The sequence below is a fragment of the Enterobacter sp. JBIWA005 genome (assembly GCF_019968805.1).
GTDB lineage: Bacteria > Pseudomonadota > Gammaproteobacteria > Enterobacterales > Enterobacteriaceae > Enterobacter > Enterobacter vonholyi.
Genome location: NZ_CP074159.1, coordinates 2301900 through 2359570, shown reverse-complemented (window position 1 = coordinate 2359570; position 57671 = coordinate 2301900). Strand labels below are relative to the sequence as shown.

Below are 57671 nucleotides of genomic sequence, written 5' to 3'. Positions count from 1 at the left end.
GCGCGGCTGGCCGTTTTCCGGCGCGCACTGCAGCAGGCCAATGGAATAGGGATGCACAGGCTGGTGGATCAGCGTTTGCGTGGCACCGCTCTCAATCACGCTGCCCGCATACATCACGTACATCCTGTCGCAGAGCTGCGACACCACGGCCATATCGTGGCTGATAAACAGCACCGAGGTGCCGCTGGCCCGCGCCTTGTGCTTCAGCAGGCGCAGCACCTGCAGCTGGACGGTGACGTCCAGCGCGGTGGTCGGTTCGTCGGCGATAATCAGCTCCGGCTCGCAGGAGAAGGCAAGGGCGATCATCACCCGCTGGCGCATGCCGCCGGACAGTTCAAACGGATAGCGCGCCATGACCTGCTTCGCGTCGGGTATTTGCATCTCTTCCAGCAGGGTAATCGCCTTCTGCTGCGCCTCGCGCCGTGAAAGCGGTTGATGCTGGCGAATTACCTCCACCATCTGTTTGCCAATCCGCCGCGTCGGGTTAAGGGCGGTCATGGGCTCCTGAAAAATCATCGCCACCTTTGCGCCGCGCCACTGGCGAAGCTGTTTCTCGGACGCCGTCAGGACGTTTTCGCCGAGTAATTTCACCTGGCCGTGATGAATGCGGTAGCTGCCTTCCGGCAGCAGACGCATGGCGAGCATGGCGGTCACCGATTTACCGGAACCGGATTCGCCCACCACGCCGACAATTTCACCCCTGCCGATCTCCAGCGAGACGTGGTTAAGCGCGTGGACCTCGCCGCGAAAAATCGGGAAGCTCAGGTGCAGGTCTTCAATCTTGAGTACCGGGTCGGTCATCACTGTTTCCCTCCTGACTTCGGATCCAGCAGATCGCGAATACCGTCTCCAAACAGGTTAAAGCCCACGGCGGTTATCAAAATCGCCGCACCGGGAAAGGCGCAGTACCACCACTGGTCCAGAACGTAGTTACGGCCGACGGCCACCATCGCGCCCCATTCGGCGGTCGGCTGCTGCGCCCCCAGGCCAATAAACCCCAGCGTGGCGGCCATCAGGATGGCGCTGCCGATGTCCAGCGACGCCTGCACGATCAGCGGCGGCAGGGCGTTGCGCAGGATATGCCAGCGGATCAAATGCCAGCGGGAGGCGCCAAAGGTGCGGGCGGCCTGCACGTAGGTAAACTGGCGCACCACCAGAGTTTGGCCGCGCGCCAGGCGGACGTAGAACGGAATGCGGACAATCGCAATTGCCAGCATGGCGTTAAACAGGCTCGGCCCCAGCGCGGCGGCCAGCGCCATGGTCAGCACCAGGGAAGGAATGGAGAGCATAATGTCCATTACCCGCATGATGACGGCGTCGCCGCGTCCGCCCAACACGCCGGACAGACAGCCCAGCAGCGAGCCGATGCCGCCCGCAATCATCACCACCGCCAGCCCGGCGGTAATGGACTGCTGGCTGCCCGCCAGCACGCGGCTGAACAGATCGCGGCCCACCTCGTCGGTACCAAACCAGTGCTGCGCGGACGGCGCCTGCAGGCGGGCGGTCAGATCCAGCGCGTTCGGGTCGTGCGGCACTATCCACGGCGCGGCCACCATAATGAAAAGCATCACCAGCATAATGACGCCGCCAACGATCGTGAGCGGGCTTTGACGCAGCATCCAGAACAGCTTTGCCCAGTTGATGCGTTGTCTGGCGGTTTTAACCGGGACGGGCGTTTCCTGCGTTAACATCATTCGGCACCTCCGCGCCCGATTCGCGGGTCAATCCACAGGTAAAGCAGATCGACCACCAGATTAACCAGCACGTAGGCCAGCGAAACAACGACGGCAAAGCCCATCACGGCAGGGAAATCGAGCGCCTGAATGGACGTCACCACCCAGGCGCCCATGCCCGGCCAGGCAAAGACGGTTTCGGTCAGCACGGCGCCGTACAGCAGATCCCCCAGCGCCAGCCCGAGCACGGTAATCGACGGGATCATCGCATTCGGCAGGGCGTAGCGCAGGACGATATACCAGCCGGGCAGGCCGCTGGCGCGGGCCGTGCGAATGTAGTCCTCGCTAAGCTGCTCCAGCATCGCCGAACGGACCTGGCGTGCGACGATGCCCAGGTGGACAAACGCCAGCGTCAGCGAGGGTAAAATCAGGTGCTGCAGCGCATTGAAAAAGACCTCGCCGTTGCCCTCAAGGAGCGCGTCCAGCAGATAAAAGCCGGTGACGTGCGTCGGTGGATCGAGCCAGTCGTCCAGCCTCCCGCCGCCCGGCAGGATTTGCAGGTGCCCGTAGAACAGCACGATGACGCCCAGCCCAAGCCAGAAGGCCGGGGTGGAGATGCCAGTCATCGCCATTAAACGCACCAGGTGATCCTGCCAGCGGTTGCGGTAGACCGCCGACAAAATCCCCAGCGGCACGCCGATGACCAGCGCCAGCAGCAGAGAACAAAAGGCCAGCTCCAGCGTGGCGGGGAAAAAGGCCTTCAGGTCTTCCGCAACCGGACGACCGGTACGGATGGACGTGCCTAAATCGCCGTGGGCCAGGGCGTCCACGTAGCGGCCAAACTGAACGTACAGGGGCTGGTCCAGCCCTAACTGCTGGCGGATGTTCTGCACGATGTCGTCGCTGGCGCGATCGCCGGCCAGCAGACGGGCCGGATCGCCGGGGATCAGGTGCGAAATAATAAAGGTGATAATACAGACACCGGCCACCACCAGGAGTAACCCCCAGCAGCGCTGGCGCACTATGCTCCAGAACGTCATACGCTTTCCCCCGGCGAAACGGTTACTTGCTCATGGTGGCGATGTTGAACACCTGCTCGAGCATCGGATTAAAGGTGAAGCCTTTGACCTCTTTGTTCATCGCCAGCTGGTAGTTCTTCTGGAACAGATAAACGTAGGCCGCTTCGTCGATAACCACCTTTTGCGCCTGCTGGTAATCTTTGGTGCGTTCCGCCTGGTCGGTGGTTTTCAGCGCGGCCTGCAGCAGGGAATCGACCTCTTTGTTCTCATAGAACGAGCGGTTGCCCGGCAGCCCTTTTTTATCCGATTCGAACCAGTAGTTCATGAACATATACGGGTCGGCAAAGTCCGGGCTCCAGTTGCCGATGGCGATGTCGTAATCGCCTTTGCCGACGCGGTCGCGCATGGTGGCGTTGGCCAGTTTCTCCAGCTTGACGTTAATGCCGATCTTGCCAAGGCTGGCCTGGGTTGAGAGGGCGATAGGCTCCCAGTTTGGATCGTTGTCCGAGTAGAGGAAGGTCAGGCTGGCGGGCTTGTCTTTGACCTTCTCCAGGGCTGCTTTAGCTTTGGCCTCGTCGAGGCTGTACTGCATAGCCGCGGCGTCAAAACCCCACATGCCTTCCGGGATCGGGCCGCGCATTTGCTTGCCGTTGCCGCTCAGAATGCCTTTCACCATCCCCTGATAGTCCGTCGCCCAGGAGACCGCGCGGCGTAAATCCACCTGATTGAGCGGCGCTTTGCTGTTGTTGAGGTAGAGGTAGGTCACGCGCAGGGACGGGTATTCGGCGACGGCGACTTTGCCTTCCTGCTTCAGGGCCGCCAGCTGATCGACCGGCAGGGAGTCGGCAATGTCCAGATCGCCGCGGGAAAGCTGCAGACGGCGCGACGCGCTCTCACCGATAATTTTTACCGAGACGCGCTTAAAGTGCGGCTTTTCACCCTGCCAGTGGGGGTTAGGGACCAGGATCAGCTGCTGGCCTTTCTGCCAGCTTTTCAGCATAAACGGCCCGGAACCGGCGGTGTTTTGCGCCAGAAAACCGCGCGCATCGTCTGCGGCATTGGCCTTCAGCACCGCCGGGTTAATGATGGACGCCCCGTCGTTTGCCAGGGTGTAGAGGAAAGGCGCGAACGGCTGGCTGAGGGTGAACTTCACCGTATGGTCATCAACGGCATCTATTTTCAGATCTTTCGGGAAGGCCTCAGACGGCCCCTGGCTGAGCTTCAGCAGGCGCTCAAAGGAGAGTTTGACCGCCTCGGCGGTAACCGGCGTGCCGTCGGAGAATTTGGCGTTATCCGCCAGGGTGAAGGTCCACTCTTTCTGGTCGTCGGAAGCTTTCCAGCCCGTCGACAGATCGCCTTCTACCTCGGTAGAGCCAGGCTTGTACTTGACCAGACGCTGGTAGGACGGATAGGTGACGGTCCAGTCGTTGTTATCAATGGTGATGGCCGGATCGAGCGTTTGCGGGTCGGCGGCTTTACCGATCGCCAGCATGTCTTTCGGGACGGCGGCCAGCGCCAGCGGTGCGCTCAGGGCCAGCGTGGCGGCAATGATGGTCGAGAGAAGCGATGTTTTCATGGCAGTGCTCCAGGTTCAAAGAGATGTGTGCGTCAGGGGAAAACAGGCAAAACGGTCGTCAAGCAGCGGGTAGCTGGCGGCGTTCGGCAGTTCGAAGTGCCACCATTCGCTGCTGATACCCACAAAACCGCCGCCAAACATGATGGCGTTCAGCAGCAGACGGTTACGCTGGGCGTGCGGCGGTACGGAGGGGTGATACGGATGCGATCGGTCATGCATTTCGTCAAAACCGGCGCCCATATCCAGCACGGCGTTATGTTCGTCCATCAGGGTGACGTCGATGGCCGTGCCGCGGCTGTGGTTGGAGCCAATCGCCACGTCGACCACGTATTCCGGGTTGGGGCAGGCCTCCCACAGCTGAGCCTGCGCCTGCTGCGGCCGATAGGCGTCGTAGACCACCAGCTTCAGCCCGGCCAGCGTGGCAATGCTGATGGCTTTTGCCAGCGCGGTAGCGGCATCGGTATGCAGCAGGCACAGCGCCTCCTGATAGATCGGACGGCCGGTGATGTTGTCGGCGGTGGCGTATTTCAGATCGATATGCAGCGTGGGGAACGTCTTCGCCACATCAATCAGTTCACTCTCTACGGGCATAGCTCCGCTCCTTTAGCGTTCGAATTGACCAAACTCTTGTTGTAATTGTCGGTTTACCGCCAGACGAGCCGGAAGCGCATCACCCAGCGCTTCCACCACGCCCGACAGCAGCAGGTTGAACAGGCAGCTTACGGGGGCAAGTGAATCCCAGAAATGACCGGTATCGGTTTTCACCTGCAGCAAATCCATCGGGTAATCCCGCGCCCACGGGCACCAGATGTCGGTGATTAAGGCCAGCGGAATGCCTTTCTCGCTCGCGACGCGGCAGTACTGGCGCGCCATTGCGGAGTAGGTACGCGTATCTGTCAGCACGACATAAGGGTGCGAGAACCCCGAGTTCAGGGATTCCACCCAGCTGCCGGATGCCCCTTCGGAGTAGCTCACCCGCGGGCGGAGGTATTCAAGGTGGCTGAAGAAGGCATTGGCGATCCCGCGCGTGGACTGGATCCCCAGCACAAAGACCGCGTCCGCGTGGGCCAGATGGTGTACCACCTGGCGGAAGGCGTCCGTTTGCGCCAGCTGGTACACCTGCGTGATGGCATCCACTTCCAGCGACAGGGCGTGCTGAAGGCGGCTGGAAAGAGGGCGCTGCTGCTGCCAGGAGTCGAGCCGCTCGTTCATGCCCCAGGGCTGATACGGATCGCGCAGGCTTTTTTTGGCATCTTCCAGGTTGCGGTACCCCAGCTTGCGCAGGAAGCGTCCGACGGTAATTCCGCTGGTCCCGCTCGCCTGACCCACACTTTCCGCCGTTTCAAACGGGATTTGCGCGGCGTGCGCCAGCAGCCAGCTTCCGACCCGCTTTTCGCTGGGCGTGAGCTGGCTGAACGTCGCTTCGATACGGCTCAGCATCTCAGGTTTCGTCGTCATACCGCCTCGCTGTTAACAGGCTGTCAATGGTCGAATTTGTGTTACCCGGTTAACAATGCATGACGCGTGCCATATTCACAGGCGGGCGAAAACCCGCTGCGCAGTAAACTTCATGCAATATTTAGTTAACCAATGATCAACATTTGTGCAGCGTAGTTCACTTTTGGTGCACTGGCTGAGCGGGCAGGTATGAATTTGGTGAATACGTCAGTCCGTTCACATTTTTGATAAGATAGATGTACTGTGAATATAAAAGGGATCCCGGCATGGCAAATCTGCCCTGGCGAGTCAGCGTGCGCCTGATCGCGCTTGCAAAGAAAACAGGAATGGTCGTGGGGATCGTACTGGTCGTCCTGCTGGCGGTGCGGGTCTATCTCTCGCAGCAGGGGCCGGAACTGCACCTGTGGCACACCTGGCGGGCCAATGAGATGTCCGCGCGCGAGATGGACAACACCGACTTTGCCGGGTATCAGGCCCGGGAAAAGGCGATTTTCACCGATCTGGATAACGCGGTGACGGCGAAAACAGCGGGCGAGGAACAAACCCCGTTAAACCGCTACTACCGCCAGAGCCTGGTGTGGCCCGGTCAGTTTGCCCCCGATGCCAACCGCTCCTTTGTGCTGATGCCGGCCGGAAAGCCACGCGGCGCGGTGGTGTTGCTGCACGGGCTGACGGATTCGCCTTACAGCGTCCGATGCCTTGCCGTGAACTATCAACAGCACGGCTTTGTGGCCGTGGTCCCGCGTCTACCCGGGCACGGCACCGCGCCCGGTGCGCTGACGGACGTTGACTGGGAAATGTGGCTGGCGGCGACGCGTCTTGCGGTGCGGGAAGCCACGCGCCTGGCGGGTGAGGCTGTGCCTTTGCATCTGGTGGGCTACTCCAACGGCGGGGCGCTGGCGATGAAATATACCCTCGATGCGCTTGACACTTCTGCGCTGCGTAAACCCCAGCAGGTGATCCTGCTCTCACCGATGATCGGCGTGACGTCCTTTGCGCGCTTTGCCGGTTTCGCCGGGTTACCGGCGCTGCTGCCGGCGTTTGCTAAAGCAGCCTGGCTGAATATTGCGCCGGAATATAACCCGTATAAATACAATTCTTTCCCGGTTAACGCCGCTCGCCAGTCTTGGCTGCTGACGAAGGCCCTGCAGGAGCAGATTGGCCGTGAGGCGCGGGAAAACAGGCTGGCGAATTTGCCGCCGGTGCTGGCGTTCCAGTCGGTCATGGATTCTACGGTCAGCACCCGCGCGGTGGTGACCGGCCTGTTTGACCAGCTTCCGGCAAACGGCAGCGAGCTGGTGGTGTTTGACATCAATCAGGCAGCCAGCTTCCGTCCGCTGTTTAAACCGTCGTCGTGGACGGCAACCTCGGCGCTGCTGCCGGTTGTGCAAAGGCGTTACAGTGTCACCATTATCACCAATGCCGGCGAGCACAGTTTCTCGACGGTGGCGAAAATCACTCCAGCAGGCAGCACGCAGGAGACGGTCGTGCCGCTTGCGCAGTCCTGGCCGCAGGATGTCTATTCACTGTCGCACGTTGCGGTGCCGTTCACGCCGGATGACGATCTCTATGGTCGTGAACCTGCAGTGAAAAACCGCTACGGCATCAGCCTCGGGACAATTGCGCTCTGGGGAGAAACGTCCGTGTTGAGCGTCGGAAAAGAAGCGCTGATGCGGGTCACCTCGAACCCGTTCTACGACTATATGCAGGAGAGGATCGACAGCCGGATTGGCGACGGGGGAAAGTAACGTTCCTTTGTGGTGTGAATAAGTTAGGTCGCATTGATTAAGTATGTTAAATAGAAGCTTCAAAGCACCTCTCTTTCTCATCGGAACCCATTTTTGTGCTGACGACTCTGATCTACCGAAGCCAGTTGAATTTATCCCCCCCGACCACTGAACTGCGGGAGCTGGTGGAGCGCGCCAGGGGCCGCAATGCAAAACTGAATATCACCGGCGTCCTCCTTGCTAAAGGGAACGACGTTCTGCAGATCCTCGAAGGGTCGGAAGAGAGTGTGGTCAAACTGTTCCACACCATCCGTGAGGACAAGCGGCACAGCGGGGTGGTTGAACTGCTGCGGGACTATGGTCCGCGCAGACGCTTCGAAAACGTCGGCATGCTGCTGTTCGATCTGCAAATGCAGTCGCCGAAAGAGGTGCTGCAGTCGGTGCTGCGCTACAGCAAGCTGGAGAGCTATCTGACCTCCGACGATCGGGTGTTCAAATTTATTCAGACCTTTATAACCGGTAAACGTCCGGCCCCGTCGGGGGCACGCTACACCCCGGACAAATGGACGCTCTCGACCGAAACGTTACCCTTTGGTGAGCATCTGGGCCTGATTGTCGGGCAAACCTGCCAGTTTGCGCTGCAGCCTATTGTCGAGCCCTCGGAAGGGAAGATCAGCTCCCTTGAGGCGCTTATCCGCGGCAACGACGGCGGCAGCCCGGAGCATTTCTTCAGCACCGTTAACCCGGACAACGTCTACGAAGTCGATCTCCAGACAAAAGCGTATGCCTTTGCGCTGGCGGAAAAGCTGGGCATTGGCAGCCATAAAATCGCGGTAAACCTGCTTCCCATGTCGCTGGTTAATGTCCCTGGCGCGGTGGAATTTCTGGTCAATCAGATTAAAAAGCATGGCCTTCAGCCGGAGCAGGTGGTCATTGAAGTCACTGAAAACGAGATGATCTCCGGGTTCAACCAGTTTAACAGCGCCATTAAGCAGCTTCGCGGCGAGGGGATTGGCCTGGCGATCGATGATTTTGGTTCGGGCTATGCCGGGCTTTCGCTGCTGACCCGCTTCCAGCCTGACAAAATTAAAATCGACCGCGAAATTGTCAGCAACATCCACCTGAGCGGCCCGAAGCAGGCGATCGTGCGCTCCATCATCAGCTGTTGCTCCGATCTGGAAATCACCCTGGTAGCTGAAGGCATTGAGAAAATAGAAGAGTGGTGCTGGCTTGAATCCGCCGGTATCCGTCGTTTCCAGGGCTTCCTGTTTGCCCGGCCGCAGCTTAATGGCGTGGGCGATATCTACTGGCCGCATCTGGTGCGGTAAGCCAATTTTCCCTCCCGTTATTTCCCCTTTGCCCGGCCTGTGCTTAAATAGCTAAAACGGTTTAACATAGTTTAGCTAAGAGGATCACATGAAGAAAATCTGGGTACTTGGCGATGCGGTAGTGGATTTGCTGCCCGATGGAGAAGGCAGATTGTTGCAGTGTCCCGGCGGCGCACCGGCAAACGTTGCGGTCGGAATTGCCCGGCTCGGCGGCCAGAGCGCCTTTATCGGCAGGGTTGGCGACGATCCTTTCGGGAGCTTTATGGCGAAAACGCTCGCTGACGAGCGGGTTGACGTGACGTGGATGCGCCTTGACCCGGCGCACCGCACCTCAACGGTAGTGGTCGATCTGGACGACCATGGCGAGCGCTCGTTTACGTTCATGGTGCGCCCGAGCGCCGATCTGTTTCTGGAACCCGCCGATCTGCCACCGTTTAGCGCCGGAGAGTGGCTGCACGTCTGCTCCATCGCGCTAAGCGCAGAGCCGAGCCGTACGGCGACATTTGAGGCGATGGCCGCCATCCGTGAAGCGGGCGGTTACGTCAGCTTCGACCCCAATATTCGCCCGGACCTCTGGCCGGATGAGAACGCACTGCATGGCTGCCTGGAGCAGGCCCTGCAAAGCGCCGACGTGGTGAAACTTTCGGTAGAAGAGCTGGCCTTTTTCACCGGCAGCGCGGAGGTCAACGTTGGTCTGGAGGTGCTGATGCAGCGCTGCCCGGCGCGTCTGGTGCTGGTCACTCAGGGTAAAGAGGGCGTCATCGCCTGGCATGACGGCGCCGTGGAGCACTATCCGGCAACGCCCGTTGAGTGTGTCGATACCACCGGCGCGGGCGATGCCTTCGTAGCGGGACTGCTCTACGGGCTGGCTGCCGGGCAGGACCTGACGCCGGTCATCGCCTTAGCCCAGCGCTGCGGCGCGCTGGCCACCACGGCCAAAGGGGCGATGACCGCCTTGCCGTGGCAGCACGAACTGTAATTCCTCCCTTCACTGGCCGCCATCCGGCGGCCTGAATTGTCGCCTCGATCACACTTACTAAAACGGTTTAGCAAAAAAGATTGCCGATCCAAAATTCACAGGTTTAGTATCAGCAACCTAAACCGGTTTAGCAATTTAGCACGTTTAATGACTTCTTTTAGGGATGCGACAAAATGTATAAAAAACGCAGACTTGCCGTGATGATAGGCATGCTGGCCGGAAGTACCTCTGTTTTTGCCCAAACGGATATGACAAGTATCGAAGCGCGTCTTGCCGCGATGGAGCAGCGCCTCCAGGCGGCGGAAACGCGTGCGCAGGTGGCTGAAAAACGCGCCGACGATGCAGAACAAAAAACGCAACAGCTGGTTGCCGCGCAGCAGCAGACGCAAACGACAACTCAGGCGGTAGCGCAGCGCACTACCGCGCTGGAGAAGAAGGCGGATCAGACCGGCGGGTTTGAGTTCCACGGCTACGCCCGCTCGGGCCTGCTGATGAACGATGCGGCCTCCAGCAGCAAAAGCGGCCCTTATCTGACCCCGGCCGGAGAAACCGGCGGCGCGGTAGGGCGTCTGGGGAACGAAGCCGACACCTACGTCGAGCTGAACCTGGAGCACAAGCAAACCCTGGACAACGGGGCGACCACGCGCTTCAAGGCGATGCTGGCCGACGGTCAGAGAACCTATAACGACTGGTCAGCCGATACCAGCGACCTCAATATTCGCCAGGCCTTCGCAGAGCTGGGCAATCTGCCTGATTTTACCGGCGCGCTGAAGGGCAGCACCTTCTGGGCGGGTAAACGCTTCGACCGGGACAACTTTGACATTCACTGGCTGGACTCCGACGTGGTGTTCCTGGCCGGTACCGGCGGCGGCGTCTACGACGTGAAATGGAACGATTCGCTGCGCAGCAACTTCTCCATTTACGGCCGCAACTTCGGCAGCGTGGAGCAGACCGACAACAACGTTCAAAACTATATTCTCAGCATGAACCACTTCGCCGGCCCGTTCCAGCTGATGGTGAGCGGCCTGCGGGCGAAGGATAACGACGACCGTAAAGACACTAACGGCGATCTGATTAAAACGGATGCCGCCAATCACGGCGTTCATGCCCTGGTCGGCTTGCATAATGACAGCTTCTACGGCCTGCGCGAAGGGACTGCCAAAACGGCGCTGCTGTATGGTCACGGGCTGGGGGCGGAAGTCAAAAGCATCGGCTCCGACGGCGCGTTGCTGTCTGAGGCGGATACCTGGCGCTTCGCAAGTTACGGTGTCACGCCGATCGGCGGTGGCTGGAGCGTTGCGCCCGCCGTTCTGGCACAGAGCAGTAAAGATCGCTACGTCAAGGGCGATAGCTATGAGTGGGTAACGCTCAATACCCGCCTGATCAAAGAGGTCACCCAGAATTTCGCGCTGGCGTTTGAGGGAAGCTATCAGTACATGGATTTAAATCCGGAAGGCTATAAGGATCGCAACGCCGTCAACGGCAGTTTCTACAAGCTGACCTTTGCGCCAACCTTAAAAGCGAGCAAAATCGGCGATTTCTTCAGCCGTCCTGAGCTGCGCCTGTTTGCCACCTGGATGGACTGGAGCAGCAAACTGGATCATTACGCCAGCGATGATGCCTTTGGCAGCAGCGGCTTCAACGCCGGCGGGGAATGGAACTTTGGGGTCCAGATGGAAACCTGGTTTTAACCCATCACGCTCCCGCCTGGCGGGAGCGTTTCGTACATCATAAAAAGAAGTCAGGCAGAGGTATCTATGGATTTTAATCAAATCGCCCGCGAGCTTATCCCGCTGCTCGGTGGCAAGGAAAATATCGCCAGCGCGGCGCACTGCGCAACGCGTCTTCGTCTGGTGCTGGTCGATGACGCGCTGGCGGATCAGCAGGCCATCGGCAAGGTCGACGGCGTAAAAGGCTGCTTCCGTAACGCCGGGCAGATGCAGGTGATTTTTGGTACGGGGGTGGTCAACAAGGTTTACGCCGCGTTTATTCAGGCGGCCGGGATAAGTGAGTCCAGCAAGTCGGAAGCCGCGGATCTGGCGGCGCGCAAGCTGAACCCGTTCCAGCGCATTGCCCGTCTGCTCTCCAACATCTTTGTGCCAATCATCCCCGCGATTGTGGCGTCCGGTCTGCTGATGGGCCTTCTCGGCATGGTGAAAACCTACGGCTGGGTCAATGCGGATAACGCCCTCTACATCATGCTGGACATGTGCAGCTCGGCGGCGTTCATCATTCTGCCTATTCTGATTGGCTTTACCGCCGCGCGCGAATTTGGCGGTAACCCGTACCTCGGCGCGACGCTGGGCGGGATTCTGACCCACCCGGCGCTGACCAACGCCTGGGGCGTGGCGTCGGGCTTCCACACCATGAACTTCTTCGGCCTTGAGATCGCGATGATTGGCTATCAGGGCACGGTATTCCCGGTGCTGCTGGCCGTCTGGTTCATGAGCATCGTCGAGAAAAACCTGCGCCGCGCGATCCCGGATGCGTTAGACCTGATCCTGACGCCGTTCCTCACCGTGGTTATTTCCGGCTTTATCGCGTTGCTGATTATCGGCCCGGCGGGGCGCGCTCTGGGGGACGGTATCTCCTTTATTCTGAGCACGCTGATCGCCCATGCGGGCTGGCTCGCCGGGCTGCTGTTCGGCGGACTTTACTCGGTAATTGTGATCACCGGTATTCACCACAGCTTCCACGCGATTGAAGCCGGGCTGCTGGGGAATCCGTCGATTGGCGTTAACTTCCTGCTGCCGATCTGGGCCATGGCGAACGTGGCGCAGGGTGGCGCCTGTCTGGCGGTGTGGTTCAAAACCAAAGATGCCAAAATCAAAGCCATTACCCTGCCGTCGGCGTTCTCTGCAATGCTGGGCATCACCGAAGCGGCCATTTTTGGTATCAACATGCGCTTCGTTAAGCCGTTTATCGCCGCGCTGATTGGCGGTGCGGTGGGCGGGGCCTGGGTGGTCTCCGTGCACGTGTACATGACCGCTGTCGGGCTGACCGCGATTCCGGGGATGGCCATCGTGCAGGCCAGCTCGCTGCTGAACTATATTATCGGCATGGTGATTGCCTTCGGCGTGGCGTTTACCGTCTCACTGCTGCTGAAATATAAAACGGATTCTGAATAATGACGTTACCTTCCCGCTGGCCTGCGATCCTGCAGGCCGTTATGACAGGTCAGCCGCGGGCGCTGGCGGACAGCCATTATCCGCAATGGCACGCCGCGCCGGTGACGGGGCTGATGAACGACCCGAACGGGTTTATCTGGTTCGCTGGCCGCTATCACCTGTTCTATCAGTGGAACCCGCTGGACTGCGAGCACCGCTTTAAGTGCTGGGGGCACTGGAGTTCGGCGGACCTGGTGCACTGGCAGCATGAGCCGCTGGCGCTGATGCCCGACGAGGCGTATGACCGCAACGGTTGCTACTCCGGTAGCGCCGTCGATAACCAGGGCGTACTGACCCTGTGCTACACCGGCAACGTCAAGTTCGATGACGGCAGCCGCACCGCCTGGCAGTGCCTGGCCGTGGAGCAGCCGGACGGGACCTTTACGAAGCTGGGGCCGGTGCTGGCGCTGCCGGAAGGCTACACCGGCCACGTGCGCGACCCGAAGGTGTGGCAGCACGAGGGGATGTGGTACATGGTGCTCGGCGCGCAGGATGTGCAGAAGCGCGGCAAGGTGCTGCTGTTTAAATCAGCCGATTTGCACGCCTGGACATCCTGCGGGGAGATCGCCGGTCACGGGGTTAACGGTCTGACGGACGCGGGTTATATGTGGGAGTGTCCGGACCTGTTCGCCCTCGACGGGACGCACGTCCTGATCTGCTGCCCGCAGGGGCTGGCGCGCGAGCCGCATCGCTACCTCAATACCTATCCGGCTACCTGGATGAGCGGGGCGTTTGATTACGCCAGCGCCGCATTCTATCACGGCGAGCTGCACGAGCTTGACGCGGGCTTTGAATTCTACGCCCCGCAAACCACGCTGGCGGAAGATGGACGCCGCATCCTGATTGGCTGGATGGGCGTACCGGACGGGGAAGAGATGCTTCAGCCCACGCGGGCGCACGGCTGGATGCACCAGATGACCTGCCCGCGAGAATTGCGCTTCCGCGACGGCAGGCTCTGGCAGACCCCGGCGCGCGAGCTGGCGGCGCTGCGTGAAGATGAGCAGCACTGGCAGGGGCGCGCCAGCGACGCGCCCGAACTGGACGCGACGCGCCTGGAGTTTGAGCTGGGCGCCGCGCACGTGAGCGTCGATTTTGGCGGCGCGCTGCGCCTCACGCTCGATGAGCAGGGCGTGCGCCTGGAGCGCGCGAGCCTGAAAACCGGTGAAACATTGGCCCGCTACTGGCAGGGCGACGTCCGTCATTTGCGCGTCCTGTGCGACCGCTCCAGCGTTGAAATTTTCATTAACCACGGCGAAGGGGTGATGAGCAGCCGCTATTTTCCTGACCATCCGGCTCGGGTGCGATTCGAAGGTGCGTCCGATATCACATTACGCTACTGGTCGCTGCGCGCCTGCATGATAGAATGAGGGTTTTGGCAGCCGGATCTAAGTCGTTGTGAGAAAAACAAAACGCGTCACCATTAAAGACATCGCGGAGCTGGCGGGGGTGTCAAAAGCCACCGCCAGCCTGGTCCTGAACGGCCGCAGCAAAGAGCTTCGCGTGGCGGAAGAGACGCGCGAGCGCGTGCTGGCAATTGCAAAAGAGCACCACTATCAGCCCAGCATTCACGCCCGGTCGCTGCGCGATAACCGCAGCCACACCATTGGTCTGGTGGTCCCGGAGATCACCAACTACGGTTTTGCCGTCTTTTCTCACGAGCTGGAAACGCTGTGCCGCGAGGCAGGCGTGCAGCTGCTGATCTCCTGCAGCGATGAAAACCCGGGGCAGGAGACGGTGGTGGTGAACAACATGGTGGCGCGTCAGGTGGACGGGCTGATTGTGGCCTCCAGCATGCTCAACGACGCGGACTACCATAAGCTGAGCGAGCAGCTGCCGGTGGTTCTGTTTGACCGCCACATCAACGACAGCGCGCTGCCGCTGGTGATCACCGATTCCATCACCCCGACGACCGAACTGGTGGCGGACATTGCGCGCCAGCATCCGGATGAATTCTACTTCCTCGGCGGCCAGCCGCGCCTTTCTCCGACGCGCGACCGCCTGGAAGGGTTTAAGCAAGGGCTGCGTGAGGCCGGCGTGGAACTGCGCCCCGAGTGGATCATTCACGGCAACTATCACCCGAGCTCCGGGTACGAGATGTTTGCTGAACTCTGCGCCCGCCTGGGGCGTCCGCCGAAAGCGCTGTTCGCCGCCGCCTGCGGGCTGCTGGAAGGGGTGCTGCGCTATATGGGCCAGCATAACCTGCTGCAAAGCGATATCAGGTTAGCCAGTTTTGACGATCACTATCTCTACGATTCGCTGACGATCCCGGTGGATACCATCCGCCAGGATAACCGACAGCTGGCGTGGCACTGCTTTGATTTGATTAGCAAACTGATCGAGGGGGAGAACCCGGAACCGTTGCAACGCAAGCTGTCTGCCACCCTGCAGCGGCGCTATAAGTGAGCAATATAGCCCGGACCGATACATCAATAACTTTAATTAATTTAAGTTTTGGAAGCGCCGATAACCATAAGGAATAATTCTCCTTGAGGTATTGGTTTATGTCGTTGAAAAAGTCGTCCCTGATTGTCCTGTTCTCACTGCTTTTCTTCTTTGTTGTCAGCACCGTCACTAGCGTTGGCCTCATCATTAAAAGTAATAATTCGCTGGATAACGTCAACAAAGAGATCCAGGTTGTGCTGTCCATTATTGACCCCATCAACCACAGCCGTACGCTACGCGTGAGGGTTATGGAGTATGTGAAGATGGTGGAAGCGGGTAATACTGCCGACGAGGCTGCCAAGCTTGCCGCCGTGAAAGAGGCGCTGACCAAAGCGGACCAAGCCTTTGCGGCCTTTATGGCGTCGCCGCGTCTGCCGGATGAAGCGCCGCTGGTGACAGCCTATCAGGACGGCTGGCAAAACTACCGCAACCAGGGGCTGGCGCCGCTGATCGACGCCGCCGAGGCGCACGATGTGGCTGAATTCAACGCGCTGATCCCGGAAGTCTCCCGCCTTGACCGCCAGTACGAGATCGTTCTCGACCAGGTGCTTTCCGTCCACCAGAAATACGCCAAAAGCCTGAACGAAGATGCGAGCAGTAACTTCGTCTCTGGCCTGGCGATCGTTGCCGCTATCGCCAGCCTGTTTGTGGTGGTGATTATCGCCGTCAGCCTGCTGATGAAGCGCTTTGTCTTTGCGCCGATCAACCTGGCGCGCGAGCACTGCAGCCAGATTGCGGCTGGCAAGCTGGACATTCCGGTGCCGGTGAAGGGGAGTACAAGCAACGAAATCGACCATCTGATGGGCTCGATGGAGCAGATGCGTCAGGCGCTGCTGGCGACCATCGCCCAGGTGCGCGATGCGAGCCATACCGTAACGCACGCAGCGCAGGAGATTGCCTCCGGGAATATCGACCTGGCGTCACGCACCGAACAGCAGGCTTCCGCGTTGACCCAGACGGCAGCGAGCATGGAAGAGCTGAGCGCGACGGTGGCGAACAATACCGACAACGTTTATCAGGCCGGTAAACTGGTGCAGGACGCGGTGAAAAATGCCCACACCGGTGAAGCGGTGACTCGTGAAGTCATCGACACGATGAATACCATCGCGGCGAACTCGAAGCGCATTGAAGACATCACCAGCGTGATTAACAGCATCGCCTTCCAGACCAACATCCTGGCGCTGAACGCGGCGGTTGAAGCGGCGCGCGCCGGTACCCAGGGTCGCGGCTTTGCGGTCGTGGCCAGCGAAGTGCGCACTCTGGCGCAGAAAAGCGCGGTGGCGGCGAAAGATATTGAAAGCCTGATCGCGCAGTCGGTATCCAGCGTGAAAAACGGTGCGGAGCTGGTGAGCCGCTCGGGCGAGGTGATTGACTCGATCATTACGTCGGTGAATAAAGTGAATACGCTGATGGAGCAGATCTCCGTCGCATCTGAAGAGCAGAGCCGCGGGATCGGCCAGGTCGGGCAGGCGGTGACCGAAATGGACGGCGTGACCCAGCAGAACGCCGCGCTGGTGCAGCAGTCCGCCGCCGCAGCAGCCTCGCTGGAAGAGCAGGCGCAGCAGCTTTCACGGAGTATTTCGAGTTTTAGGTTGCCGGTGCAGGCTTGATAAATCCGGTACAGGCTTGATAGATGGTGTAAGGCCCCTCAGGGGGCCTTTTTTTGTGGTGGATGTAACAGGGAAGATGTGTCAGATAAGGCTTACTTTTTACTACTAGCATTCATATGAATAATTTTTGTATGACTTGCTCCATTTAAATTACTATGAGCCACGCGAAAGTGTGGCCTTTTTCTTAACGCCCGTAATTTCTTTCTGCCGAGGCTAATGCTTTATTTAAATTCTCTATAAATGTACTTCTTACTGCTGTCAGTGGATTAACTCGCCATTCTTTTGGCAAAGCGCGCCTGTTTGCTTCTTCTTGTAAGGGAGAATACAGCTTTACCATATAATCAAAGAAAAGTGTTGCTCTCTCAATTCTTAATTTTATACGATTCACAACATCACTTGAGCTGTTAGCTATGGCCCTTTCAAGCCTTTTTAATTCTTCCCAGCTTGCATCATCTGCAATAAATGTGTCAACCATTAGAGATTCTACGAACATGAAATTAGAGATGAGGTCTCTGGTAATATATCCGCCTAGTCGTGTTGGATAGAAACTGGAACTGAATGCAGCTTCATCGTGTGAAGCCGTGTTTACAAATCGCAGCCTACACAGATCCTTTAAAACTGCGATTGATATGTCGTCACCAATACCTACGCTTCTTAAATGTTTTTTCATCTCAGAACCATCAATGTATTGGAATGAAGCTTCACTGCTATATTGAACAAGCGCTGAGAGTATGAATAATCTTAATAATTGTAAGTTGGTTTTACCTTTTCTGGCATCAAAAGGATTACCTACAAGGGAATAGTCTTCAGAATATAATGCTTGATTCCCTAGGAGTATAGCTCTAAGAGCTTCGTGCCGTGGTAGCACATAATTTCCTGTGCTTTTGTAGGTTTGCCATGCTTTACCGACGTTAGTGTAACCATGTTCAAGAAATTCTCGTGTCATCCTTAAAGCATTACGAATATCACCTGCAGCAAGCACTTCGAGTAAACTTCCAACTTCTGTACCTAAAACAGAACTTTGAACAAGAGAAATTATATCTGCATTATTACTTACATGGACTCTCATGCCGTTTTCCGCTTCAAAATCTCCGCTTTGACCTTGAGCCATATTTTTAGCCAAGAAGAATCTTTTAGATAAAACAGCCTCAACCTGTGGTGGTTCGATTAAAATAGGATCAAAATCATAAGCATTGAATGCAGCAGAGTTTCGATGTTCAACATATGTTGAATTTCTTAAAGAAATAACTAAATTTATTTTCAGTCTTTTTGAAAACGCGACGCAATCAGTGAATATTTGCGATTGAGTTTTTTGATCTAATTGGTCGACATTATCAACAACTAAAAATACAGGTGCGTGCTGTGTTGCGTAGGAAAATAAATTATCAATGTAAGGTTTTGTTTTGTTGTAATCCTCTTGTAATTTATCAGTAATTACTTTGTCTATTGCCTCTTTATCATTGGCTATTAAGAAGGCTGGTCCTTTTTTAATTGCATCGATTTCTTTTTTATAAGCATGCTCTACACATAATTTAAAATCAGAAAAATATGGGTCTTCAATAATGTATTCTTTCATCGTTTTGTAGATGAAATCTATAGAAGTTTCATCGTTTGTATGAGCAAGAAAATCAACTCTTATCCAATGAGGATATGGGCTCCCGTTTTTCTTTTCAAATACAGCTGCAGCAGAAATGTTTCTTGTATAGTGTAAAAAAGTTGTCTTTCCTGCGCCAACAGTTCCAAGAATGACAATTGCTAAAGGGTTAGAGTTCTTATGAGCTTTAGATAAAGCATCTCTGAAAACATTTGCATCTCTTTTTTGCATCGGCCTTACCGGCTGTGTATTAAAAAGATGCTGGCTTTTAGATATGTTCATGTTAATTCTTCTGTCGAATTTCATACGATCAGGTGAATTGACATAACATTTTTCGAAGAGAGAAGGTTCAATATCGGTAATAGAGTCAGAAAAAGCTGTTGTTATAGCTTGTTCAATTAAAGGATAGATAGGGTTTCGCCCATCATAAGTGTTATTTTTTCTAATGACATTTTTTAATCTTCTTTCTTCAATTTGATCTTCAATGTTGCCTAAAAGATACAATTCTAAACTTGAGTTTATAACTGCTTTTCGAGATAGTAGATCATAGAACTCGGTGAAGTCGTCCCTTAGTGCACTTTGCAAACTATTGAAAACTCTGGCGTAGGAAGAGTTAAACGCAACTTGATCGGTTCTATTTGCTGGGAAAATTATCCATTGTACACCATTGGTTACTACTGCGAATTGTATACTTAGTTTTCTGCAGTAATCCCTTGCTTGAACTATAGCATCGCCGAACGGACCAATAAGAGCGTTATTTGATAACTTCAATCTTCTGTCATATTGCTGAGTAGCAAAAGGCACACCGATTTTTTTTGCTTCTATTATGAATGCTGTACTTGCCGTTCTTACTACATAATCTGAATATGTGGTAGTCCCATCCTCACTTACTCTTTCCTCAACAGTAACATCGTCTAATTCCCATTTTAGAACGTCAAAAAGAATTTTATCGATGACCTTGAGTCGTGTTTCAGCTTCATTTGCATCGGCTAGATCAAGTCTTCTTGATATCATTATGATATCTTCAATTGCATTGCTCATAACATTCCTTATCTGCTGCAGCATTGAACATACGATCGATACTAAATCACTGTGATTTGAAAAAAAAGTGGACTGACCGTCCTTCTTGCATAGTGGTATCCTAGCGCATTAACTCGCATGAATCCTTGCACTTGCGTTAATCCTTGCGACTAAGGTCATTAGTCATAGAACATGATATTTTGGAAGAAATCAAGGAACAGGTCCCATCGACAAGACCCCATCTTCTTGCACGGGTTTTGCAAGGTTCTACAATTTGTACGTCACGTAAATTTCGTAACATTCGGAAAATTTTACATTCACCCCAGCAATATTTCCCTCCCTCATCCGTCTACCTCATCACACACCATAATCAGTTACTGTAAACGAGGTAAACACCATGAGAGATTTTGAAATGCACGGTAGAGGTCACGGGCGCGGATTCGGTCGCCACCGTATGGGTAAAGGCTTAGTCATCGGCGCGGTGATTTTCATCGTGCTCGGCCTGCTGGTGATGTCCCTGTGGAACGCCTTGCTCCCGGCCATCCTCGGCGTGAAGGCCATCGGATTCTGGCAGGCGCTGGGCATTCTGGTGCTGAGCCGCATTCTGTTTGGCGGCTTAGGTTTCCGCCCCGGGATGTTTGGCGCGCACCGCCGGATGCACGAGCGCTGGATGAACATGACGCCCGAACAGCGCGAGGCGTTTATTCAGCAGCGTCGCGAAGGGTTTGGTCGCCACGGTCGCGGGCACTGCGGCTGGCACGGTCATCGTGACGATAAGCGCGATGAAGCCACGCCAAAAGCGCCGGATGCAGAGTGAGCGAGATGAAAGCCGGGGAGACGGGCGGATCCATGCTGATGTCGGCGCTCAATGCCTGCCGCGCCCGGCTGAAAGCCTTCATTCGCGGACGGACCTCCGTGCGCGATGATGCCGACGACATTTTGCAGGAAGTGACGTATCAGCTGATGAAAGTGGAGCAGCCGGTCGAAAACGTCGCCGCCTGGCTGTTCCGCGCGGCGCGTAACGAGATGACCGACCGGGCGCGTAAAAAGCGCGAGGTGTCGCTCTCCGGCTATTTTACGGGCGAAGACGACGACGGTTTTCCGGAAGACGAGCTGGCCGAAACCCTGTTCGGCGTACCGCACACGCCGGAAGAGGAGTACCTCAAGACGCTGCTGTGGGAAGAGCTGGGGCAGGCGCTGTCTGAACTTCCTCCGCCGCAGCGGGAGGTATTTGAAAAGACCGAGCTCCACGGCTACAGCATCAAAATGCTGGCAGAGGAGACCGGCGCCAGCGAACAGGCGCTGTTATCCCGCAAGCACAAGGCGGTGCTATTTCTGCGCACGCGGCTGCGGGACGTCTATGACGCGCTGACGGGCGAATAGCGGCGACAGACAAAACCTTACACTTCCGGCACTTGTAGATTCATCACTATCGTTTATGATCGGGGCGTCTTGTCACTCTGGAATGTTATGCGCAACCGTCAGCTCCTCGGAAAATGGCTTTTGATTATCACCTGTCTTGCGATGGCGCTTTGCCTCGTGCAGCGTGCGGTGATGCTCAACCATTTTTTACAGGGACTGGAACCGCAGATTTCACTGAGTGCAGATGCCCCAACGCAAACCAGCACCGAGCAGTCCGGGCCATCGCCCTGTCAGCTAGGCGCGCACTCGCTTCTCTGCGCCCAGCCGCTGTTTTTCGACGGCGCGCTGCCGGCCATTATTATCTTCTTCGCGCTACTGCAGCTGTTTACGCAAGGGCGGGCAATGGCTCCTGCGCAACAGTCCGTTCAGGCACCGCCTCCCCGAATACACCTGAAAAACTGCGTTTTCCGTGAATGAAAAACATCGTCACCACACGATAATTTTTCACTGTTCACGGAGTACAACATGGTTAACCTCTTCAGGGGATTCGTCTTCCTGTGGCTGTCCTGCATCGGCATTGCCCATGCGGCGGACACCGGCTGGCTGGTCTCCCCACAAAACGATCACGCCCGCATCCGCTTTCAGGCGGAGAGGGAACAAACGCACATTAAGGGTCTGCTCACCGTTGAGCTAAAGCCCGGCTGGAAAACCTACTGGCGATCGCCGGGCGAGGGCGGCGTGGCGCCGAAAATCAGCTGGACGGACGGCATAACGGACAGCTGGTCCTGGCCGGTTCCGTCGCGTTTCGATATCTCCGGCATGACGACGCAGGGCTATCACGATAAGGTCACTATCCCGATCGTTCTCGACGGGGTGAAGGGCGACGCGCTCGACGGGACGCTGACGCTCTCTACGTGCAGCAACGTCTGCCTGCTGACGGACTACCCGCTGCATCTCGATTTTACCCAGCCGGTGGATGAGGGCTTCCGCAGCGACTTCGAGCAAGCGATGCGCGCCGTTCCGGGCACGTCTGGCGTATCCACGGATCTCTCCGCCTGGCTCTCTGGCGACAAGCTGGTGATTACCGGCACCACGGATGGGAAATGGGACAATCCGGGGATCTACTTTGATCCGCTGGAGGGCGATATTCTGCCCGGCGAGCCGGTTATTAAACATGACGGCACTGCGCTTCGGGTGACGGTACCCGTGACCGACGAATGGGGAGACAAACCCGCCTCGCTGGCAGGCAAAAGGCTGTCGTTTGTGCTGACCAACGGCGATCGGGCGCAGCAAACCACCATGACCGTTGGGACAACGCCCGAAGAGACCTCCGCGCCGGGCGGGACGGGAAAAATGGTGCTCTTTGCGCTGCTGGGCGGGCTGATCCTGAACCTGATGCCCTGCGTGCTGCCGGTGATGGGCATGAAGCTTAACAGCATCCTTCAGGCGGGATCGGACAGGCGTACCATCCGGCTACGCTTCTTCGCCACCAGCGCCGGGATCCTCACCTCCTTTATGCTGCTGGCCGGGATGGTCACCGCGCTGAAGCTGGCCGGAGCGTCGCTGGGGTGGGGCATTCAGTTCCAGAACCCGTGGTTTATCGGCCTGATGGTTGCCGTGACCTTCCTGTTTGCGCTGAACCTGTTTGGGGCGTTTGAGATGCTGCTGCCTTCTGCCGCCGCAGGACGGCTGGCGACGGCAGGGGGATCGGGGATTGGCGGCAGCTTCTGCGAAGGGATGTTCGCCACGCTGCTGGCGACGCCGTGCTCCGCGCCGTTCCTCGGTACGGCGGTTGCTTTTGCCCTTGGCGCGCCGCTGCACGCCCTGTGGCTGATCTTCCTGATGCTCGGCGTGGGCATGAGTCTGCCGTGGCTGTTCGTTGCCCTGGTGCCGAAAACGGCCATGCTGCTGCCAAAACCCGGCCGCTGGATGAACACGCTCAAAACGATCCTGGGCCTGATGATGCTGGCCTCCAGCCTCTGGCTGGCGACGCTGTTGAGCGTGCATCTGGGCGAGGCGGTCAGCCAGATCGTGATGCTGGGGCTGACTGCCGTCGCGCTGGTGCTGTTTGCGCTAAAGGGGCAAAAATCTTCGCCGCTGTTCTGGCTGGTGGTCATCGCGCTGTCGGCGTTCGGCGGGTATCAGGTGCGCGGTCTGCTTAACGCGGGGCCTGACGCTCCGGCACAAAACGTTGCGCAGACTATCCCGTGGCAGCCGCTCAGTGAAAAGGCTATCGAGAACGCGCTGGCGCAGGGGAAACGGGTGTTTGTGGATATTTCCGCGGACTGGTGCGTGACCTGCAAAGTTAACGAGCATCGGGTGCTCAGCCAGCCGGACGTGATTGCCGCGCTGCGCCAGCCGGACGTGGTGGCCCTGCGCGGAGACTGGAGCCAGCCGTCCGCGTTTATCGCGGATTTTCTGGCGAAGCGAAACCGCTACGCCATTCCGTTTAACGCGGTGTATGGCCCCGGCCAGCCTGATGGCGAGATCTTCTCGCCGCTGCTGGACAAGCGCACCCTGGTCACCACCCTGAACAACGCAAAAGGCTAACTGTGTCATGAAAAAACTCTTTATTACGCTGCTGCTCCTGCTGGCCCCGCTTCAGGTATTCGCCGCGCAGCCGCTGACGCCGGACCAGGAGCAGCGTGCGCAAAAGACGATCGCTGATTTCCTGTTTAACGATCCGAACTCCCCGCGCATCGGTGCGAAAAACCCAAAGCTCACCCTGGTGGTGTTTACCGACTACAACTGCCCGTACTGTAAAAAATTCGATCCGTACCTGGAGAAGATTGTCGAAAAACACCCGGACGTGGCGGTGGTCTTTAAGTTTTTACCTTTCCGCTCGGAAAGTTCGCTGACCGCCGCACGAGACGCGTTAACCGTCTGGCGTGCGCATCCTGAGCAGTTTATGAAGCTGAACCACACCCTGATGGCGAAAAAGGGGTACCACGATGACGCCAGCATTCAGGAGGCGCAAAAGCGGGCGGGCGTGAGCGTGACGACGCCGGATGAGGAGAGTTTTCTGACGATCAGGCGCAGCCTCATTGTGGCGGAAAAAATGGGGATTCAGGGCACGCCCGCCACGCTTATCGGCGAGGGGCTGCTTCCCGGCTGGGTGCCGTTCGAACAGTTCGACGAAATGGTCAGTGAAGCACTGAAAAACCGCTAACCTGAAGGGGGCGAAATGCCCCCGATAAACCGGAGAGGGAAATGAAAAAATTACTGTTACTTTCGGCGCTGGCGACGTCAGGGCTGGTACAGGCGGCTGAAGCCATACCGGACGTGGTGAAGCAGTTCAGCGAGCAGCAGCAGATCAAAATCATCAGGAAGCTGGATGCGCCGGGCGGAGCGCCAGCCTGGCTCGGGCAGTATCAGGATATGGGCGTGACGCTCTTTCTCACGCCGGACGGCAAGCACGTGATCTCAGGCTATCTTTATGATGACAAAGGGAAGAACCTCAGCGAGGGCTACTTCCAGAAAGAGATCTACGCCCCGATGGGACGCGAGATGTGGAAAAACCTCAACGCGGCGCATCCCCTGAAGGAAGGGGCGGATAACGCCCCGCGTAAGGTCTTTGTGTTTGCCGATCCGTTCTGTCCGTACTGCAAGCAGTTCTGGTCCGAGGCGCAGCCGTGGGTGAAGGCCGGTAAGGTGCAGCTCAATACGCTGCTGGTGGCGTTCCTCAACCCCAACAGCGGACGCAACGCCGCCGCCATTCTGAATGCGAAAGATCCGGTTGCGGCCTGGCGCGAATACGAGCTTTCCGGCGGCAAAAAACTGCCCAAGCCTGAAGGGGACGCTTCTCGCGAAACGGTTGAGATCCTGGAGAAACATCAGGCGCTGATGGACAGCCTCGGCGCTAACGCCACGCCGGCCATTTATTATCTGAATGCGGAAAACGAGCTGCAGCAGGTGGTGGGTATGCCGGATGCCCAGCAGCTTGAGGCGATGTTCGGGCCGAAGCCGTAAAAGACGAGGCAGAAACGGGGCGTTTCTGCCTGGTGGTCACTCAACTACCCCAGCGTCCGCGGAGGTAGTTTACCGCCTGCTGCGTCTGCGGCTGGTTCAGGTAATCTTCCCGGAACAGGATGGTGCCGTTGACGTTGGGCAGCGAATCGTTGAGATCGAGCTGTTTTTTCAGCTCTGGCACGCCGCCCTGAACCGTCCAGTCCGGCTCTTTTTTCGACGGCTCGCCCACCTTATAGAACGCAATGCCGATATACAGGCGAGTGTGGGTCGGCTTGACGACGTCGGCCCACCATCTGGTCAGCACGTCGTAGCGCGCGGCATCCCGGGAGAAGGGCCAGTAAATCTGCGGCGCGATGTAGTCCAGCAGGCCCTGCTGCACCCACTGACGCGTATCGGCGTAGGATTCATCATAGGCCGCGGCGCCGCGGGTGTCGGAGCCTGCCGGGTCAAAGGAGCGGTTACGCCACACGCCCGCCGGGCTGACGCCAAACTCCACGTTGGGCTTTGTCTGCTTGATCGCGCGGGAGACCTGGACGATCAGCTGCTGCGTGTTGTGTCTACGCCAGTCGGCTTTTGAGGCAAACCCCTGGCCGTACTGCCGCCAGCTCTGCGCGTCATTGAGCGCGGATCCCGGCGATTCGGCATAGAAGTAATCATCAAACTGCACGCCGTCTACCGGGTAGTTCGCCACCACTTCGGTCACCACTTTGGTTATCCAGTCCCGCACGTCGGGAATGCCCGGGTCGAGCACAAAGCGGTCGCCCGAGATGCGGACCCATTCCGGGTGCTGGACATAAACGCTGGACGGGGTCTGATAGGCGGTCCGGTTTAGCGCGGCGATGGTGGACGGTTTGGTGTTGGTCGATACGCGATAGGGATTAAACCAGGCATGGACCTTCATGCCGCGCCTGTGCGCTTCATCAAGCATAAACTGCAGCGGATCGTATCCCGGATACTCACCGATGTTGCCCGTCAGCATATCTGACCAAGGTAAAATTTTAGATGACCAGAGCGCCGTGCTGTCCGGCTTCACCTGGAAAAATACCGTGTTGATGCCGAGCTGCTTAAGGTTGTCGAGCTTTGCGATCAGCGCCTGCTTTTGCATCGCGATGCGCTGGTCCGCGCTGCGGCCATTCACCGAGGCCACCGGCGGCCAGTCGAGACGCGAGACGGTCGCCAGCCAGATCCCGCGCATCGGCTCGTTTGCCTGCGGCGTCGGTTTGTTGACGGTGGGAAGAGGGGTAACCAGTGATTTGGGTGGTTTTGAGGAGCAGCTTACAAGTAAAAGTGCGCAGGCAGCCAGCGCACCAATCCGTTTTACGTGTCGCGTCATTTGCGTATTAGCTCTTGATAATCCTGCTGTTGGCCCAGGGATTAAATGCGGGCGCCGCCTGCTCTGTATTTCCCTCATCGTTGAGAGAGTCCAGATACAGGGCTTCAACCTCCGCGCGCGCCCACGGGGTACGGCGCAGAAATTTCAGGCTCGATTTAACGCTGGGGTCTTTTCTGAAACAGTTAATTTTGATTCGGTCGCCCAATTCGCTCCAGCCATATTTCGCCACCAGGGCGTTGACCATCATCTCCAGCGTTACGCCATGCAAAGGATCTTTGGAAATATGTGCAGTCATAGGCGTCCGGATGTCTCGATTTTTAGGTGATTGGGATAAACGCTGAAAGGGTACAAGAAAGCAGGGGAAGCGGCAATTTTCCTTTTCCCCTCGCTCATCTTATAACGGACTCCGTGCGCTGATTTTCACCGATAATTTTTCCCGCGCTGTTTTCAATCGTAAACCGAATCGACACGTCATCCTGGCCCTCGGGCGTAGCCGTAAGCGTTTTAACCATCGCTCCCGAATCTGCTGCGATCGTCATCGTTGTCGTGCCTTTTGCCAGCACCTTGTCGCGCTGCGTGATGCGCCAGCTCAGGCGGCATTCGCGGCACGGTTTCCAGGTGTCGTTGATGGCCCACAGACGCACGCTCGCCGCCGCCCCGGACTGCCACTGCGCCGTCACCGGCTCAATGGACGGCAAAACAGGCTGGTAGGCGCGTTTTAAGGCATAAAACCCGGCCTTAGGCTTACGCAGGTAGTCCACCACGCCCCAGTTGATGGAGGGCCAGGTTTCTACAAACATGAAGTGGAACAGGGCCGTCACCGGCTGGTAGCGCTGTCGACGGTAGCTCTCTGCCGCCGTGGCCACCAGCTGAGACTGGTACGCCTGAGTATTGCGGATCATCGCCTGAATGTTCTTCCCGCGCGGAATACCGGCAAACTTAAAGGTCTGGAAGGGTTGAAAATTATGGTATTTCCAGACGGTCCAGCCGGGATCGTCAGCGGCGGTCGTTTTTGGCCAGAGCGACGCCGCCGGGATGATGGTTTTTAGCGTTGACAGGCGGGGAAGCGCCTGCGCGCCGAACTCGGTGATGATCCCCGTTTTGGCCGGAGCAAGCAGGTCGCGTACGGTACCAAAGTACCAGCCCGCCCAGTAATGCTCCTCAACGGCGGAAAAGCGATGCACGATGCGCGAAGTATCTTCGGCAAGCGTATCCGCTACCTTTTGCGTGAGTTCGCGGTTGAGGTTTTTATTCCAGTCCGGGAAGCGTTTTTCCATCCAGGGCGAGTTCCACGGCGGTTCGTTATGCCCGCCCCAGACGATAATGGCGGGGGAATTACCGAACTGTTCGATCATCTCCCGCGTCTGTCGAACCGCATTTTCCGTGAAAGCCGCACTGTTGTTGTAGCCCCACTGCAGCGGAACATCCTGCCAGATCATCATCCCCATCTCATCGGCCACATCATACAGCGCGCGTCCGGCAACGTGTCCGTGCACGCGTATGGCGTTGGCATTCATGGCCTCCACCAGACGAAGATCGCGACGGTATTTTTCTCTCGTCATGGTGCTGAGCCAGGGGGAACCGATGTAATTACTGCCCTTAATGAAAAGGCGTTTGTCGTTAATGAGCCAGCCCTTATTGTCGGGCTGCTCGACGATCTTGCGCAGCCCGGTGCGGGTGACCGCCGTATCCATCAGGCCGTTTTCATCCCGCAATGCCACGCGAATGGTATACAGGTGGGGTTTTCCGGTACCGACGGGCCACCACAGTTTTGCCTTCGGCATAGGCAGCGTCACCTGCACGGAATGGGCACCGCTTTCGAGGGTAACCGGAAAGTCAGCCTGGAAGCGATTGCCGCTGAAATTGGCGGGCGTGGCGGTGAGCCGCACGGTCGCTGGGCCCTGGCCGAGCGCCCGATAGCGAATATCTGCTTTCAGCGCGGGGTGCGTCAGCCCCTGTGACCAGTCTGGGCGCAGGATGGTCTCATCCAGAGTAGCGCCCCGGCTAAGATGCAGCCTCACCGGTGCCCAGATGCCGCCCGAGTTGGCGTCCTGTCCTTGCGGCGACCAGGCCCCGCCGGGACGAGTGTCATGCTGGTTAAGGATCCCCTTCATAACCATTTTATGCAGCGGCCAGACCTTATTGGGATCTTCGTAAGGGCTGTCCACCCTGACCACCAGTCGGTTGTGACGTTGTAACGCCTGGCTGGCATCCAGCGAAAAGCGCTGAAAATAGCCCTCATGTTGGCCGAGCGGCTGGCCGTTCAGGGTGACCTCGGCCAGGTAATCGACGCCGTCAAAAACCAGGGTGCTCATTACGTCGGTCGGCTGCACGGGCAGGGAAAAGGCGTGCTTGTACCACAGCACGCCCTGATGATCGTATCCGGCGCTGTACCAGTTGGCGGGGACCTGAAGCGGGCGCCAGCCTGATGCAGCAGGATGCGCACTATTATTGGCGTCCTGAACCTGCCATTCTCCAGCAAGAGACCAGGTGACCGGTGCAGAGTTAGCCACAGTGTGGGTGGTCAACAGGGCAAAGAGCAGCGCGCAGTTGCGAGCAATCATGCGTTTACCCCGCGCGCGTCGAGCCACGCCATCAGGCGCAGCGATTCCTTCTGAAGCTGCTGGTTTAGCGTCGCAAGCTGTTGCCCCTCCAGCGTGTGCGCCTCGCTTTCCAGCACCTGTAGCTGCTGTGCGAGCGTGCTGAAGTCCAGGGTGACGGCTTCTCCTCGCAGCTTGTGGGCCGCGCGGCGCAGCGCTTCACGATCGTCGCTGTCGATAGCCAGGGTGATGGTCTTCATGGCCTCCTCCAGCCCTTCGCCAAACAGGGCCAGCAGCTCCTGAACCAGCGCAGGGTCGTCAGCACACTGCTTCAGCAGGCGTGCTTCATCCGGGAAGTCGGAAGGGGCATCGTGGCGCGGAAGCACGCGAGCAATCTCTTCAGCGAGACGCTCCTGGCTGATGGGTTTGGCAATGTAGCCGTCGAAACCCATCTGAAGACAGCGCTCTTTATCCCCCTGCATGGCGTGTGCCGTCATGGCGACGGTGGGCTGAGCCGGTCCTGGCCGGGCGAGTTCTTCTTCGCGCAGCAGGCGAATGGCGGTTTCACCGTCCATCTCAGGCATCTGAAGATCGATCAGCAAAACGTCCCACGCGCCCGCGCGCCAGCGTTCCAGCAGCGCGACGCCATTATCGACGATCTGACAGGTGTGGCCGAGCCGCTCGAGCAGGCGCGCAGCGACCTTCTGGTTGACCAGATTATCTTCCGCAAGCAGGACCCTGAGCCCGGCTGTGTCCGGCGCGACGGTGGGCGCGGGCGCGCTTTCACTCACCGTCTTCGGCGCACGTTCAAACGCCGCGGCAATCGCCTGATGCAATTCATTCTGGGCGATAGGTTTATGCAGGTAGTTCTGGATACCGATCCGCTTCAGCATATTGATATCAAAATGTCGGCTCATGGAGCTCAGCATGATGATGTGGCTCTCAGCAACCTGCGGCAGCACCGAAAGTTCGAGGGCCAGCGACACGCCGTCCATATCCGGCATCTGCGCGTCCAGCAGGATCAGCGGCCATGCCGTTCCGGTTTTAACCCGGTTGATGGCCTCGCTGGCGTTATTAACGCAGGAGGGTTTCAGCCCCATCTGGCTAAGCATGGCGGCCAATAGCCGCAGGTTGGTCGCGTTATCATCAACCACCAGCACGGGCTCCCCGTTAAAGCGATGGCTATGCCGGCGTTCCTCCGGGCCAGGCGCCTGGGCCGCAAGCGGCAGCACGAAGGAAAATTCGCTGCCTTTTCCCGGCTCGCTGGACACCGTTAATTCGCCGCCCATCGCCGCGACCAGTCGCGCAGAGATGGTTAGCCCGAGCCCCGTACCGCCATAGCGGCGCGTGGTTGAGTTATCCGCCTGGCTGAAGGCTTCAAAAATGGCTTTCTGCTTATCTGCCGGTATGCCAATGCCGCTGTCGCACACCCGGAAACGCCATCGATCCGCGCTATCGCCGGGCTCAACAATCAGGATCACTTCCCCCTTATGGGTAAACTTCAGCGCGTTGCCAAGCAGATTGGTCAGGATCTGGCGCAGCCGCGCGCCGTCGACCAGCAGCACGTCGGGAACGTCGGGCGCAATATCGACCAGCAGCTCGATGCCTTTTTCGCTGGCCCCCGGCATGTGCGGGCGAATAAGCGACTGAATAAAGGGGCGGACCGGGACGGGCTCCGCCTCCAGCTCCACTTTTCCGGCTTCAATCCGGGAAAAGTCGAGAATATCGTTGATGATGTGCAGCAAAGACTGGGCAGAACTCATTACCAGCGTCAGGTAATCGCGCTGATCGGCGCTGAGCGCCGTATCCAGGCACAGCTGGGTCATGCCAATAATGCCGTTCATTGGGGTGCGAATTTCATGGCTCATATTCGCCAGAAACGCGCTTTTCGCCTCATTGGCTTTTTGTGCCTCAATGGCCGAGGCGAACGCCTGAATTTCAGCCTCCTTGCGGCGCGTAATATCCTGCAGCGTGCCAATCACGCGCTCGGCGTTTCCCTCAATAGAGAGCGTGACCACCTGGCCGGAGAGCAGCATCCAGCGCAGTCCTTCGGTAGGGTGATGCACGCGAATTTCACATTCAAAGACCGGGCGATGATCCTGCTTCGAAGCCTGTAGAGCCTTGCGCAGCGCTGCGCGATCGTCCTCGTGAACCTGGTTAAGTAAAAAACGCACCGGATATCGCCACTGGGTGCGCGACTGGCCCAGCATGGCAAGCAGGGTGTCGTTCACCTGGAGCGTGTCGCCGGAAACCTGCCAGTCCCAGATCCCGATATGGATGGATTCCGCGGTCAGCAGAAAATCGTCATGCAGCTGGTGCCGCGCCCGCTGTGCTTCATCCAGCTCGGTAATATCGCTGTGCAGGCTGACAATGCCGCCGTCCGCAAGCCGCTGGTGCTGAACGAAGATGCGCCGCTGGCCCGCCTGCCGCACTTCGCAGTGTTTATCCTGCCGACAGTTGCGCACGATCGACTCGCGCAGCGTCTGACGCAGGCCGGGGTCGACGTTGTAAACGGCGTCGATAAAGCGTTCCGCCAGCGACTCCAGCGTTGTGCCCGCCTTCAGCCACGGGGTGATGACCGGATAAAACAGGGCCACGTTGTGATTCCAGGCCTGGAGGCGTTCCTCGCGGTCATAAATCATGACGGCCGCCGGCAGCGCGTTAAGATCGTTCGTGAATGCGCTCATCGTGATCCTCCTACGCGCGGTAGTGCAGTTCTGCCTGTCGGCGCAGGTATTCCAGCCCGGGCGCGATCGCCATGGCCCAGGCCGTCAGGATCTCATCGTCGCACTGCGGATCGCGTTCGCTCACCGCGTTCAACATCGCTTCGCGCCACAGGGCAAAAAATCGCGGGGGGAGGTGGAGACCGTCGTCACTTTGCTCCCGCGCCAGGCGCTCGAGAAAATCAGGCACGATTAACGCGCCGTCTACCGCAAGCATGGCGAAGAAACTCTTAAACAGAGTCTGCTGACCCTCGCTATCCGGCAGGCGAGAAAAATGCTGCTCCGTCTCGGGCGACATATGAACGAAGGCGTCATAGAACGTCTGGAAAAACGCCGTTTTATCATTATCCGGAAAGACGCGGTTCAGGCTGGATTCAAACAGATCGCGGTAAAATTTCACGGCGTCCTCCTTACGGCGTTTTCGCCCGGTAGACAGTGCCCGACGGGCGTATATTCATCTGCCACACGGCGCGTAAAGTAGCTCTCTTTTTTGGCCCGGCGGGCGTCAAACAGGGGGCCCGCGTTGTGTTTGAAGAACAGGGCTTCCAGCACCGTGGCATTGGTGGAAAGGGTGAGCGCAGCGTTGGTATCGCCCGTGGCTTCCTGGCGGCCTTCGTACCAGCCTTTTTGCGGATCGTTAAGGTGTTTTGTGACCGTCATCAGCACGTCGGTGTACGGGGTGTCCCACAGGGCCCACAGGGCAAAGACCGCTTTGGTAGATACCTGCGCGAAACGGGTGTAGTCCCGACCATCGTCACCGACAGAGTTCCAGGCATAGCCATTTCCCCAGACCGTATCCTGGATATGCCAGGGCGCCTGCGGAAGCGAGAAATCTGCCCTGGCCGTCAGGATTTTATCGGTCTCCCAGCGGGTCTTCTGGCTCAGCCAGACGTTTTCGGCCTGCTTGCGCAGGTGCTTTTGCCGATCGGCCGCAACGCCTTCGGGCTCCCAGCCAAACTCCAGACCCGGCAGCATATAGGGAAGGGTGGAAATCACAGAGGGCAGCCACGTGGTGCGCGGATCCCGGGCATCGACGGCCAGACGCCGCTGGGCGATGATGACGTGGTGCGCCGGGGGCGTAAACGCTTTCTCCGGGGAAAACCCCCACAGCTGAAACGCCGTTGCGGCATATTCGCTCTCGCCCAGGCGCAGCTCCTCGCGCACCACCGGCTGACCGTTTTGCAGGGAAGATGACCATAGTTCGCCTTCACGATCGATGACCGGACAGAAATTCCACCGCAGAATGATTTTATCCAGGTATTCGCTGTACTGCGGTTCCCGCTCTGCGGTGAGGCGCAGGGCGAGCATCAGACGCGCCATATCGCGCGCGGACCAGCCATTTTTAACGGGCTTGCCGCTAAAGTCGATCGGCGTCGCCGTCTGGCTGGAATAGAGTCGACCCGGCGTCCGGGCCTCGGTCAGCATCAGGCGGTTGAGGGTGCCCATCAGCCGCGTCAGGCGAGCGTCATATTCGGCGTCGTCAATCAGCCCCAGCTCTTTGGCCGCCAGCAGGGCGATAAGCGTATCGCCCATTTGCCAGAGCGTGACGCGGGGCTGTTTGTCGCTGCCGTTGACCAGCCCGGTTTGCGGCTGGGTATTATTGACGAAATAGCGCCAGGCGATCGCCGCCCACGTCCGCTCTTCCGGCGTCAGGGCGGCAATACGCGCGCTCGAGTGCCACCCGCCACTGATGAGCCAGCGCCAGCCTGCGCCCTGATGTCCAAACAGCGCAAAGACGATCGCGCCTGCAAGGAGTAATCCCGCGAGCCCTCTGGCTATGGTTTTAAGCATTGCGCAGTCACCGGAGGCAGTTTAACGGGCTCGTCCACGCTGCATGACGCGCACTGACAGGCCTGGCAGGCGGGTTTGGTGCGTTGCGTGACGCCGGTCCGGTCGCACCAGCTTTTTACGGCCGGGGTGCTGGCAAGGAACGGGCGGCTACGCAGCGCGTTGTTCTCTTCAAACTGATCGAGCAGCTTTTGATCCCACAGCGACGGGGCAAAATCCTTGCTCTTCGGATTGTCGGTGTTGAAGGCCAGCAGTTTTCCCTCTTTTTTGAACAACAGGGCCTCCAGCATGATGCCGTTGTTGTTCGCGGTGAACTCTTTGATCGGGCCGTCGCCGTTTTCATACAGCCCTTCGTAGTAGCCTTTTCCCTCTTCGTTGGCATTCTCAATGGTATTCAGCAGGCGGTCGGTATAAGGGGAGTTCCACAGCACCCACATGCCCAGCGCCGCCTTCAGCGAAATCGCGGCAGCGTTAGGGACGAACTGTCCCTTATCGGTAATGGTGTTCCAGTTGTATCCGTCGCTGAAGACGGTGTCATAGACGAAGTAAGGGGCCTTATCGAGCTGGTGCTCGGAGCGCGCGGTGAGGACGCCGGTAATGGTATAGCGGTTTTCCTGAGCCTGATAAACGCGGTCGGCAAAGTTTTTCATCCACGTCAGGGAGTAGTCGCGCGGGGCGTTATCCCGGTCGGTCGGTTTGTCAAAGCCGAACTCCAGCCCGTAGAGCAGGTAGGATTCTGTCACCACGTAGTTATGCTGCGACGTGTTGCGCGGGTCGCGCGTATCGTACGGGACCAGCACGCAGTAGATCTCGGCCAGCTCGTAAGGCTGCGGACGGCTGGCTTTGCACGTATTAAACCCCCACAGCTGGAAACCGGCCGCGCCGTACTCTTCATAGCCCAGTCGACCTTCCTGAACGTACTTCGGCTGGCCGTTCTCCAGATAGGCCCCGTACAGCGTGCCGCAGGGGTCGATCGCGTGGCTGAAATCCCAGCCGAGCACCACGTTATCAATGCTGTTGCCGTATTCCGGATAACGCTCTTTGATGATTTTCAGCCAGACCAGCATTCGCCCGATATCCAGCGCCGAGAAGCCAATTTCGCCGGGCTTGTTGGTGTAGTCCACTTTCTGGCCGCTGATGGTGTTATAGGCCTTGTTGGGCAGCTCGTTGCGAAAGAGCACCAGGGTGTTTAACGTGGCGAGGAATTTCAGCATCCGGCGGTCAAATTCCGCTTTATCAATGATCCCGAGTTCGCGCGCCGCCGTCAGGGCGGCCAGATAGGAGGCGCTGTCCCACATGGTGGTGGAGGGATATTTGTTGACCGCATTCACCAGGCCCGTCGTGGGCTGATAGTTGGAGACGAAATACTGCCAGGCGTTTTTCGCGATGGTCATCTCACGGGCCGTCAGCTCGCCGCTGCGCGGGGAGTAACCTGATGCAGGGAGCTCGGTGTCCGCACGCACGGTCGATAGCGCCAGCCAGCAGATCGTTATTCCCGTGAGCAGGTGGAAAAGGATCGGGGATCGTGGCTTCATGGCGTTGCTCCTGCTGAGGGGGATGTGTAGAGGCAGGCCAGACAGAGCATCTGGCCATGCGCAATGTAAGACAGACTTTCCAGCACAATGGCGTTGGTATCGGCATCCACGACGCCATTGACGCTGTTGTTGAGATTTAACCCGCGCTGCCAGCCTTTACCCGGCACCTGAAGGGCCAGAACCTGCTGGCGCAGCGCTTCGCTCCAGCTGTTGCGGAACAGGGCATACCAGGCAAACGCGGTGCGGGTGGAGGTAATCGCCACTTTCTCCGGCACCTCGTCGCGCAGGTTACGCACCTGTACCGGCTGCCTGTCCGGCAGATCGTTAACGTAATCCGGCGCGGGTTCGGCATAATCCGTGCTGATCGGCGGTTTTGGCGCGTGCAGGCCGTGGCGCCGCTGCTGGATCTGCATAATTCGCCACGCAATTTCAGCGCTCTGCGCATCAAAGCCCAGCTCAAGACCGGTTAACAGGTAGGGGAGACTGATCAGCGAGGTTTGCTTGCCCCAGGGCGTACGTAGCCCTTCATCGGGCACCATTACGCCATCCAGATCGATCATCTTTTGCCCTTCAGGCGGGTTGGTCACCGCGAGTCCTGCCGCGCTGTCAATCAGGCGCAGCGTATGGCTGGCATAGAGACGGTAGCCAAAGCTGTCCCGCTGTTCATCATCGGTCAGCGTCCAGTGATGGAGCGGCACGGCTGCCTGACTTTGAGCGCTATTTTCAATCAGAGCGCCGGTGTTCCAGAGGCTAAACAGATCGTGGATAGCCGCCGCGTGCTGGGGATAGCGCCACAGCAGGGTCTGTAATGCCGTCAGCAGCCGGCTCAGACCGATTGCGGAGGCGTCAGGCTTGCCCAGAATCTTGAGCGTGTCCGCATGGTAATAGGCGGCGGGGAGACCTTTGTCATTGAGCGGCAGTTGCCCCAGCGTGAACACGGCGGTGCTGACCCTCTCGTCAAACTCATCAGCGGAAATAATGTTGAGCTGCTCTGCGGCAGCGGTCGCAAAGAGGTAGCTTCCCACGCTCCAGAGGCTCAGCCAGGGTTCACCGTCGCTGGCGTTCGCCAGCCCGTTTGGCTGAGTATTATTCACGTAGTATTGCCAGGCGACCCGCGCCCAGATGGCTTCGTCATAGGTCAGCGCCCGTTTTGTGGGCAGCGGCGGAAAGTCTTTACTGAGCGCGATGCCGCCGCTGCTTTCCACGCGCGTGGGCATCTGTTTCTCCACCCAGACCACAATGGCAAAGCCGATCAGGAAGCCGAGCAAAATGGTGAGGTAGCTGCGCGCGGGCAGCAGGGCATCACGTATCCTCATTGGGTGACCTCGTCCTCTTCAGCGGGCGTCCACATGGCCGCGAAAATCAGCGGCAGCATGGCGGCGATGTTCACCCCTCCCCAGAAAATATTGATGACATAGCCGGAGGGGTCGTCCACCTGTCCACGCGCCACCTGGATACCGCCCCAGATAAGCCCTGCGAGGGTGAGCACCACGATGGCAATCTGCGGCTTCACCAGGTAGAGAAAACGGCCCGTCTGCCGCTCTTTTGGCGTGACGTGAAATTTGATCTGTTCGCCCCGCAGCACCGTATTGAGCGCGCGCAGGTTCATGGAAAAGAAGGAGAGGTATGAGGCCCTGCCGTCCCAGGCCGAGATCCCCCAGGTGCCGAACATAAAGGCCAGCTCTGAGAAAATAAAAAACGGGAGAAAATGCAGATAGAACGGCGTCGACCAGGCGGACACCGGCGGAATGCCGGTGAACAGATAGATAATGGGTGAAATCAAAAACACCGTGTTCCATACGCAGGCCATGTATGACCAGAAGGTGGTGGCATACATCAGCGTCTGGGGCAGAGAGAGCCTGAAGCGGCGACGGCTGAAGATGTTGTCATGAAACAAAATATCCAGCGAGCCGGCGGCGTACTTAAAGCGCTGGATCATCCAGGTGAGCATATCCTGCGGAGAGAGCATCTTCGACTCAACCCGCGGATGCATAACCGAGCGCCAGCGTCGTGCGGCGTCACCGTGCAGCAGCACTGAGGTGTAAATATCTTCCGAGACGTGGAATTTGTAGGGGGTCAGCTCGGTGTCAAACGCCACGTGCGGACGCATTGCATTCTGCAGTGCGTCCCGGGTCTCCTCATCGCGAATATCGCGCGTGTGACGATGGATCTCCTCTTCGACGGACCAGACGTAGCTTCTCAGCGCGGCCTGCATGACCGCCTCACGACGGTGAATGGACGCCGCGCCACAGCAGAAAGCCGCGTTCGCCCAGTTGCGCCGCCGCAGGATCACGTCATAGAACATGCGCGGATCGTTAAAAAACGGGTCGCGGCCTACGGTGACCGGGCCAACACACTTTTGAATCAGCCAGCCCAGACCGTAGCCCACTTTTCCGGCCTTTCGCTGGCCCCAGCGCGACAGATTTTCCCCTTCCGGAAGATCGAAGAACCACTGCGGCGTCTGCACCCAGGCCACGTCCGGGTCGCGGAAGTAGCCCAGCGTATGGCTGAGCAGGGTGGGAAATACCCGGGTGTCGGCGTCGCAGATAACAATAAAATCGCCGTCGGTTTGCTCAAGGCCGTTGCGCAGGTTGCCGGCCTTAAAGCCGATGTTGGTCTGGCGAGTGATATAGTTAACGCCTTCCTCTTCACAAACGGCTTTCATCTCCGGGCGGCGGCCGTCATCAAGCACGTGGATCCGGTAGTCAATCGGGAACGGGTACGTCATCTTCAGGGCATCGCGAATGGACAGCCTGACCAGCTCGGTGTCTTCCGAGTAGGTGGCAATGAACAGATCCACCTTTACGGGACGGGGCTCAACGGCCTCCTCAGGCGACAGACATTCGTTAATTTCGCCGGGCGGCGGACTTTGAGGAGGATCCTGTTCTTTCCACAAATTGATGGTAAACAGCACGGTGCCAATCCACGCCAGGGTTTCGGCGAGGACCAGCGGAATGGCATACCATAATGCGTCAGTATTCAGGGAGGCGGTCCAGCGCCAGTAAATATAATTGGCACCCAGAATAAGCGCCGCGACCGCCAACACCTGCCAGGTCATCATTACCCAGCGCGGTGTTGTTAACGGTTCCGGAGGACGACGATGTTCAAAACGGGAAAAATAAAAATCCATAGTTCCGGCGTTCCTGATTCCGTGAAAAATGCAGACCCATTCTGCTGCGCAGACAGTTGCCCAAAAGCGAAAGAAAATAGCGATTAAACAAGATTTAAGATAAGTGTAGAACGCCGAATAAAAGTGTCCAGCCACGTTTTTATTAATATTTAGCAGTGGTTAATTCAGCTTAAATTCTGCTTAATATCTTTCATCTGCTGACGATAAATTGCGGTTACTATTCCTTTAGGCTATCTACTTTATTTAGACCTTAATTTTCGTTTTCAGGCAAAGGACACCCTATGAGCCATGTTGCGCCGTCGGTAGCGCAAGAAGATGACGCTAAATCAACAGCATGGAGGTATGCCGTTGCAGGTGCCAGGGACCTGAGAATCGACTTTATGCGCGGCATTGCCCTCGTCATGATGGTCGTGGCGCATACGGAGGTGATGTCGGTATTTAATATATTCTCCTGGGAGCGTTTTGGGTTAACAACCGGTGCAGAAGGTTTTGTTATTCTCTCGGGGTTTATGCTGGGCATGCTGAACCGCGCGCGTTTGCAAAAAGTGGTTTTGCTCACGGTTTCCTGGGGGCTTTATCTCAGGGCGTGGAAAATATATCGTGTAAATATCATTATCATAGTGTCCTTTATTCTCCTGGCCTATATCCCGCATATTAACGTTTTCGAGGTCACCCATTTTACCGACCGTTTTTCGGGTGAAAGCTGGTCGCTTTATCCTGTTACGCCGCAAATTAAAGAGACCTGGTTCAACATTATCCTCTATTTGCAGATCGGCCCTCATCAGACGCAAATTCTGGGGCTGTATATCTTTTTGCTGCTACTCAGCCCGCTATTTTTGGGGATGCTGCAGAAAGGAAAGGTCTGGTGGCTGCTGGGGCTGTCGCTGCTGGTGTACGGCTTGTGGCAGCGCTGGCCGCTTCGGCTGACGCCGTCGGAATTCGAATTTGCCTTCCCGCTGCTCGCCTGGCAGTTCATCTTTGTGCTGGGCATGGCCAGCGGTTGGTATAAAGCCGAACTGCTCTCTTTCGCCCGGACGCCTCCGGGGAAAGGGGTGGTAGTGGCGCTGGTTATGGTGTCGCTGGTGCTGGGATTTGTCGCCCAGAACCATACCAACCCGTTTATGCCGCCCGCGCTGCTGATGCACGTCATCCCGCCTGACAGCTTCAATTCGTTTTATCACACCTGGGCGGCGAAGAACGGGCTGGGCCCGGTGCGGGTGTTAAACGATATCGCCCTGATGGTCACCGTCTACCTGGTGCTGACGTATTGCTGGACGCCGCTCAATCGCCTGCTGGGATGGTTCCTGATCCCGCTAGGCCAGCACTCGCTTTATACCTTTATTTTGCATGTGTACGTGGTGCTGCTGGTGAGCCAGTTCATCACCTTCGACTTATGGCGTCACGCCTGGATAGAGAACACGTTAGTGCATGCGGCGGCACTGGGTATTTTGTGGCTGATGGCAAAATACGACGTCGGCGCACGCTGGATACCTAACTAAGGATGGCGGTTATGCGCGAAAAATGGCTTCTGGCGGGCGTGCTGCTCGCCGCGATACCCGCCGCGGAGGCGGCGAAAAGCAGCGAAAATGAATCCCTGCGCGATAAGAACGGTGAACCCGTTCAGGCTGGCGTCTTTACCAGCCGCTGGGGGCGCCTGTTCTCGGGTAACGACAAGAAATTCTCAGGTGCGCTGAGCTTTAGCTCGGGACTGAAAGAGCAGTGGATGAGCATTCCGAACAGTTCAGACACCGCCACGGAAAAGAAAAAGTTTAACCAGACGCTAAATCTCAGCCTTCAGTATTCCCCCTACAGCTTCTGGTTTGCCAACATTACGTCCCGACTGCCGGTCAGAGACACCAGCCGCTACACCGCCGATTTTCGCTACAGCTTCGGCTACGATGACTGGCACGCCAACACGGTGAGCCTGGTTTACAGCAACTACGGCGATAACCATTTCTGGACGTCGGGCAGCCGGAGACATACCTATTTCGAACAGGGCGCCTTCACGCTGGCCTATAAGTTTTCGCTACCGAAACCGGTCGAAAACACGCTCCTGATTAATAAAGGGGATTCCATCATTTGCCAGGTCGGGTACAGCTGGGTGCCGCGCTACTACGACCTCAGCAGCGATGACATTCGCAAAAATAAAAACGTTATGCTCGGCGGCTGCGGCTACACCTTCAAACAACATTTCTTCGTTCGCGCGACGGCATTCTGGTTCCCGGACAGCAGCCAGCAGCAGCCCTGGAACGGCGATTACAGCTACAGCTTCGGTTATGCCGGCTATACGCCGGGTTCGTTCTCCATCCAGTACGCGAACTATGCGGGAACGCGCTATCCGGGGCACGGCAACGGGAATGCAAAATTCAGGGAAGGGACCGTGAGCCTCATCTGGTTCTTACCGCTATAGGAGGGATGTATGTCGGCGCTGCACGTGTTAATCGTTGAAGATTCGCTGATTTATCGTCGGTTACTCTCCCGAATGCTCACCCAGTGGGGGTATATCGTGAGCGAGGCGGAAAACGGCGTCGCCGCGCTGGAAATACTTTCCAGCCAGCCGATCAGCATGGTGATAAGCGACTGGGACATGCCGGAAATGGACGGTCTCACGCTGTGTCAGACCATCCGCAACCGTCAGTTTGGCCACTATGTGTATCTCATTCTTTTGACGGCCCGCGAGAATGCAGGGGATTTAACGCAGGGTTTTGATGCCGGGGCGGACGACTTTTTAAGCAAGCCGGTCGAGCAGGATGAACTGCGGGCGCGGCTCCACGCCGGGGTCCGTATTTTGACCCTGGAGGCGACCCTCGCGGCGCACAACAAGCGCCTGAGTGAAGCGTTGCATCAGATTGAACAGGATCTTGAACTCGCGGCGCGCGTTCAGCACTCGGTGCTGCCTTCGCACCGCTTACGTTTTGGGAACTACTTTTCCGACTGGCTTTTCATGCCGTCAGCCTGGGTCTCAGGCGATGTGTTCAATATTTTTCCACTCGATTCTCACATTGGATTCTATTGCGTGGATGTGTCCGGGCACGGCGTGGGTGCCGCGATGATGTCCCTCGCGGTGGCGCGCCAGTTCTTACATGGTCGGGTGGTAGACCGTTTTTTGTTTACCGATCGGGGCGGCATTCAGTCGCCTGCGGAGGTGATCAGGATCCTGAACAGCCGCTTTTGCAGTGAAGAGAGCGACATCACCAGCTATTTCACCATCATTTACGGCGTGATTGATCCAGAAAGTGGGAAGGGGTTGTTGTGTCAGGCCGGGCATCCAACTCCCGTCATTGTGAACGCAAACAGCGCCGTCACGTCCGTGGGCGATGGCGGTCCGCCGGTCGGGCTGATGCCTGACCTGAGCTGGGAGGACGTCGCGTTTACCCTCAATCCGGGGGATCGCTTATGCTTATTCAGTGACGGTATCACGGAGTGTGAGAACGTCAGCGGCGAGCAGTTTGGCCCGCAGCGTCTCGAACGCTGGCTTCATGAGCATGTCCGGCTCCCGGTTGACCAGCTCCTGCCGCGGTTCGGTGACCACCTGACCGGCTGGCGCAACGAAAATCTTGATGAACCGACCGCCTTAACCGATGACGTTTCACTGCTCGTGATCGAGCGTCAGGGAGAACAGAATGATTATTAACACCGAACGACTACCGCACGCCAACATTCTCACGCCCGCGGTCCGGCGGCTGGATGCCTCCGTTGCCGCGACGTTTAAAGCGTCCGTGACGGAGGAAATTGGCGACGATCGCAAGGCTTTGATTGTCGACTTCAGCAAAGTGGATTTCATCGACAGCAGCGGGCTGGGAATGCTGGTGTCGTTGTTTAAGCTGATGAACGGGAAAGGCGACATGGCGCTGTGCTCCCTGAACCCCGGGATAATGAATATGTTCACCCTGACCCGCATGGATCGCATATTCCGTATCTATCCGGATAAAAGCAGCGCGCTTGCGCAGCTGGGGCAGTAGATGCAGACGCCGGTACAGGCAGAATTTCCGGCGGTGCTCGGTTCCCTGACGCCGCTGGCCGGCTGGCTGGAAGAGCGGCTGAGGGCGCTTCCCGTAGATGACGAGTGGCGTTTCGCGCTCGATCTCGCCGTCTGTGAGGTGGCGACGAATATCATCCGCCACGCGCTGCATGAGGATGCCTCGCGCGCATTCAGCGTACGGTTCGACATCCGCGACAGCGATGTCTGCATTGTTTTTACCGACGCGGGTGACGCGTTCCCGCTGGAGCGGCTTGAGGCCGCCAGGCGAGACCGTTTTTGTGAAATCTCGCCGCTGCTGGAGAGCGGCAGGGGGCTGATGCTCATTTTACTGAGCGTCGATCGTTTCACTGTGGAACGCGTGACGGGTGAAAACATCGCCACGCTTGAAAAGAAAATCAGCGTATGACCCGCGGGCCATACGCGCGGTGTTTTTATTTCGCGTTGCCAGCAAACAGCTCCGGCGCCCACGGACGCGGATCCACCTCCATAAACGGCGCGCGCTCGAAGCGATCCTTCAGCGCCCACGGCACCGTGCAGTCGAAGATGGTCTTGCAGGAGATGCCGTTGCCGCGAATCGAGGTGCTGTAATCCGGCGACTGGGACGGATCCAGCTGGTGGCCGCGGATCCCCGGAATATTGGTGATGCTGACATCGCCCTGCATGCGGGTGGTCATCGCCCACAGGATATCGTCACTGTCGAAAATATCCACGTCTTCGTCGACCAGAATAATGTTTTTCAGCTCCGAATAGGTGGCTAAGGCGATGAGCGCCGCCTGGCCCTGCCGTCCTTCGTCTGACGGTTGGCGTTTTTTCACCTGCAGTATCCCGAGGAACTTGCCGCCGCCCGCGGTATGCGCATAGACGTTTTGCAGGAAGCCCGGAATCGCCTCCTCAACGGCATTGCGGATGCTGGCCTCCGTCGGCAGTCCGGCCAGCGTGGTATGTTCTTCCCCCGGACCCACCAGCGTCTGCAGGATCGCGTGGTTTCGCATGGTCACGGCTTTCACTTTAATCACCGGCAGGGAGGGGTTCGCCTCGCCGCAGTAGCCCGGGAACTCCGGCATCGCGTGGCCGGTGTTGGTATGCTGATCCTCTCTCACGCGCACGCCCGGCAGCAGTTCACCTTCGATGATGATTTCCGCCCGCGCGATGGCTTTCTCTTTGACCGCCACGCCCTGCACCAACTCGACCGGCTGCTGGCGCAGCGCCCCGGCGACGCCCAGCTCGTTGTAGCCAAACGGCGTGGTCGGGGCCTCAAAGCACGCGCCGATGTAGATGGCGGGGTCGAGACCCATGTTGATCGTCACCGGCAGCGGTTTTCCGGCATCTTCCGCCTTTTTTCGGAACACTTCGATATGGCGCCCGGCGGCAAGGAACATGGAAAGCTCGTCGCGCTCCTGCACGCAGAGGCGGTGAATGGTGACATCCGTCAGCGAGCTGTCTTCCGGATCGCTTGCCAGCACCAGTCCCAGACAGAAGAACGGACCCGCATCAATCGGCGTGTTGGTCGGGGCCGGAAGCAGCTTGCGCAGATCGAAGTCAGGATCGTCAGCGTAGAAGACCTGTTCCTGACATGGAGCCTGCGAGGCCGGAACGACAACCGGCGCAACCGGCTTTTTCACCGCCTGGCCGACGTGTTTTGCCAGTTCAGAAGGCTCGCAGCCTAACAGCAGCGCCGCGCGCTCGCGGCTGGCGTGCATGCCCACCAGGATGCGGGAGTGCGGATAGCCCTTAATGCTGTTGAACATCATGGCCGGGCCCGTGCGGGTCGGACGTTTGACCGTGCCGCCTGCGCCGATATGGCGATAGACGCCCGCCAGTTCGGCGTTGGGGTCGACCGGACGATCGGTTTCAATATACTGCCCGTCGTGGCGCTGCAGTAAGGCGATGGCGCTGCGAAGATCGTTAATCTTGTTTTCCATATTTTCCTCCCTCGGTTGAATCCCTCCATTTTTATGGCAATGACCAATAGCATCAATTGCATCATTACTGTTAAATTGATAATGAAATTTATATCAATACAGGGAGACGTCTCGTGCAGTTTCGTCAGATGCGCCACTTCATCGTCGTGGCCGAAGAGCTCCACATGCACCGGGCCGCCGAGCGTCTGAACATGGCGCAGCCGGCGCTGAGCCAGCAGATAAAGGCCCTGGAAGAACGTTTAGGCGTCACGCTTTTCAGCCGGGCGAACCGCCGCTTGACCCTGACGCCCGCGGGCGAAGCATTTCTCGTGAAAGCCCGGCTTGCCATCTCGCTGACCGAACAGGCGGTGCTGGACGCCAGACAAACGGCACGGGGCGAGCAGGGGGTGTTAAACCTCGGGTGCGTGTCGAGCGCGATGTTTGACGGCAGGCTGCCCGCCGCGCTGCGCCAGATGCACACCCGCTGGCCGGCCATTACCATGTCCCTGATGACCGGAAACGTGCAGACACTCTACGCCGCCGTGCAGAGCAACCAGCTGGATGTGGCCATCATCCGCGCGCCGCTGCCGTCGCTGCCGGACGATCTGCAAAGCCGCCCGTTCGCCTCGGAGAAAACGGTGCTGGCGCTGTATCGTCAGCATCCGCTGGCCGGGTCCGCCGCGCTGACGCTTTCGTCGGTGAAAGACGAAAAATGGATCTCCCTGCGCGACCCGGAGGGAATGGGGCTGGAGCAGTACTTCTATGATGCCTGCAGCGGAGCGGGCTTTCAGCCGGACGTCGTGCAGAACGCGACCGACGTGCCCACGGTGATAAGCCTGGTTTCGGCGGGGTTTGGGCTGGCGCTGCTCCCCGCGTCGGCAAAGGCGGTGAGCGTCGAGAATGTCGTCTACGTGGACATCCTCGACCGGCTGCGGGAGAGCGAACTCACCCTGGTTTGCCACCGGATTATTCGCTCAGAGGTGCTTAAAAAGTTTCTGGTAACGCTCGATCACACCTGACGTCCGGCGGCCCGCAGCAGCTGTTCGCGCAGCCAGGCATTCGCCGGATCCTGGCTGTTTTTCGGGTGCCAGTACATGTTGATGGTAATCGGCTGGAGCGGCAGCGGTGGTGCAAAGAGATCCAGCGTGCAGGCAAACTGCTTCAGCATCCGTTCCGGCAGGGTGCACACCAGGTCCGTACCGGCAATAAGTGCTGGCGCCACGGCATAGCTCTGGGTGGACATGGCGACGTGTCGCTGGTAGCCCAGCCCGGCGAGGGTTTGGTCAACAAAGCCGCTAAACGGATCCCCCGCCGACGACACCACCAGATGGGAAAGCGCGCAGTAGCTATCCAGATCTAACGGACCCGTTCCGCGCGGATGGCCTTTACGCTGGGCGGTGGCAAACGCGTCGTCGAGGAGTTTGCGCCTCACCCATCCCTCATGGGCACCTGCGCTCACGCCAATGTAGATATCCACATCGCCGTTTTCCAGCTGCTGCGGCAGGTCAGCTATCTCCGGCAGGGCGAAGCGCAGGCGGATACCGGGGGCATCGGTTCTAATCTGGTTAAGCAGCCCGGTGCCGAGCATCAGCGCCGGATTCTCATGCAGCGCGATTACAAAGGTCCGGCTGCTGGTTTGCGCATCAAACGCGGTGGGTGCAAACATCGCGCTGATGCCGCGCAGCACGCTTGCCACCTGCGGCCTGAGCGCTTCCGCTCGCGGCGTGGGCAATACCCCGCGTCCATGCGGGGAGGGAATAAACAGCGGTTCGCCAAACAGCGTGCGCAGACGCGCCAGACGGGCGGACAGCGCAGGCTGGCTGATGCCCAGCCGCGCGGCCGCATGGGTGATATTCCTGTCCTGAAGCAGGGCGTCCAGGGTCAGGATCAGGTCTATGTCCATATCAGAGATGGGCGTCATCTTATTTCGCGCTGCTGGCGTCACGGTTGGTATAGGTCACAGGGACCCAGGCATAGCCGCCTTTCGCGCCTTTCGTCACATAGCCGATGCCCGGGAAAGGCAGGTGCGGGGCGGCAACCAGGTCCTTGTTTTTCACAAAGTCAGCGAACGCATGCTCGCGAACGGTTGCCGCTTTGTTCTGATCTTCATCGTAGGTGATGGTCACCGCAGGCTGCGGGAACTGAACCGCCGCGGCATGAATGATGTCGCCGACAAAGGTGATCTTCTCGCCTTTACTTGTCAGCGTGTAGAAGGCTGAGCCCGGCGTGTGTCCGGGATGAACCGTGCCGGTCAGCCCCGGTAGAATCTCCGATGTGCCGCTAAACGGCACCACTTTTCCCGCATCCAGATAGAGTTTTAAGGTCTTCTGCGCGACGTCAAAGTAGTTCTTGCCGTAGCCGGTTTTCTTCTGGTTGTCGTCATTAAAGAAAAAGTCGATATCCGGTTTGCCAACGAAAACGCGCGCGTTGCTGAACACCACTTTTCCATCCTTCACCAGGCCACCGGCATGATCGGAGTGGGCGTGGGTCAGCAGGACTTCAGTAATGTCTTCGGGTTTTATCCCCTGCGTGGCGAGGCTTTCAACCAGACGTCCGCCGGTATCAGGGCCAAAGAGCTGGCCCGAGCCGGTATCCACCAGGATTTTATGTCCGGGTATCGCAATCAGAAAAGCGTTGATGGAGACCTCAGCCGGGTTGGTCTGAAAGTTTTTCGCGAGCAGCGCATCAATGTTTTGCGGCGTGGTCCGGCGCAGCAGCTTGTGCAGATCCTGCGCGACGGTCCCGTCGGTAAACGAGGTGACCAGAACGTCGCCGACCTGCACGCTGTAACCGCCCGCCGGTTGTTTAACGACGTGCTGGGGCGTCTCCGCCGAGGCCTGGAGCGCAGGGTAAAAAAGCAGTGAACTGGAAATCAGCGTGGAAAGAGCAAGTTTTTTCACGGTAAGCATACGAGTCTCCTTTGTAAGTGCTCATCTTACTGCTCCGTAAAATTATAAGAACCTGCCCAGAAATGATAGGACCTATAAACGGGATGGATAGGAAACCGAAGGGCCGGGAAGGCGCGCGATAGCTTTCCCGGCCCGTAGACATTATTTTTTCAGCGGTACGTTCCAGCTGTCCGGCGTGGCTTTGGACCATGAGCCATAAGCGGCATTAGGCAGCACAATCCAGTCGTTGCCGAAGCGTTCGGCGCTGGCTTCAACCAGCTCACGCTGCTGCTCGCTCGGCTTTTTGTTTTTAAACTGCACGGCGAAGTCCGGCAGGCTGTCGCCGAACAGCATCACGATCTGCTGCTTTTTGAGGATGCTCTGGCGACGCTCTTCCTTGCTGACCGTATCCAGCAGCACGCTTTCGTCAGATACCTGCGGCAGGCCGAGAGCGTTTAACGTCTTCAGCGTGTCGGCTTTGTTTTCCTGCATACGATCCGAAACGTAGTAGATGCGGACCTTGCTTTGATTCACGTGCTCAAGAAACGCTTTCGCCCCCGGAATTAAGCCGGGTTTTCCCTGTTTCTCCCAGTCGCTCCAGGTGTCCCATTTCGTATAGTCGTGACACTGCTCCATGTCGCGCACCAGCAGAGGGGTGTTATCCAGTACCGTTTCATCCAGGTCCATTACCACGGCGTAATTTTCGGGCGTTTTCAGATCCTTTAACTTTTCGTTGAAACGCTCGGTGGCAAACCGATAGGTTTGCAGCTGAAGGGCCATAATCTCTGCCGATTTCTGCTGATAGCGCAGCGCCATTTCGTACGCTTTCGGTTCACACAGGTCGTGCTCCGCGGCCGTCGCCGCTGCCGTTGCACTCAAAACAGGTAATGCCAGCAGTAATGCCTTAGCCATTGAATTCACGCTTCTTTCCTCAACACCGTGGTTAAAATCCCGAAAGCGTAATGAAATTCAGTGACAGAAATATGACCGCGATGTGGCAATGTGTTTCCGCTAGACCAGCATGTAATACCAGAACAGGGCGACCTCGTCTTTTTCCGGTAGGGCGTTGTAGAGATAACGATCGTATCCGCCCAGGGTGAACCCGTAGTTACGGTAAAACAGACAGGCAGAGACGTTCACATTTTGTGTTTCAAGCCGTAATCCCGGCGCGTTTACGCTGCGGGCCCACACGTGCGCGGCGGCCATCAATTTTTGCGCGGCGCCGGTTCTGCGTTTCGTGCGATCCACGGCTATGTAATCCACCGAGATAAACTTATTCCAGCCGATTGACGCGGTAATAAATCCGGCTATTTCACCGTCGTCTGTTTCCGCCACAAGAAATATGGCGTCCGGATTAACGCAATGGTTTTCAAGGGTTTGAATGTCGAGTTCGTAGGTTTTTATCCAGGGCTCGGCGACGGCTTCGATATGCAAATCACAATGGATAAAGGGCTCTCGCGCAATGTGGCTAATGGTGAAAGAAAAGTCACAACATTCAAGACGGACGAGGTCCGTATTTAATCCTTTTCGAATCTGCATAGTATTCCCGATAGTGAGTTATTTCATAAAGAATAGACGAAGCGGTTAAATCCGCTGAGCTCACGCACTTTTAATCCTGAACTAAGCTTGTACTTCGTTCCGCGTAAAATGTGGGTCATTCGAGGACAATGAATGGAATTCAGGACATTTCAAAAGCAGTGGGGTGCTGAGTTTATTTCCGATGACGTTGTACGTTTTCGCGTCTGGGCAGAAGGACAGAAAGAACTTACGCTACGTCTTGCCGCCACCGATGTGCCGATGACGGCAACAGGCGGCGGCTGGTTCCAGGCAGACGTCCCTGGCGTCACGCACGGTGCAGAATATCAGTTTGTTCTTCAGGACGGCATGGCGGTGCCCGATCCCGCCTCGCGGGCGCAAAAGGACGACGTTAACGGCCCCTCGGTGGTGATCGATCCCCGACGTTACCAGCCGGTCAACCGCGACTGGGCAGGGCGTCCGTGGGAAGAGACGGTCATTTACGAACTGCATATCGGCACCTTCACTCCGGAGGGCACCTTCCGGTCGGCCATCGACAAGCTGCCGTATCTGGCAGAACTCGGGATTACCCAGCTTGAAGTGATGCCCGTCTCCCAGTTTGGCGGTTCCCGCGGCTGGGGATATGACGGCGTGCTGCTGTATGCCCCACACTCAGCGTACGGCACGCCGGAGGATTTCCACGCGTTTATCGACGCCGCGCACGGGCTGGGGCTTTCCGTGGTGCTGGATATCGTGCTCAACCACTTTGGGCCCGAAGGAAACTATCTGCCTCTGCTGTCGCCCGCGTTTTTTGATGCACAGCGGATGACGCCGTGGGGTAACGGCATCGCCTACGAGCGCGAGCCGGTCAGGCAGTACATCACCGACGCGCCGCTCTACTGGCTGACGGAATACCGTCTGGACGGCCTGCGCTTTGATGCCATCGACCAGATTAAAGACGGCTCGGACACGCACATTCTCGAGGAGATTGCCGCAAAAATTCGCGAGGCCATTCCCCACCGGCACGTTCACCTGACCACGGAAGACAGCCGCAACGTGATTTTTCTGCATCCGCGCGATGAACAGGGCCACACGCCGCTGTTTACCGGCGAGTGGAACGATGACTTCCACAACGCCGCCCACGTGTTTGCTACCGGTGAGACGCACGCCTATTACCAGGACTTTGCCTTTGAGCCGGAGAAAAAGTTCGCCCGGGCGCTGGCGGAAGGCTTTGTCTACCAGGGCGAGATTTCGCTGCAAACCGGCGAATCCCGCGGGGTGGAATGCCACTCGCAGCCGCCGCAGTTCTTCGTCGATTTTATTCAAAACCACGATCAGACCGGCAATCGCGCCCAGGGCGAGCGGCTTATCTCCCTCGCGGGTGCCGACAAGACGCGGGTGCTGCTTGCCGCGCTGCTGCTCTCCCCGCATATCCCGCTGCTGTTTATGGGCGAGGAGTTCGGTGAAACGCATCCGTTCCTGTTCTTCACCGATTTTCACGGCGAACTGGCAAAGGCGGTGCGGGAAGGGCGCGCGAAAGAGTTTACCGGTCACGCCGGACACGATGAAGCCGTTCCGGACCCGAATGACGTGAACACCTTTGTTCGCTCAAAGCTCGACTGGCATAAGATTGCCACCGACGAGGGCAAAACGTGGCTGCGCTACACGCGCAATCTGCTGACGCTGCGTCATCGCCATATCGTTCCGCTTCTGCATCCGCGCGGTGCCGTTGAGGGCCATGTGCTCAAGACCGCGCCCGGCATGGTGGCGGTGTGCTGGCGCTTTCCGTCGGGGACGCTCTCGCTGGCGCTTAATATCGGCATTAAGCCCGTCGCGCTGCCCGATCTCGCGGGTGAGACGCGCTTTGCCTGGCCGGAAGTCTCTGACGTTTTACCCCCGAACGGTATTGTCGTTCGCTTTGCTGATGGAGAAGCATCGTTATGATCCCTTCCGCCACGTACCGAATTCAGTTCCGTAACGGCATGACCTTTGACCGCGTTGTGGCGCTGGTGCCGTATATGAAGGACCTCGGCATCAGCCACCTTTACGCGTCGCCCGTGTTCACTGCCACGACGGGGTCTACCCACGGCTATGACGTGACCAACCCGAATGAAATCGACCCCGCGATCGGCGGACGAGACGGTTTCGACCGCATGGCGGCGGCGCTTAAGCAGGCCGGTATGGGGCTGATTCTGGATATCGTCCCCAACCATATGTCCACCTCGCTGGAAAACGCCTGGTGGCGCGACGTGATTGAATATGGCCAGCAGAGCCGCTATTTCCGCTACTTCGATATCGACGGGTCACGACCGCTTACGCTGCCGTTTCTTGGCGATACCTTTGAGGCGGAGCTGGAGAAGGGTGCCATCACCTTAAAACGTGACCCTGTCACGGAAAAGGCCGCACTGGTTTACTACGACGCCGAGTATCCGCTCAACCCGGGTACCTACAGCGAGGAGAAGAGCATAGCCGAGCTGCACGACGCGCAAAGCTGGCGGCTTATGTCCTGGCGGGAGGCGCCGAAGCAGCTCTCATGGCGGCGCTTCTTTGAGATAACCGGGCTGGTCGGCGTTCGGGTTGAGGATGATGCGGTCTTCGACGACACGCACCGGCTGATCCTTGAGCTGGTCCACGCGGGCGTGGTGGACGGCCTGCGCATTGACCATGTCGACGGTCTGGCGGATCCGCTGGGCTATCTGCAGCGCCTGCGGCAGGCGGCCGGGCCCGACTGCTACATCACGGTCGAAAAGATTCTCGCCAAAGGGGAACAGCTCCCCGCTGACTGGCCGGTATCCGGCACCACCGGCTACGAGTTTATCGCCTCGCTGGCGGAAGTGCTGGTCGACGACGATAGCCTGGGGCGTCTGGAGAAAATCCACGACGAGACGCTGGGCATCACGGTCGATCGCCATGCGGAACTGCGCGATGCCAAAGGCCTGATGGCCGATCGCAATTTTGAGGGTGAATTCACCACGCTGCTTAACCTTGCTGAGGATCTGGCCCGTCGCAATGAGGTTGCGCTGCCGCGCGAGGAAATCCGTCACGCGCTGCGCGAACTGCTTATCGCCTTTCCGGTCTACCGCACCTACGGCACCCGGGAAGGATTAACCCCGCCGGACGTGGCGCTGCTTAACCGCGTGGTTGCCAGCGTGGAGACGTCGGAAGCGGCGCTCAGCCTGATCGTGCGGATTCTTACCGGCGATCTGCCGGAAGATTGCCGCGAGAGCGCCGCGCTTTTCAGGACCCGCTTCCAGCAGCTGACCGGGCCGCTGATGGCGAAGTCCGTTGAAGACACGCTCTTCTTTCGCCACAACCTCGAGCTTGCGCTCAACGAAGTGGGCGCCGACCCGACGCCGCGCGCGTTTTCATTATCCCGCTTCCACCAGGAAATGCGCATTCGTCTGGCCCGTCAGCCCGATGCGCTGCTTGGCACCTCCACGCACGATACCAAGCGCGGGGAGGATGCCCGCGCGCGCCTTTACACCCTGACGGAAGCCCCGGAGCGGTGGGGCGACAACCTTGCCCGCTGGCGGCAGATGAACCAGACCCAGGTGCGCTTTCTCAATGACGGTACCGCGCCGAACGCCGCCGATACGTGGATGATCTACCAGGCGCTGGCGGGCGTCTGGCCCGCCACGCTGTCACCGGACGACGCCGACGGGCTGAAATCACTGCAAGAACGCTTCCTCGGCTTCCTCGAGAAAGCGCTGCGCGAGGCGAAACAGCGCACCGACTGGATCGACAGCAACGAGAGCTATGAGAGCGTGGTGTTGAGCTACGCGCGGCACCTGCTTTCGCCGGACAACGCCCCGTTCCTGCATGATTTCAGCGAGGCGATGCAGCCCTTTATCCGCGCCGGGTTAATGAACAGCCTCAGCCAGAAGGTGATCAAGCTGACGGCGCCCGGCGTGCCGGATATCTATCAGGGCAGCGAGGCGCTTAACTTTAGCCTCGTCGACCCGGATAACCGACGGGAGCCGGATTTCAACGCGCTGGTGCACAACCTCAGCGCGGCGGATGCCTCGGTGTTTGACAGCCCGGCATGCTGGCGGGACGGGCGCGTTAAGCAGTTTGTTACCGCCACGCTGCTGCGGCTTCGACCGCACTACGACGCGCTTTTCCGCTACGGCGACTGGCTGCCGCTTAAGGTCACCGGCGACCGCGAGGAGAACCTGATTGTGTATGCGCGCGTTAAGGACGACGAGGCGCTGATCGTTGCCGTGCCGCGTCTGGTTTTTGGCGTCACCGCTAATCATCAGCTGTGGGTCAATACCACGGTCGCGTTACCCGACGAACTGGCCGGTAAGCGCTATCGGGATCTGTTCAGCGGCGAGAGCCGCATTCTGCAAGAGACGCTGGATTTAACGTCAGAAAAGGGATGTGTACTGGTTCTGCTTACCTGCGAATAATCGTGGAGAACGAAAATGGCAAAGGATACAACGTTTGAAATTCGGGCCGGTCATGGCCAGCAGTTGGGTGCAAATTATGACGGGAAAGGGGTCAACTTCGCGCTGTTCTCCGCTCACGCTGAACGGGTGGAGCTCTGTCTGTTTGACCCGTCCGGGAAAAAGGAAATCGCCCGGCTGGAGCTGCCGGAGTATACCCATGAGGTCTGGCACGGCTATGTGCCTGACCTGAAGCCGGGCGCGCTGTACGGCTATCGCGTCTACGGCCCCTACGACCCGGAAAATGGTCATCGCTTCAACCCGCATAAGCTGCTTATCGACCCCTACGCTCGCGAACTGGTGGGTGACATCGACTGGAACGACGCCCATTTCGGCTATGAGCTGGGTCATGACGAGCTGGATTTGAGCTTTGATACCCGCGACAGCGCGCCGTTTACGCCGAAATGCAGGGTCATCGACTCGAACGCCTTTGACTGGCAGGATAACAACCGGCCGAACGTACCCTGGCCGCATACCGTTGTCTATGAGAGCCACGTGAAAGGGTTTACCCAGATGAACCCGGCCATTCCGCCCGAGCTGCGGGGCACGTTTGAGGGAATGGGGCACAAAGCCTCTGTCGACTATATCAAAAGCCTCGGCATTACCTCGGTGGAGCTGCTGCCGGTTCACTGGTTTCCGGACGATCGGCACCTGCTCGACCGCGGCCTGAAGAACTTCTGGGGCTATAACACGCTGGGCTTTTTTGCCCCTGCGTCACGCTACTACGGCCCGGCGGGGATCCAGGGCTTTCGCGATATGGTGCGCGCCTATCATGACGCGGGCATCGAGGTCATTCTTGACGTGGTGTACAACCACACGGCGGAAGGGAACGAGCTTGGCCCGACGCTCTCGTTTAAGGGGATTGATAACTACAGCTATTACCGCACGCTCCCGGACCAGCACCGGTATTACATCAACGACACCGGGACGGGAAACACGGTCAACACCTCGCATCCGCGCGTGCTGCAGATGGTGATGGATTCCCTGCGCTACTGGGCGGAATCGATGCACATCGACGGTTTTCGCTTCGACCTCGGGACGATCCTGGGCCGCGAGCCCGAAGGGTTTGACCCGCGCGGCGGTTTTTTTGACGCCATGACCCAGGATCCGGTGTTATCCCGACTGAAGCTGATTGGTGAACCCTGGGATATCGGCCCCGGCGGGTATCAGGTCGGCGGTTTCCCGCCGGGCTGGGGGGAGTGGAACGACAAATACCGCGACACCGTTCGCGAGTACTGGAAGGGGGACAATGTCTCCACGGACTTTGCCGCGCGGCTGCTCGGTTCCGGCGATCTGTACGATCTGCGCGGACGTCGTCCGTGGGCCAGCGTCAATTTTATCACCGCCCACGACGGCTTTACGCTGAATGACCTGGTGTCGTACAACGAGAAGCACAACGCCGACAACGGCGAGGACAATAACGACGGGCATAACGATAACCGCTCATACAACTACGGCGAGGAAGGGCCAACCGAGAACCCGGATATTATTGCTACCCGCGAACGGCAGAAGCGTAATTTCCTGACCACGCTGCTGTTTTCCCACGGCACGCCGATGCTGCTGGCGGGGGACGAGTTTGGCCGCACGCAGAAGGGCAACAACAATGGGTACTGCCAGGACAGTGAGATCTCATGGATCGACTGGAAGGGGCTGTCCGAAAACGACGCTGCGCTGCGCGAGTTTACCCGTCGTCTCATTACCTTGCGCGCGCAACAGCCACTGCTGCGCCGTGAAAGCTGGCGCGACGGGCTGGAGATCCGCTGGTTCAATGCCGGGGGCGGCCCACAGCAGGCCGAGCAGTGGGATGAAGGCTCAACCCTCGGGGTCTCCATCAGCAGGCCGGATCTCAGGCAGGAGGACGGTATCTGGCACGACGTGCTGATGCTGTTCAATCCTTTTGAAGGCACCGTGCCGTTCCAGATCCCGCAGTTTGGCGAAGGGGGATGGGTGCTGGAGCTGTCTACGGCGGATGATGCTGCCACCGGGACAGCGATCACCGAAACCGTAGAGTATGCGCTGGCCGGACGGAGCATTACGCTGTTCCGCCGTCCTTAGTTACAGTGACGCCGCCGCCCGGGCGGCGGTGTCATACAGGGATGAGATCGTGCGTAACAGCTGCGCGGTCTCGCCAATCGACTTCCCGGCAATGCCGCTCTCCGCGTGGATCGCAATCAGACACGCTTCCCGCACGTCCCGGTATTTCATGCACAGCGCTTTCCCTTCCTCCGTGGTAGAGAAAAAGAGTTCTTTACCCGCTTTCTCGCTCGTCACGTAGCCTGCTTTGACCAGTTTTTTCAGGGCATAGGTCACCACGTGGGTATCTTCCACGTTGAGGACGAAGCAGATATCGGCCAGCTTTTTCTTGCGGTCGCGGTGGTTCACGTGATGCAGCAGCGAAACGTCAAAGGCGCCCATATCGGGCTCTCCGGCAGCCGTCATGCAGCGCACCATCCATTTGTTGAACGCGTTGCTGGTCATAATCAGCGCATATTCCAGCTCTGATAACTCCGCGCAGCGCTCGGATACCAGATGGCGGGAAGAGACGATCCGGCCATCGTTGATATCGTCGCGATCGGGTGAAGCACTCTTTTCTGAGGTCATAACGTTCCTTAGCCAGAAATGTAAACTCATCGATAAAATAAGAACATTTTATTGATAATTTGTTTACATGTTTTTGAGGTTCAGATATAGCTTTTTAGCGCAGGTTTTGCGAAGCCTGCCAACAAAACACAACATCGCTCGCCGCAAATTAAAAAAATAGCCGTCGGCGCGCAACGCTCACTTTCGATAGGGTAAACGTTATGGACGGTACTACGCTGCTGCCGCTGATCGGGATACCGATCGTGGTTATTGGTTTTGCACTGCGCTTCAACCCGCTGCTGGTGGTCGTGGTGGCGGGGCTGGCGACGGGTCTGCTGGTCGGCATGGATTTCGGCATGCTGCTGGAGACCTTTGGCGAGAAGTTCGTCAATAGCCGATCGCTGCCCACCTTCATCCTGATCCTGCCGGTGATTGGTCTGCTGGAATATTACGGGCTAAAAGAGCGCGCCCAGGCCTGGGTGGCGAAGATCGCCAGCGCCACCTCGGCGCGTATTCTGATGCTCTATTTTGTCGCGCGGGAAGGCACCGCCGCGCTGGGCCTGATGTCGCTGGGAGGTCATGCCCAGACTGTGCGCCCGCTGCTGGCGCCGATGGCCGAAGGGGCGGCGCTGAACGAATATGGCGAGCTGCCGCAGCACATCCGCGACAAAATCAAAGCCCACGCCGCCGCGTGCGACAACATCGCGGTCTTCTTTGGGGAAGATATCTTTATTGCCTTCGGGGCGGTGCTGCTGATCGACGCGTTCCTGAAAGAGAATGGTATTCAGGGCATTGAACCGCTGCATATCGGCCTGTGGGCCATTCCAACCGCCATTGCGGCATTAGTTATTCATATGACGCGCCTGCTGCGCCTCGATGCAAGCATCCGCCGCGACGTGATGGCCTGGCGTGCAGAGCAGGGTACGCAGGAGGCTGTGCAATGATGACGCTTATCACCATTAACCGCGTGTACTACCTGATTGGCTTTGTCGTGATGCTGCTGGTTGTGATGACCCTGCGCGATCGCGCTAATCCAAAGCGTTTTACCACCGCGCTGTTCTGGTTCTTGTTTGGCGGGATCTTCCTGTTTGGCGATCTGATGGTCCAGGAGCTGGGGAAATCGCTGGCGTACCGGATAATCGGCGGCGGCGTTATCGTTATCGCGCTGCTGGCGGGTTTTGGCCTCGTCGGGAAAGGACACTATAAAATGTCAACCGAGGAGGAGCGCGTCGCGTCGTCAAACCGGCTTAAAAACTGGCTGTTCCTGCCCGCGCTGATGATCCCGGTGGTGACGGTGCTGGGCACGTTATTCCTGAAGGGCGTTTCGATCGGCGGCGTGTTTCTGCTCGATCAGAAACAGCTGACCCTGGCGGCGCTGTGCGTGGCCTGCGTCGCGGCGATCCTCACCGGCTGGTGGCTGACCAAAGGCACGCCGCTGCATGCCGTTCGTCAGTCTCGTCGTCTTGTCGATACCATCGGCTGGGCGGTGATCCTGCCGCAGATGCTGGCCATGCTCGGCGGCGTGTTCGTGGTGGCCAACACCGGCGACTCGGTGCAGAAGGTGGTGAGCCTGTTTGTGAACCCGGATAGCCGCTTCATGCTGGTGGTCATTTACTGCGTGGGTATGGCGCTGTTTACCATGATCATGGGTAATGCCTTTGCGGCCTTCCCGGTGTTAAGTGCCGGTATCGCCTTGCCGTTTCTCATCAACGTGCATCACGGCAACCCGGCGCCGCTGCTGGCGATTGGCATGTACGCGGGCTATTGCGGCACGCTGATGACGCCGATGGCCGCGAACTTCAATATCGTTCCCGCCGCGCTGCTGGAGCTTAAGGACAAATATCAGGTGATCAAGATCCAGATCCCGACCGCGTTAACCCTGCTGGTGGTGAACGTGTTCTTAATGTATTTCCTCGTGTTTCGCTAAGGAGCTGTCATGGAATTAACGCAAGATCAGGCCGACGCGTTTGCCCGCATGCCTTTGACCTATTTGCGCCAGGAATACCCGAACCACATCATGCACCTGCTGAATGATGATGGTGACGTTCTGCCGCCGCGCGAGCTGCATCCCATTTTCTACGGTTGTTTTGACTGGCACTCGGCGGTGCACGGCTACTGGCTGCTGCTGCGCTGCGTGCGGCTCTATCCAGAATTACCTTGCCGGGATGCGATCGTCGCGCTTTTTGACGAGCACATAACCGAAGAGAACGTGGCGAAGGAACTGGCCTATTTCACCGCTCCGTTCCGCGCCTCGTTTGAGCGGCCGTATGGCTACGGCTGGCTGCTTGCGCTGGCCCAGGAGCTGAAACAGTCGTCGCTGCCGCAGGCCGCGGGCTGGTATCAGATGCTGGAGCCGTTAACTCAGGACATTCGCAACCGGCTGGTGG

The 57671-nt window shown here is 58.1% G+C and carries 48 protein-coding genes (2 of these 48 cut by a window edge); 26 read left to right on the top strand and 22 right to left on the bottom strand.

Annotation, left to right across the window (positions count from 1 at the left end):
- The 6 genes in view from KGP22_RS11175 to KGP22_RS11150 are tightly spaced (at most 22 nt apart) and all read right to left on the bottom strand, a layout consistent with a single transcriptional unit that may run on beyond the window.
- Positions 1-801 carry the 5' portion of an ABC transporter ATP-binding protein gene (locus KGP22_RS11175; RefSeq protein ID WP_111963609.1) on the bottom strand. Its footprint begins 186 nt before the window's first position, so 801 of the gene's 987 nt are visible here — the first part of the coding sequence; its start codon is at positions 799-801; its stop codon lies off the left edge, out of view.
- Positions 801-1694, bottom strand: a complete 894-nt coding sequence (gene ddpC / locus KGP22_RS11170) for a D,D-dipeptide ABC transporter permease (protein ID WP_111963608.1) — start codon at positions 1692-1694, stop codon at positions 801-803. The genes KGP22_RS11175 and ddpC overlap by 1 nt, the downstream gene beginning before the upstream one ends.
- A complete protein-coding gene (locus KGP22_RS11165; protein ID WP_223578848.1) occupies positions 1691-2713 on the bottom strand; it encodes an ABC transporter permease in 1023 nt (340 codons plus the stop codon). The genes ddpC and KGP22_RS11165 overlap by 4 nt, the downstream gene beginning before the upstream one ends.
- Before the next feature lie 22 nt (positions 2714-2735).
- Positions 2736-4268, bottom strand: a complete 1533-nt coding sequence (locus KGP22_RS11160) for an ABC transporter substrate-binding protein (RefSeq protein ID WP_223578845.1) — start codon at positions 4266-4268, stop codon at positions 2736-2738.
- 15 nt (positions 4269-4283) lie between these two features.
- A complete protein-coding gene (gene ddpX, locus KGP22_RS11155; protein ID WP_111963605.1) occupies positions 4284-4859 on the bottom strand; it encodes a D-alanyl-D-alanine dipeptidase in 576 nt (191 codons plus the stop codon).
- 12 nt (positions 4860-4871) lie between these two features.
- The gene (locus tag KGP22_RS11150; protein WP_111963604.1) at positions 4872-5726 is read right to left on the bottom strand and encodes a MurR/RpiR family transcriptional regulator; all 855 of its coding nucleotides are present in this window, start codon (positions 5724-5726) and stop codon (positions 4872-4874) included.
- 266 nt (positions 5727-5992) lie between these two features.
- On the opposite strand from KGP22_RS11150, the gene KGP22_RS11145 reads away from it, so the two are divergent.
- The 8 genes from KGP22_RS11145 (at position 5993) to KGP22_RS11110 (ending at position 16979) form a co-directional block, all read left to right on the top strand.
- On the top strand, positions 5993-7474 hold the full coding sequence (locus KGP22_RS11145; RefSeq protein ID WP_223578842.1) for an alpha/beta fold hydrolase: 1482 nt from the start codon (positions 5993-5995) through the stop codon (positions 7472-7474).
- Between the two features lie 95 nt (positions 7475-7569).
- Positions 7570-8781: a diguanylate phosphodiesterase gene (locus KGP22_RS11140; protein ID WP_111963602.1), complete on the top strand. Its 1212-nt coding sequence runs from the start codon at positions 7570-7572 to the stop codon at positions 8779-8781.
- A gap of 88 nt (positions 8782-8869) precedes the next feature.
- Positions 8870-9760, top strand: a complete 891-nt coding sequence (locus KGP22_RS11135) for an aminoimidazole riboside kinase (RefSeq protein ID WP_223578839.1) — start codon at positions 8870-8872, stop codon at positions 9758-9760.
- A 173-nt stretch (positions 9761-9933) separates the two neighbouring features.
- Entirely contained in the window at positions 9934-11451 is a 1518-nt protein-coding gene (locus tag KGP22_RS11130) for a carbohydrate porin (RefSeq protein WP_223582358.1), read from the top strand.
- A 66-nt stretch (positions 11452-11517) separates the two neighbouring features.
- Entirely contained in the window at positions 11518-12888 is a 1371-nt protein-coding gene (locus tag KGP22_RS11125; RefSeq protein WP_223582356.1) for a sucrose-specific PTS transporter subunit IIBC, read from the top strand.
- Positions 12888-14294 carry a sucrose-6-phosphate hydrolase gene (locus KGP22_RS11120; protein ID WP_223582354.1) on the top strand — a complete coding sequence of 469 codons (1407 nt, stop codon included), beginning with the start codon at positions 12888-12890 and terminating at the stop codon, positions 14292-14294. Before KGP22_RS11125 ends, KGP22_RS11120 begins: the two co-directional genes overlap by 1 nt.
- A gap of 28 nt (positions 14295-14322) precedes the next feature.
- Positions 14323-15330, top strand: coding sequence for a LacI family DNA-binding transcriptional regulator (locus KGP22_RS11115; protein ID WP_223582352.1), 1008 nt, complete (start codon positions 14323-14325; stop codon positions 15328-15330).
- Between the two features lie 98 nt (positions 15331-15428).
- Positions 15429-16979 (top strand): methyl-accepting chemotaxis protein, encoded by a 1551-nt coding sequence (locus KGP22_RS11110; RefSeq protein WP_223582350.1) that lies wholly within the window; start codon positions 15429-15431, stop codon positions 16977-16979.
- Positions 16980-17163: 184 nt separating this feature from the next.
- Here the strand turns inward: KGP22_RS11110 and KGP22_RS11105 are convergent, their stop codons facing one another.
- A complete protein-coding gene (locus KGP22_RS11105; protein WP_223582348.1) occupies positions 17164-19614 on the bottom strand; it encodes a type I restriction enzyme HsdR N-terminal domain-containing protein in 2451 nt (816 codons plus the stop codon).
- 376 nt (positions 19615-19990) lie between these two features.
- On the opposite strand from KGP22_RS11105, the gene KGP22_RS11100 reads away from it, so the two are divergent.
- The 6 genes from KGP22_RS11100 to dsbG all read left to right on the top strand — a co-directional run bounded on the left by KGP22_RS11100 (position 19991) and on the right by dsbG (position 24924).
- Complete coding sequence (locus tag KGP22_RS11100) at positions 19991-20410, top strand: hypothetical protein (protein WP_111963595.1); 420 nt, start codon at positions 19991-19993, stop codon at positions 20408-20410.
- Between the two features lie 5 nt (positions 20411-20415).
- The gene (locus KGP22_RS11095) at positions 20416-20976 is read left to right on the top strand and encodes an RNA polymerase sigma factor (RefSeq protein ID WP_223582430.1); all 561 of its coding nucleotides are present in this window, start codon (positions 20416-20418) and stop codon (positions 20974-20976) included.
- Between the two features lie 87 nt (positions 20977-21063).
- Positions 21064-21432 carry a hypothetical protein gene (locus KGP22_RS11090; RefSeq protein ID WP_111963594.1) on the top strand — a complete coding sequence of 123 codons (369 nt, stop codon included), beginning with the start codon at positions 21064-21066 and terminating at the stop codon, positions 21430-21432.
- Between the two features lie 48 nt (positions 21433-21480).
- A complete protein-coding gene (locus KGP22_RS11085; protein ID WP_223582343.1) occupies positions 21481-23505 on the top strand; it encodes a protein-disulfide reductase DsbD domain-containing protein in 2025 nt (674 codons plus the stop codon).
- Between the two features lie 7 nt (positions 23506-23512).
- Positions 23513-24124, top strand: coding sequence for a DsbA family protein (locus tag KGP22_RS11080; protein WP_111963592.1), 612 nt, complete (start codon positions 23513-23515; stop codon positions 24122-24124).
- A gap of 41 nt (positions 24125-24165) precedes the next feature.
- The gene (dsbG, locus tag KGP22_RS11075; protein ID WP_223582342.1) at positions 24166-24924 is read left to right on the top strand and encodes a thiol:disulfide interchange protein DsbG; all 759 of its coding nucleotides are present in this window, start codon (positions 24166-24168) and stop codon (positions 24922-24924) included.
- A gap of 40 nt (positions 24925-24964) precedes the next feature.
- On the opposite strand, the gene KGP22_RS11070 is transcribed toward dsbG, so the two are convergent.
- The 9 genes from KGP22_RS11070 to KGP22_RS11030 all read right to left on the bottom strand — a co-directional run bounded on the left by KGP22_RS11070 (position 24965) and on the right by KGP22_RS11030 (position 37973).
- Positions 24965-26257 carry a glycoside hydrolase family 10 protein gene (locus tag KGP22_RS11070; RefSeq protein ID WP_223582341.1) on the bottom strand — a complete coding sequence of 431 codons (1293 nt, stop codon included), beginning with the start codon at positions 26255-26257 and terminating at the stop codon, positions 24965-24967.
- A gap of 7 nt (positions 26258-26264) precedes the next feature.
- Positions 26265-26552, bottom strand: coding sequence for a VF530 family protein (locus tag KGP22_RS11065; RefSeq protein WP_032647326.1), 288 nt, complete (start codon positions 26550-26552; stop codon positions 26265-26267).
- 94 nt (positions 26553-26646) lie between these two features.
- A complete protein-coding gene (locus KGP22_RS11060; RefSeq protein WP_223582340.1) occupies positions 26647-28821 on the bottom strand; it encodes a sugar-binding domain-containing protein in 2175 nt (724 codons plus the stop codon).
- Positions 28818-31484, bottom strand: a complete 2667-nt coding sequence (locus tag KGP22_RS11055) for a response regulator (RefSeq protein WP_223582339.1) — start codon at positions 31482-31484, stop codon at positions 28818-28820. Before KGP22_RS11055 ends, KGP22_RS11060 begins: the two co-directional genes overlap by 4 nt.
- A 10-nt stretch (positions 31485-31494) precedes the next feature.
- Positions 31495-31920, bottom strand: coding sequence for a globin (locus KGP22_RS11050; protein ID WP_111963586.1), 426 nt, complete (start codon positions 31918-31920; stop codon positions 31495-31497).
- Positions 31917-33311, bottom strand: coding sequence for a DUF3131 domain-containing protein (locus tag KGP22_RS11045; protein WP_223582337.1), 1395 nt, complete (start codon positions 33309-33311; stop codon positions 31917-31919). The genes KGP22_RS11050 and KGP22_RS11045 overlap by 4 nt, the downstream gene beginning before the upstream one ends.
- On the bottom strand, positions 33296-34843 hold the full coding sequence (locus tag KGP22_RS11040) for a DUF3131 domain-containing protein (protein ID WP_223582335.1): 1548 nt from the start codon (positions 34841-34843) through the stop codon (positions 33296-33298). Before KGP22_RS11040 ends, KGP22_RS11045 begins: the two co-directional genes overlap by 16 nt.
- On the bottom strand, positions 34840-36159 hold the full coding sequence (locus KGP22_RS11035; protein WP_223582333.1) for a DUF3131 domain-containing protein: 1320 nt from the start codon (positions 36157-36159) through the stop codon (positions 34840-34842). The genes KGP22_RS11040 and KGP22_RS11035 overlap by 4 nt, the downstream gene beginning before the upstream one ends.
- The gene (locus tag KGP22_RS11030) at positions 36156-37973 is read right to left on the bottom strand and encodes a cellulose synthase catalytic subunit (RefSeq protein ID WP_223582331.1); all 1818 of its coding nucleotides are present in this window, start codon (positions 37971-37973) and stop codon (positions 36156-36158) included. Before KGP22_RS11030 ends, KGP22_RS11035 begins: the two co-directional genes overlap by 4 nt.
- 281 nt (positions 37974-38254) lie before the next feature.
- Between KGP22_RS11030 and opgC the strand changes: the two genes are divergently transcribed.
- The 5 genes from opgC to KGP22_RS11005 are packed head-to-tail and all read left to right on the top strand — an operon-like array spanning position 38255 to position 42361.
- The gene (opgC, locus tag KGP22_RS11025) at positions 38255-39472 is read left to right on the top strand and encodes an OpgC domain-containing protein (RefSeq protein WP_136194891.1); all 1218 of its coding nucleotides are present in this window, start codon (positions 38255-38257) and stop codon (positions 39470-39472) included.
- Positions 39473-39483: 11 nt separating this feature from the next.
- Positions 39484-40383 (top strand): hypothetical protein, encoded by a 900-nt coding sequence (locus KGP22_RS11020; RefSeq protein ID WP_143345136.1) that lies wholly within the window; start codon positions 39484-39486, stop codon positions 40381-40383.
- A gap of 9 nt (positions 40384-40392) precedes the next feature.
- Positions 40393-41607, top strand: a complete 1215-nt coding sequence (locus tag KGP22_RS11015) for a SpoIIE family protein phosphatase (protein ID WP_223582329.1) — start codon at positions 40393-40395, stop codon at positions 41605-41607.
- Positions 41597-41935, top strand: coding sequence for an STAS domain-containing protein (locus KGP22_RS11010; protein ID WP_023292380.1), 339 nt, complete (start codon positions 41597-41599; stop codon positions 41933-41935). Before KGP22_RS11015 ends, KGP22_RS11010 begins: the two co-directional genes overlap by 11 nt.
- On the top strand, positions 41936-42361 hold the full coding sequence (locus tag KGP22_RS11005) for an ATP-binding protein (RefSeq protein ID WP_111963579.1): 426 nt from the start codon (positions 41936-41938) through the stop codon (positions 42359-42361).
- Between the two features lie 25 nt (positions 42362-42386).
- Here KGP22_RS11005 and KGP22_RS11000 read toward each other — a convergent pair whose 3' ends face one another.
- Positions 42387-43877: a UbiD family decarboxylase gene (locus KGP22_RS11000; protein WP_223582327.1), complete on the bottom strand. Its 1491-nt coding sequence runs from the start codon at positions 43875-43877 to the stop codon at positions 42387-42389.
- A 113-nt stretch (positions 43878-43990) separates the two neighbouring features.
- Between KGP22_RS11000 and KGP22_RS10995 the strand changes: the two genes are divergently transcribed.
- A complete protein-coding gene (locus tag KGP22_RS10995) occupies positions 43991-44875 on the top strand; it encodes a LysR substrate-binding domain-containing protein (protein WP_149366935.1) in 885 nt (294 codons plus the stop codon).
- Here KGP22_RS10995 and KGP22_RS10990 read toward each other — a convergent pair.
- The 4 genes from KGP22_RS10990 to KGP22_RS10975 all read right to left on the bottom strand — a co-directional run bounded on the left by KGP22_RS10990 (position 44866) and on the right by KGP22_RS10975 (position 48283).
- Positions 44866-45777: a LysR family transcriptional regulator gene (locus KGP22_RS10990; RefSeq protein ID WP_223582326.1), complete on the bottom strand. Its 912-nt coding sequence runs from the start codon at positions 45775-45777 to the stop codon at positions 44866-44868. The genes KGP22_RS10995 and KGP22_RS10990 overlap by 10 nt on opposite strands.
- Before the next feature lies 1 nt (position 45778).
- Entirely contained in the window at positions 45779-46765 is a 987-nt protein-coding gene (locus tag KGP22_RS10985; protein WP_223582325.1) for an MBL fold metallo-hydrolase, read from the bottom strand.
- 141 nt (positions 46766-46906) lie between these two features.
- The gene (locus tag KGP22_RS10980; protein ID WP_223582324.1) at positions 46907-47665 is read right to left on the bottom strand and encodes a 5'-nucleotidase, lipoprotein e(P4) family; all 759 of its coding nucleotides are present in this window, start codon (positions 47663-47665) and stop codon (positions 46907-46909) included.
- A 90-nt stretch (positions 47666-47755) separates the two neighbouring features.
- Positions 47756-48283, bottom strand: coding sequence for a GNAT family N-acetyltransferase (locus KGP22_RS10975; protein WP_223582322.1), 528 nt, complete (start codon positions 48281-48283; stop codon positions 47756-47758).
- Positions 48284-48415: 132 nt separating this feature from the next.
- Between KGP22_RS10975 and treZ the strand changes: the two genes are divergently transcribed.
- From treZ to glgX, 3 genes are read left to right on the top strand one after another with little or no spacing between them, the layout of a single operon-like run.
- Entirely contained in the window at positions 48416-50203 is a 1788-nt protein-coding gene (gene treZ, locus KGP22_RS10970) for a malto-oligosyltrehalose trehalohydrolase (protein ID WP_223582320.1), read from the top strand.
- On the top strand, positions 50200-52668 hold the full coding sequence (gene treY / locus KGP22_RS10965) for a malto-oligosyltrehalose synthase (protein ID WP_223582318.1): 2469 nt from the start codon (positions 50200-50202) through the stop codon (positions 52666-52668). The genes treZ and treY overlap by 4 nt, the downstream gene beginning before the upstream one ends.
- 15 nt (positions 52669-52683) lie before the next feature.
- Positions 52684-54759, top strand: a complete 2076-nt coding sequence (glgX, locus tag KGP22_RS10960) for a glycogen debranching protein GlgX (protein ID WP_223582316.1) — start codon at positions 52684-52686, stop codon at positions 54757-54759.
- Here the strand turns inward: glgX and KGP22_RS10955 are convergent, their stop codons facing one another.
- Entirely contained in the window at positions 54760-55305 is a 546-nt protein-coding gene (locus tag KGP22_RS10955) for a winged helix DNA-binding protein (protein WP_024908533.1), read from the bottom strand.
- A gap of 200 nt (positions 55306-55505) precedes the next feature.
- Here KGP22_RS10955 and KGP22_RS10950 point away from each other — a divergent pair, with 200 nt between their 5' ends.
- The 3 genes in view from KGP22_RS10950 to KGP22_RS10940 are tightly spaced (at most 9 nt apart) and all read left to right on the top strand, a layout consistent with a single transcriptional unit that may run on beyond the window.
- Positions 55506-56228, top strand: coding sequence for a DUF969 domain-containing protein (locus KGP22_RS10950; protein WP_223582314.1), 723 nt, complete (start codon positions 55506-55508; stop codon positions 56226-56228).
- Positions 56225-57211 (top strand): DUF979 domain-containing protein, encoded by a 987-nt coding sequence (locus KGP22_RS10945; RefSeq protein WP_115875082.1) that lies wholly within the window; start codon positions 56225-56227, stop codon positions 57209-57211. The genes KGP22_RS10950 and KGP22_RS10945 overlap by 4 nt, the downstream gene beginning before the upstream one ends.
- Before the next feature lie 9 nt (positions 57212-57220).
- Positions 57221-57671 carry the 5' portion of a DUF2891 domain-containing protein gene (locus tag KGP22_RS10940; protein ID WP_127730926.1) on the top strand. 545 nt of this gene lie beyond the right edge of the window, so the window shows 451 of its 996 coding nt (coding positions 1-451); the start codon lies at positions 57221-57223; its stop codon lies off the right edge, out of view.

Bases quoted from the DNA above. Each gene is read 5' to 3' on its own strand.
- ddpC (WP_111963608.1), bottom strand. From the start codon at position 1,694: ATGATGTTAACGCAGGAAACGCCCGTCCCGGTTAAAACCGCCAGACAA.
- KGP22_RS11165 (WP_223578848.1), bottom strand. From the start codon at position 2,713: ATGACGTTCTGGAGCATAGTGCGCCAGCGCTGCTGGGGGTTACTCCTG.
- KGP22_RS11160 (WP_223578845.1), bottom strand. From the start codon at position 4,268: ATGAAAACATCGCTTCTCTCGACCATCATTGCCGCCACGCTGGCCCTG.
- ddpX (WP_111963605.1), bottom strand. From the start codon at position 4,859: ATGCCCGTAGAGAGTGAACTGATTGATGTGGCGAAGACGTTCCCCACG.
- KGP22_RS11150 (WP_111963604.1), bottom strand. From the start codon at position 5,726: ATGACGACGAAACCTGAGATGCTGAGCCGTATCGAAGCGACGTTCAGC.
- KGP22_RS11145 (WP_223578842.1), top strand. From the start codon at position 5,993: ATGGCAAATCTGCCCTGGCGAGTCAGCGTGCGCCTGATCGCGCTTGCA.
- KGP22_RS11135 (WP_223578839.1), top strand. From the start codon at position 8,870: ATGAAGAAAATCTGGGTACTTGGCGATGCGGTAGTGGATTTGCTGCCC.
- KGP22_RS11130 (WP_223582358.1), top strand. From the start codon at position 9,934: ATGTATAAAAAACGCAGACTTGCCGTGATGATAGGCATGCTGGCCGGA.
- KGP22_RS11125 (WP_223582356.1), top strand. From the start codon at position 11,518: ATGGATTTTAATCAAATCGCCCGCGAGCTTATCCCGCTGCTCGGTGGC.
- KGP22_RS11120 (WP_223582354.1), top strand. From the start codon at position 12,888: ATGACGTTACCTTCCCGCTGGCCTGCGATCCTGCAGGCCGTTATGACA.
- KGP22_RS11110 (WP_223582350.1), top strand. From the start codon at position 15,429: ATGTCGTTGAAAAAGTCGTCCCTGATTGTCCTGTTCTCACTGCTTTTC.
- KGP22_RS11105 (WP_223582348.1), bottom strand. From the start codon at position 19,614: ATGAGCAATGCAATTGAAGATATCATAATGATATCAAGAAGACTTGAT.
- KGP22_RS11100 (WP_111963595.1), top strand. From the start codon at position 19,991: ATGAGAGATTTTGAAATGCACGGTAGAGGTCACGGGCGCGGATTCGGT.
- KGP22_RS11095 (WP_223582430.1), top strand. From the start codon at position 20,416: ATGAAAGCCGGGGAGACGGGCGGATCCATGCTGATGTCGGCGCTCAAT.
- KGP22_RS11090 (WP_111963594.1), top strand. From the start codon at position 21,064: ATGCGCAACCGTCAGCTCCTCGGAAAATGGCTTTTGATTATCACCTGT.
- KGP22_RS11085 (WP_223582343.1), top strand. From the start codon at position 21,481: ATGGTTAACCTCTTCAGGGGATTCGTCTTCCTGTGGCTGTCCTGCATC.
- KGP22_RS11080 (WP_111963592.1), top strand. From the start codon at position 23,513: ATGAAAAAACTCTTTATTACGCTGCTGCTCCTGCTGGCCCCGCTTCAG.
- dsbG (WP_223582342.1), top strand. From the start codon at position 24,166: ATGAAAAAATTACTGTTACTTTCGGCGCTGGCGACGTCAGGGCTGGTA.
- KGP22_RS11070 (WP_223582341.1), bottom strand. From the start codon at position 26,257: ATGACGCGACACGTAAAACGGATTGGTGCGCTGGCTGCCTGCGCACTT.
- KGP22_RS11065 (WP_032647326.1), bottom strand. From the start codon at position 26,552: ATGACTGCACATATTTCCAAAGATCCTTTGCATGGCGTAACGCTGGAG.
- KGP22_RS11060 (WP_223582340.1), bottom strand. From the start codon at position 28,821: ATGATTGCTCGCAACTGCGCGCTGCTCTTTGCCCTGTTGACCACCCAC.
- KGP22_RS11055 (WP_223582339.1), bottom strand. From the start codon at position 31,484: ATGAGCGCATTCACGAACGATCTTAACGCGCTGCCGGCGGCCGTCATG.
- KGP22_RS11045 (WP_223582337.1), bottom strand. From the start codon at position 33,311: ATGCTTAAAACCATAGCCAGAGGGCTCGCGGGATTACTCCTTGCAGGC.
- KGP22_RS11040 (WP_223582335.1), bottom strand. From the start codon at position 34,843: ATGAAGCCACGATCCCCGATCCTTTTCCACCTGCTCACGGGAATAACG.
- KGP22_RS11035 (WP_223582333.1), bottom strand. From the start codon at position 36,159: ATGAGGATACGTGATGCCCTGCTGCCCGCGCGCAGCTACCTCACCATT.
- KGP22_RS11030 (WP_223582331.1), bottom strand. From the start codon at position 37,973: ATGGATTTTTATTTTTCCCGTTTTGAACATCGTCGTCCTCCGGAACCG.
- opgC (WP_136194891.1), top strand. From the start codon at position 38,255: ATGAGCCATGTTGCGCCGTCGGTAGCGCAAGAAGATGACGCTAAATCA.
- KGP22_RS11020 (WP_143345136.1), top strand. From the start codon at position 39,484: ATGCGCGAAAAATGGCTTCTGGCGGGCGTGCTGCTCGCCGCGATACCC.
- KGP22_RS11015 (WP_223582329.1), top strand. From the start codon at position 40,393: ATGTCGGCGCTGCACGTGTTAATCGTTGAAGATTCGCTGATTTATCGT.
- KGP22_RS11010 (WP_023292380.1), top strand. From the start codon at position 41,597: ATGATTATTAACACCGAACGACTACCGCACGCCAACATTCTCACGCCC.
- KGP22_RS11005 (WP_111963579.1), top strand. From the start codon at position 41,936: ATGCAGACGCCGGTACAGGCAGAATTTCCGGCGGTGCTCGGTTCCCTG.
- KGP22_RS11000 (WP_223582327.1), bottom strand. From the start codon at position 43,877: ATGGAAAACAAGATTAACGATCTTCGCAGCGCCATCGCCTTACTGCAG.
- KGP22_RS10990 (WP_223582326.1), bottom strand. From the start codon at position 45,777: ATGACGCCCATCTCTGATATGGACATAGACCTGATCCTGACCCTGGAC.
- KGP22_RS10985 (WP_223582325.1), bottom strand. From the start codon at position 46,765: ATGCTTACCGTGAAAAAACTTGCTCTTTCCACGCTGATTTCCAGTTCA.
- KGP22_RS10975 (WP_223582322.1), bottom strand. From the start codon at position 48,283: ATGCAGATTCGAAAAGGATTAAATACGGACCTCGTCCGTCTTGAATGT.
- treZ (WP_223582320.1), top strand. From the start codon at position 48,416: ATGGAATTCAGGACATTTCAAAAGCAGTGGGGTGCTGAGTTTATTTCC.
- treY (WP_223582318.1), top strand. From the start codon at position 50,200: ATGATCCCTTCCGCCACGTACCGAATTCAGTTCCGTAACGGCATGACC.
- glgX (WP_223582316.1), top strand. From the start codon at position 52,684: ATGGCAAAGGATACAACGTTTGAAATTCGGGCCGGTCATGGCCAGCAG.
- KGP22_RS10955 (WP_024908533.1), bottom strand. From the start codon at position 55,305: ATGACCTCAGAAAAGAGTGCTTCACCCGATCGCGACGATATCAACGAT.
- KGP22_RS10950 (WP_223582314.1), top strand. From the start codon at position 55,506: ATGGACGGTACTACGCTGCTGCCGCTGATCGGGATACCGATCGTGGTT.
- KGP22_RS10945 (WP_115875082.1), top strand. From the start codon at position 56,225: ATGATGACGCTTATCACCATTAACCGCGTGTACTACCTGATTGGCTTT.